At 53.1% G+C, this 49766-nt stretch carries 49 protein-coding genes, 1 other RNA gene and 1 pseudogene; 33 read left to right on the top strand and 18 right to left on the bottom strand.

Annotation, left to right across the window (positions count from 1 at the left end; translation table 11 throughout):
- Positions 1 to 112: 112 nt before the first annotated feature.
- The 8 genes from acnB to B2U47_RS01020 all read right to left on the bottom strand — a co-directional run bounded on the left by acnB (position 113) and on the right by B2U47_RS01020 (position 13064).
- Entirely contained in the window at positions 113 to 2716 is a 2604-nt protein-coding gene (acnB, locus tag B2U47_RS01055; protein WP_296678804.1) for a bifunctional aconitate hydratase 2/2-methylisocitrate dehydratase, read from the bottom strand.
- Positions 2717 to 2767: 51 nt separating this feature from the next.
- A complete protein-coding gene (locus B2U47_RS01050; RefSeq protein ID WP_296678802.1) occupies positions 2768 to 4072 on the bottom strand; it encodes a citrate synthase in 1305 nt (434 codons plus the stop codon).
- A gap of 37 nt (positions 4073 to 4109) precedes the next feature.
- Positions 4110 to 4985, bottom strand: a complete 876-nt coding sequence (gene sucD / locus B2U47_RS01045; RefSeq protein WP_296678801.1) for a succinate--CoA ligase subunit alpha — start codon at positions 4983 to 4985, stop codon at positions 4110 to 4112.
- Positions 4982 to 6151, bottom strand: coding sequence for an ADP-forming succinate--CoA ligase subunit beta (gene sucC / locus B2U47_RS01040; RefSeq protein WP_296678799.1), 1170 nt, complete (start codon positions 6149 to 6151; stop codon positions 4982 to 4984). The genes sucD and sucC overlap by 4 nt, the downstream gene beginning before the upstream one ends.
- A 107-nt stretch (positions 6152 to 6258) precedes the next feature.
- A complete protein-coding gene (gene lpdA, locus B2U47_RS01035) occupies positions 6259 to 7695 on the bottom strand; it encodes a dihydrolipoyl dehydrogenase (protein ID WP_296678797.1) in 1437 nt (478 codons plus the stop codon).
- Positions 7696 to 7706: 11 nt separating this feature from the next.
- Entirely contained in the window at positions 7707 to 8918 is a 1212-nt protein-coding gene (odhB, locus tag B2U47_RS01030) for a 2-oxoglutarate dehydrogenase complex dihydrolipoyllysine-residue succinyltransferase (protein ID WP_296678783.1), read from the bottom strand.
- 166 nt (positions 8919 to 9084) lie between these two features.
- On the bottom strand, positions 9085 to 10203 hold the full coding sequence (gene zapE, locus B2U47_RS01025; protein ID WP_296678781.1) for a cell division protein ZapE: 1119 nt from the start codon (positions 10201 to 10203) through the stop codon (positions 9085 to 9087).
- Between the two features lie 17 nt (positions 10204 to 10220).
- Positions 10221 to 13064 carry a 2-oxoglutarate dehydrogenase E1 component gene (locus tag B2U47_RS01020; RefSeq protein WP_296678779.1) on the bottom strand — a complete coding sequence of 948 codons (2844 nt, stop codon included), beginning with the start codon at positions 13062 to 13064 and terminating at the stop codon, positions 10221 to 10223.
- 263 nt (positions 13065 to 13327) lie between these two features.
- Between B2U47_RS01020 and B2U47_RS01015 the strand changes: the two genes are divergently transcribed.
- The 11 genes from B2U47_RS01015 to B2U47_RS00965 all read left to right on the top strand — a co-directional run bounded on the left by B2U47_RS01015 (position 13328) and on the right by B2U47_RS00965 (position 20421).
- Positions 13328 to 14017, top strand: coding sequence for a GntR family transcriptional regulator (locus tag B2U47_RS01015; RefSeq protein WP_296678777.1), 690 nt, complete (start codon positions 13328 to 13330; stop codon positions 14015 to 14017).
- Between the two features lie 40 nt (positions 14018 to 14057).
- A complete protein-coding gene (sdhC, locus tag B2U47_RS01010) occupies positions 14058 to 14435 on the top strand; it encodes a succinate dehydrogenase, cytochrome b556 subunit (RefSeq protein ID WP_296678775.1) in 378 nt (125 codons plus the stop codon).
- 22 nt (positions 14436 to 14457) lie between these two features.
- The gene (gene sdhD, locus B2U47_RS01005; RefSeq protein ID WP_296678773.1) at positions 14458 to 14838 is read left to right on the top strand and encodes a succinate dehydrogenase, hydrophobic membrane anchor protein; all 381 of its coding nucleotides are present in this window, start codon (positions 14458 to 14460) and stop codon (positions 14836 to 14838) included.
- A gap of 20 nt (positions 14839 to 14858) precedes the next feature.
- Entirely contained in the window at positions 14859 to 16646 is a 1788-nt protein-coding gene (gene sdhA / locus B2U47_RS01000; protein ID WP_296678771.1) for a succinate dehydrogenase flavoprotein subunit, read from the top strand.
- 11 nt (positions 16647 to 16657) lie between these two features.
- Complete coding sequence (locus B2U47_RS00995) at positions 16658 to 17437, top strand: succinate dehydrogenase iron-sulfur subunit (protein ID WP_296678769.1); 780 nt, start codon at positions 16658 to 16660, stop codon at positions 17435 to 17437.
- Positions 17438 to 17498: 61 nt separating this feature from the next.
- The gene (locus B2U47_RS00990) at positions 17499 to 17735 is read left to right on the top strand and encodes a succinate dehydrogenase assembly factor 2 (RefSeq protein ID WP_296678767.1); all 237 of its coding nucleotides are present in this window, start codon (positions 17499 to 17501) and stop codon (positions 17733 to 17735) included.
- Entirely contained in the window at positions 17728 to 18012 is a 285-nt protein-coding gene (locus B2U47_RS00985; protein WP_296678765.1) for a succinate dehydrogenase assembly factor 2, read from the top strand. Before B2U47_RS00990 ends, B2U47_RS00985 begins: the two co-directional genes overlap by 8 nt.
- A complete protein-coding gene (locus B2U47_RS00980; protein WP_296678763.1) occupies positions 18005 to 18427 on the top strand; it encodes a rhodanese-like domain-containing protein in 423 nt (140 codons plus the stop codon). Before B2U47_RS00985 ends, B2U47_RS00980 begins: the two co-directional genes overlap by 8 nt.
- Before the next feature lie 201 nt (positions 18428 to 18628).
- Entirely contained in the window at positions 18629 to 19681 is a 1053-nt protein-coding gene (locus B2U47_RS00975) for an OmpA family protein (RefSeq protein ID WP_296678761.1), read from the top strand.
- A 14-nt stretch (positions 19682 to 19695) separates the two neighbouring features.
- On the top strand, positions 19696 to 19827 hold the full coding sequence (locus B2U47_RS00970; RefSeq protein WP_296678758.1) for a hypothetical protein: 132 nt from the start codon (positions 19696 to 19698) through the stop codon (positions 19825 to 19827).
- A gap of 3 nt (positions 19828 to 19830) precedes the next feature.
- On the top strand, positions 19831 to 20421 hold the full coding sequence (locus B2U47_RS00965) for a hypothetical protein (protein WP_296678756.1): 591 nt from the start codon (positions 19831 to 19833) through the stop codon (positions 20419 to 20421).
- 53 nt (positions 20422 to 20474) lie between these two features.
- Here the strand turns inward: B2U47_RS00965 and pgsA are convergent, their stop codons facing one another.
- Both pgsA and uvrC read right to left on the bottom strand, forming a co-directional pair.
- The gene (gene pgsA, locus B2U47_RS00960) at positions 20475 to 21026 is read right to left on the bottom strand and encodes a CDP-diacylglycerol--glycerol-3-phosphate 3-phosphatidyltransferase (protein ID WP_296678755.1); all 552 of its coding nucleotides are present in this window, start codon (positions 21024 to 21026) and stop codon (positions 20475 to 20477) included.
- A 1-nt stretch (position 21027) separates the two neighbouring features.
- Complete coding sequence (gene uvrC, locus B2U47_RS00955; protein WP_296678752.1) at positions 21028 to 22866, bottom strand: excinuclease ABC subunit UvrC; 1839 nt, start codon at positions 22864 to 22866, stop codon at positions 21028 to 21030.
- 190 nt (positions 22867 to 23056) lie between these two features.
- Between uvrC and B2U47_RS00950 the strand changes: the two genes are divergently transcribed.
- Positions 23057 to 23491, top strand: coding sequence for a sulfur globule family protein (locus tag B2U47_RS00950; protein WP_296678750.1), 435 nt, complete (start codon positions 23057 to 23059; stop codon positions 23489 to 23491).
- 305 nt (positions 23492 to 23796) lie between these two features.
- The gene (locus B2U47_RS00945; protein WP_296678748.1) at positions 23797 to 24618 is read left to right on the top strand and encodes an RMD1 family protein; all 822 of its coding nucleotides are present in this window, start codon (positions 23797 to 23799) and stop codon (positions 24616 to 24618) included.
- On the opposite strand, the gene ppk1 is transcribed toward B2U47_RS00945, so the two are convergent.
- The 6 genes from ppk1 to B2U47_RS00915 form a co-directional block, all read right to left on the bottom strand.
- A complete protein-coding gene (gene ppk1 / locus B2U47_RS00940) occupies positions 24615 to 26723 on the bottom strand; it encodes a polyphosphate kinase 1 (RefSeq protein ID WP_296678746.1) in 2109 nt (702 codons plus the stop codon). The genes B2U47_RS00945 and ppk1 overlap by 4 nt on opposite strands.
- A complete protein-coding gene (locus B2U47_RS00935; protein ID WP_296678744.1) occupies positions 26689 to 27363 on the bottom strand; it encodes a GNAT family N-acetyltransferase in 675 nt (224 codons plus the stop codon). Before B2U47_RS00935 ends, ppk1 begins: the two co-directional genes overlap by 35 nt.
- A gap of 12 nt (positions 27364 to 27375) precedes the next feature.
- Positions 27376 to 27909 carry a phosphatase PAP2 family protein gene (locus B2U47_RS00930; protein ID WP_296678742.1) on the bottom strand — a complete coding sequence of 178 codons (534 nt, stop codon included), beginning with the start codon at positions 27907 to 27909 and terminating at the stop codon, positions 27376 to 27378.
- The gene (locus B2U47_RS00925) at positions 27887 to 29083 is read right to left on the bottom strand and encodes a glycosyltransferase family 4 protein (RefSeq protein ID WP_296678740.1); all 1197 of its coding nucleotides are present in this window, start codon (positions 29081 to 29083) and stop codon (positions 27887 to 27889) included. The genes B2U47_RS00930 and B2U47_RS00925 overlap by 23 nt, the downstream gene beginning before the upstream one ends.
- A gap of 84 nt (positions 29084 to 29167) precedes the next feature.
- On the bottom strand, positions 29168 to 29854 hold the full coding sequence (gene phoB / locus B2U47_RS00920) for a phosphate regulon transcriptional regulator PhoB (protein ID WP_296678738.1): 687 nt from the start codon (positions 29852 to 29854) through the stop codon (positions 29168 to 29170).
- Positions 29855 to 29990: 136 nt separating this feature from the next.
- A complete protein-coding gene (locus B2U47_RS00915) occupies positions 29991 to 30338 on the bottom strand; it encodes a hypothetical protein (RefSeq protein WP_296678736.1) in 348 nt (115 codons plus the stop codon).
- A gap of 191 nt (positions 30339 to 30529) precedes the next feature.
- Here B2U47_RS00915 and rfbA point away from each other — a divergent pair, with 191 nt between their 5' ends.
- From rfbA to B2U47_RS00820, 19 genes are all read left to right on the top strand, one after another.
- Positions 30530 to 31414, top strand: a complete 885-nt coding sequence (rfbA, locus tag B2U47_RS00910; protein WP_296678734.1) for a glucose-1-phosphate thymidylyltransferase RfbA — start codon at positions 30530 to 30532, stop codon at positions 31412 to 31414.
- Positions 31411 to 31959, top strand: a complete 549-nt coding sequence (gene rfbC, locus B2U47_RS00905) for a dTDP-4-dehydrorhamnose 3,5-epimerase (RefSeq protein WP_296678732.1) — start codon at positions 31411 to 31413, stop codon at positions 31957 to 31959. Before rfbA ends, rfbC begins: the two co-directional genes overlap by 4 nt.
- Entirely contained in the window at positions 31956 to 32831 is an 876-nt protein-coding gene (gene rfbD / locus B2U47_RS00900) for a dTDP-4-dehydrorhamnose reductase (protein ID WP_296678730.1), read from the top strand. The genes rfbC and rfbD overlap by 4 nt, the downstream gene beginning before the upstream one ends.
- A 2-nt stretch (positions 32832 to 32833) precedes the next feature.
- Positions 32834 to 33895: a dTDP-glucose 4,6-dehydratase gene (gene rfbB / locus B2U47_RS00895; RefSeq protein ID WP_296678806.1), complete on the top strand. Its 1062-nt coding sequence runs from the start codon at positions 32834 to 32836 to the stop codon at positions 33893 to 33895.
- On the top strand, positions 33895 to 34851 hold the full coding sequence (locus tag B2U47_RS00890; RefSeq protein ID WP_296678728.1) for a class I SAM-dependent methyltransferase: 957 nt from the start codon (positions 33895 to 33897) through the stop codon (positions 34849 to 34851). Before rfbB ends, B2U47_RS00890 begins: the two co-directional genes overlap by 1 nt.
- Positions 34848 to 35315: an oligosaccharide biosynthesis protein Alg14 gene (locus B2U47_RS00885; RefSeq protein ID WP_296678726.1), complete on the top strand. Its 468-nt coding sequence runs from the start codon at positions 34848 to 34850 to the stop codon at positions 35313 to 35315. Before B2U47_RS00890 ends, B2U47_RS00885 begins: the two co-directional genes overlap by 4 nt.
- Positions 35312 to 35809, top strand: coding sequence for a glycosyltransferase (locus tag B2U47_RS00880; protein WP_296678724.1), 498 nt, complete (start codon positions 35312 to 35314; stop codon positions 35807 to 35809). Before B2U47_RS00885 ends, B2U47_RS00880 begins: the two co-directional genes overlap by 4 nt.
- On the top strand, positions 35806 to 37089 hold the full coding sequence (locus B2U47_RS00875; protein WP_296678722.1) for an oligosaccharide flippase family protein: 1284 nt from the start codon (positions 35806 to 35808) through the stop codon (positions 37087 to 37089). Before B2U47_RS00880 ends, B2U47_RS00875 begins: the two co-directional genes overlap by 4 nt.
- 8 nt (positions 37090 to 37097) lie before the next feature.
- Positions 37098 to 38396, top strand: coding sequence for an O-antigen ligase family protein (locus B2U47_RS00870; RefSeq protein ID WP_296678720.1), 1299 nt, complete (start codon positions 37098 to 37100; stop codon positions 38394 to 38396).
- Positions 38393 to 38851, top strand: a complete 459-nt coding sequence (locus B2U47_RS00865; protein WP_296678718.1) for an acyltransferase — start codon at positions 38393 to 38395, stop codon at positions 38849 to 38851. The genes B2U47_RS00870 and B2U47_RS00865 overlap by 4 nt, the downstream gene beginning before the upstream one ends.
- The gene (locus B2U47_RS00860) at positions 38848 to 39774 is read left to right on the top strand and encodes a glycosyltransferase family 2 protein (RefSeq protein ID WP_296678716.1); all 927 of its coding nucleotides are present in this window, start codon (positions 38848 to 38850) and stop codon (positions 39772 to 39774) included. The genes B2U47_RS00865 and B2U47_RS00860 overlap by 4 nt, the downstream gene beginning before the upstream one ends.
- A complete protein-coding gene (locus B2U47_RS00855; RefSeq protein WP_296678712.1) occupies positions 39774 to 40607 on the top strand; it encodes a glycosyltransferase in 834 nt (277 codons plus the stop codon). The genes B2U47_RS00860 and B2U47_RS00855 overlap by 1 nt, the downstream gene beginning before the upstream one ends.
- A 314-nt stretch (positions 40608 to 40921) precedes the next feature.
- Complete coding sequence (locus B2U47_RS00850; protein ID WP_296678710.1) at positions 40922 to 42328, top strand: undecaprenyl-phosphate glucose phosphotransferase; 1407 nt, start codon at positions 40922 to 40924, stop codon at positions 42326 to 42328.
- Between the two features lie 12 nt (positions 42329 to 42340).
- A complete protein-coding gene (locus B2U47_RS00845) occupies positions 42341 to 43435 on the top strand; it encodes an acyltransferase family protein (protein WP_296678708.1) in 1095 nt (364 codons plus the stop codon).
- Between the two features lie 83 nt (positions 43436 to 43518).
- Positions 43519 to 45714: a GumC family protein gene (locus tag B2U47_RS00840; RefSeq protein ID WP_296678706.1), complete on the top strand. Its 2196-nt coding sequence runs from the start codon at positions 43519 to 43521 to the stop codon at positions 45712 to 45714.
- A 109-nt stretch (positions 45715 to 45823) separates the two neighbouring features.
- Positions 45824 to 46228, top strand: coding sequence for a CopD family protein (locus tag B2U47_RS00835; RefSeq protein WP_296678704.1), 405 nt, complete (start codon positions 45824 to 45826; stop codon positions 46226 to 46228).
- The gene (locus tag B2U47_RS00830; RefSeq protein WP_296678702.1) at positions 46225 to 46716 is read left to right on the top strand and encodes a hypothetical protein; all 492 of its coding nucleotides are present in this window, start codon (positions 46225 to 46227) and stop codon (positions 46714 to 46716) included. The genes B2U47_RS00835 and B2U47_RS00830 overlap by 4 nt, the downstream gene beginning before the upstream one ends.
- A gap of 101 nt (positions 46717 to 46817) precedes the next feature.
- Positions 46818 to 47182, top strand: a transfer-messenger RNA (tmRNA) gene (ssrA, locus tag B2U47_RS00825).
- A gap of 337 nt (positions 47183 to 47519) precedes the next feature.
- A complete protein-coding gene (locus tag B2U47_RS00820) occupies positions 47520 to 47702 on the top strand; it encodes a hypothetical protein (protein ID WP_296683751.1) in 183 nt (60 codons plus the stop codon).
- Between the two features lie 37 nt (positions 47703 to 47739).
- On the opposite strand, the pseudogene B2U47_RS17255 reads toward B2U47_RS00820, so the two are convergent.
- Both B2U47_RS17255 and B2U47_RS00815 read right to left on the bottom strand, forming a co-directional pair.
- Positions 47740 to 47937: pseudogene (locus tag B2U47_RS17255) on the bottom strand (HNH endonuclease); the annotation flags it as partial.
- On the bottom strand, positions 47934 to 48167 hold the full coding sequence (locus tag B2U47_RS00815) for a hypothetical protein (RefSeq protein ID WP_093070229.1): 234 nt from the start codon (positions 48165 to 48167) through the stop codon (positions 47934 to 47936). The pseudogene B2U47_RS17255 and the gene B2U47_RS00815, both read right to left, overlap by 4 nt.
- Before the next feature lie 173 nt (positions 48168 to 48340).
- Between B2U47_RS00815 and B2U47_RS00810 the strand changes: the two genes are divergently transcribed.
- On the top strand, positions 48341 to 49766 hold a 1426-nt coding region (locus B2U47_RS00810), incomplete at its 3' end, for a hypothetical protein (protein WP_296678692.1).

Here is a 49766-nt window from a genome sequence, read left to right as displayed (position 1 = left end):
TCCGGGATTGCTGGGCCAGATCAATACGCCATTAGACTTAACACCTCGACCAATGGCGCTTCTTGCTTCCCCTCGCCCGCTACGCGGGAGAGGGGCTAGGGGTGATGGCTTTTTACCCAGCCACTACCGGAATCGGCACAACTTTCGCCGCAGCCTTCTGGTAGTTTTCCATCTTGTCAAAGTTCAGGTAACGGTAAATGTCAGCCGACATGCTGTTGAGCTTGTTGGCATATTCCATGTACTCTGCAACGGTTGGCAATTTACCCAGAACCGCTGCCACAGACGCGAGTTCAGCAGAAGCCAAGAACACGTCAGTATTAGTCCCCAGACGGTTCGGGAAGTTACGGGTAGAGGTAGAAACTGCCGTAGAGCCTTCCTGAATCCGTGCTTGGTTGCCCATGCACAGTGAACAGCCCGGCATTTCCATCCGCGCACCGGCACGACCGTAGATGTTGTAGTAACCTTCATCACTCAACTGCGCCGCATCCATCTTGGTTGGTGGGGCAATCCACATACGGGTTGGGATTTGCTTGTTGGCAGCATCCAGTAACTTGCCCGCCGCACGGAAGTGACCGATGTTGGTCATGCAAGAACCGATGAAGACTTCATCAATTTTGCGGCCAGCTACTTCAGACAACAGGTGTGCATCATCCGGGTCATTCGGTGCACACAGGATAGGTTCTTTGATCTCATCCATATTGATTTCGATCACGGCTGCGTATTCTGCATCCGCATCCGCACGCATCAGGCTTGGGTTCGCCAGCCATTCTTCCATCTTGCCGATACGACGTTCGATGGTGCGCGGGTCGCCATAGCCTTCGGACAACATCCATTTCAGCATCACGATGTTGGAACGCAGGTATTCAGCAACCGATGCTTCAGACAGCGCAACAGTACAACCAGCAGCAGAACGTTCCGCAGAAGCGTCAGACAGTTCAAAGGCTTGCTCAACCGTCAGGTGATCCAAACCTTCGATTTCCAACACTGTGCCGTTGAACACGTTCTTCTTGCCTTTCTTTTCAACCGTCAGCAGACCCATTTGGATCGCTTTGTGAGGAATGGCATGAACGAGGTCACGCAGCGTGATGCCTGGTTGCATTTTGCCAGTGAAACGTACCAAAACAGATTCCGGCATATCCAACGGCATAACACCCGTCGCAGCAGCAAACGCTACCAGACCAGAACCCGCCGGGAAGGAAATCCCGATCGGGAAACGGGTATGCGAGTCACCACCTGTACCCACAGTATCCGGCAACAACATACGGTTCAACCAAGAGTGGATAACACCATCACCAGGGCGCAAAGAAACACCACCACGGGTCATGATGAAATCTGGCAGCGTGTGGTGAGTTACCACGTCAACCGGCTTAGGATAAGCAGCCGTATGGCAGAAAGACTGCATGGTCAGATCGGCAGAGAAGCCCAAGCAAGCCAAGTCTTTCAGCTCGTCACGGGTCATCGGGCCAGTAGTATCCTGTGAACCCACCGTAGTCATTTTCGGTTCGCAGTACATACCAGGGCGTACACCCGGCAGACCGCAAGCCTTGCCAACCATTTTTTGCGCCAGTGTATAGCCTTTGCCCGTATCAGCAGGCTGTTCAGGCGAGCGGAACAGGTTAACGGGTGGCAAACCCAGTGATTCACGCGCTTTCGCCGTCAAACCACGCCCAATAATCAGGTTGATGCGACCACCCGCACGGGCTTCGTCCAACAGCACCTGGGTTTTCAGACCGAAAGTGGAGATAACTTCATCCGTACCATGACGCTTGGCAACGCCTTCATACGGATACACATCAACCACGTCACCCATGTTCATTTGGGCAACATCCATCTCGATTGGCAATGCACCAGCGTCTTCCATCGTGTTGAAGAAGATTGGGGCAATCTTACTACCGAAACAGTAACCACCCGCACGCTTGTTAGGAATCCCCGGCATATCATCGCCAAAGAACCACAGCACAGAGTTGGTGGCAGACTTACGTGAAGAGCCTGTACCTACCACGTCACCGACGTAAGCAACCGGAAAGCCTTTCGCTTTAACCGCTTCAATTTGCTTCAGCGGACCAACCGAACCCGGTACTTCTGGCTCGATACCGTCACGCGGCATTTTCAGCATCGCGTTGGCATGAAGTGGGATGTCAGGGCGTGACCATGCATCCGGTGCAGGCGACAAGTCGTCAGTGTTGGTTTCGCCGGGAACCTTGAATACAGTAACAGTGATTTTCTCAGCCACTTCAGGCTTGGAAGTAAACCACTCACCAGCAGCCCATGATTCCATGACTTTCTGTGCGGCAGCATTACCTGCTTTCGCTTTGGCTTCCACGTCGTGGAATGCATCAAACATCAGCAGCGTGTGTGACAGAGCGGTGGCAGCAGCATCAGCCGTTGCAGGCACGTCCAGCGCAGCGATCAGCGGTTGCACGTTGTAACCACCCAGCATCATGCCCAGCACCTCGACGGCGCGAACCTGGCTCACCAGACCACAGTTCACTTCGCCCTTGGCAACTGCTGCGAGGAAACCGGCTTTCACATAAGCGGCTTCGTCGACACCGGCAGGTACGCGGTTTTCCAGCAGATCAACCAGAAACGCCTCTTCACCCGCAGGCGGGTTTTTCAGCAATTCAACCAGTGCTGCGGTTTGCGCGGCATCCAGTGGCTTAGGGGGAACGCCTTGGGCAGCGCGTTCTTCAACGTGTTTGCGGTACGCTTCCAACATTACAATCAATCTCCTCAAAACAACATGAAATCTATAAGAAACCCGGTTTCTTTATCTCTTATCCACTGGTACGTAATCGCGGCGTTCCGCACCCATGTACAACTGGCGTGGACGACCGATGCGCGACTCCTCGTCACCCATCATTTCATTCCACTGCGAAATCCAGCCGATGGTACGTGCCAGTGCGAACATGACCGTAAACATACTGACCGGAATTCCCATGCTCAGGAAAATCACCCCGGAATAGAAATCCACATTCGGGTACAGATTACGCGCTTTGAAATAGTCATCGTTCAACGCAACCTGTTCCAGTTCACGCGCAATATCGAACAGCTTCTGATTGGGATTGCCCGGTGGCAAACGATCCAGAATCTGGTTCGCCAACTCACGGATAATCTTGGCACGTGGGTCATAGTTTTTATACACCCGATGCCCAAAACCCATCAAACGGAAACGGTCGTTCTTGTCTTTTGCCCGTGCAATCCAATGCGACAACGGCTGACCAGACTTCTCGATTTCACGCAACATGTTGATCACTGCTTCGTTGGCGCCACCGTGCGCAGGCCCCCATAATGAAGCAATCCCTGCTGAAACTGCCGCAAACGGGTTAGCTTCCGAAGAGCCAGCCAGACGTACCGTAGACGTAGACGCATTTTGCTCATGATCCGCGTGCAAGATCATGATCACATCGAGCGCTTTCGCCATCAGCGGATCAACCACATAAGGCTCAGTCGGCACAGCAAACATCAAATGCAGGAAATCTTCAGCATACTTCAAACGGTTTTGCGGGTAGTTAAACGGCAAACCCATCGAATAACGGTAGCTCCATGCCGCAATCGTCGGCATTTTCGCAATCAAACGGTGCGCAGAACGCTTGCGTTGCTCGCGGTCATGAATATTCAGATCATCGTGGTAGAACGCAGACAGCGCCCCGACCACCCCCACCATCGTTGCCATCGGATGTGCATCACGGCGGAAACCACGGTAGAAACCTTGCACCTGATCATGCAGCAGCGTATGACGTGTGATGATGTATTCAAAATCCGCCAGTTCCATCGCGTTTGGCAAATTTCCATTCAACAGCAGATAACACACTTCCAGAAAAGTACTGTGTTCTGCTAATTGCTCTATCGGGTAGCCGCGATAGAGCAATGTGCCCTCATCCCCATCCAGATACGTAATCTGGCTGGAGCAACTGGCTGTTGACATGAAACCGGGGTCATAGGTGAAATAACCCAGCTCCTTGTGCAACTTGCGGATGTCGATGCACTGTGGCCCTACTGAAGGATGCAAGACATCCAGCTCAATTTGTTTGCCAGTAGCATTATCCGTCAGCGTAACGGTCTGTTTGGTCATGAGGGCACTCCAAAGCAAAAATCAATAAGAAGAAGTTTTATCCCTTGAGGGCAGCGAAAGCAGCAGCGACACCTTTACCCAGCTCGGCTGGAGATTGCACAGTATACACGCCCGCGTTTTGCAGTGCAGCATACTTTTCCTGCGCTGTGCCTTTACCACCCGCAATAATCGCACCAGCGTGCCCCATGCGCTTACCTTTGGGAGCAGTAACGCCTGCGATGTAGGAAACCACTGGCTTGGTCACGTTGGCTTTAATGAATTCCGCTGCTTCTTCTTCCGCTGAGCCGCCAATTTCACCACACATCAGGATCACTTCAGTTTGTGGGTCAGCTTGGAACAAGGTCAAAGCATCAATGAAGTTGGTACCTGGAATCGGGTCGCCACCGATACCGATACAGGTGCTTTGCCCCCATTCGCCGGTTTGCTTGACCGCTTCGTAAGTCAAGGTGCCGGAACGGGACACAATACCAACATTGCCAGGACGATGAATGTGACCCGGCATGATACCGATCTTGCACTCACCCGGTGTGATAATGCCGGGGCAGTTTGGCCCGATCAGGCGCACACCGAGGCTATCGACCACGATCTTGGCTTCCAGCATATCCAGTGCGGGGATGCCTTCAGTAATACATACGATCAGCTTGATGCCTGCGTAGGCGGCTTCAATGATGGAATCTTTGCAGAATGGCGCGGGAACGTAGATAACGCTGGCATCCGCTCCCGTTTGCTCGACCGCTTCGCGCACGGTATTGAACACCGGCAAACCCAAATGCTCAGAACCGCCCTTGCCTGGTGTGATACCACCGACCATGTTTGTGCCGTAAGCAATCGCTTGTTCGGAATGGAAAGTGCCTTGCTTGCCAGTGAAACCTTGGCAAATGACTTTGGTGTCTTTGTTGACTAATACGCTCATGCGGCTTCTCCTACGGCAGCGACAACCTTGCGGGCAGCATCGCCCAGATCATTGGCAGTAACAACTGCCAAACCACTTTTATCCAGCAATTCCAGACCTTTTTCAGCGTTGTTGCCTTCCAGACGCACCACGACTGGCACACTCACATTGACTTCCTGCACGGCCTTGATGATGCCTTCCGCGATCAGGTCGCAGCGCACGATGCCACCGAAAATGTTGACCAGAATGCCTTTGACGTTGCTGTCAGAGAGGATGATTTTGAACGCAGCCGCAACCCGTTCTGCGGTAGCTGTACCACCTACGTCGAGGAAGTTGGCAGGTTGACCACCGGAGAGCTTGATGATGTCCATCGTTGCCATCGCCAAACCCGCACCGTTAACCATGCAACCGATGTTGCCTTCGAGTGCAACGTAGTTCAGATCCCATTCGGAAGCTTCGATTTCACGCGCATCTTCCTGAGACTTGTCACGCATTTCCAGCAAGGCAGGCTGACGGTACAGCGCGTTGCTATCAATGTTAACTTTGCCATCCAGACACAGCAGGTTGCCTTCAGCAGTCACCACCAGCGGGTTGATTTCCACCAGCGACAGATCACGCTCCTTGAACAACTTACCCAGACCGCTCAGCAGGTTGGTGAACTGCTTGATCTGGTCGCCTTTCAAACCCAAACCGAACGCCAGTTCACGCCCTTGGTAAGGCATGACACCAACCAGTGGGTCGATCGCGGTTTTAAGGATTTTTTCCGGGGTTTCGTGGGCAACCTTTTCGATTTCCATGCCACCTTCGGTGGACGCCATAATGACCACGCGACGGCTGGAACGGTCAAGTACTGCACCGAGGTACAATTCACGGGCGATGTTGCAGGTTTCTTCGATCAGGATGGTATTGATCGGCTGACCATTTTTGTCAGTCTGGTAAGTAACCAGATTTTTGCCCAACAAATTACCCGCCACCTCAGCCGCTTCGGCGGGCGTACTAACCAGTTTCACACCACCGGCTTTACCGCGACCACCGGCGTGAACTTGGGCTTTCACCACAACTTTCACAGTACTCAAGGAGGCTGCCGCTGCTTCTGCTTCAGCCGCTGTTGTTGCTACCGTACCATTAGGGACAGGCATCCCGTATTGGCGGAATACGGCTTTGGCTTGGTATTCGTGTAGATTCATCCTTCGTTCCTTTTGGTTTCACCGCAAAAACGCGGTGTATATTCGCACAAACGCCACGTATCTGCGCATCGCAGACCGTGGCGTTGAGCGTTTATGAAATGATTTTTTTACTTACGCTTTTTGCCAACGGCATGTAGGGCACGTCCGTCAACTGCCAACATTGCTTCATGAATCGCTTCGGAAACAGTCGGATGTGCAAAGGTCATCCGTGCCAAATCTTCTGACGAACATTCTGCTTCAATGGCAATCACTGCCTGACCAACCAGCTCAGAGGCCAATGGCCCGACGAAATGTACACCCAAAATACGGTCAGTTTTGGCATCTGCTAGCACTTTCACCAAGCCATCAGCCTGATCCATCGCCTTGGCACGACCGTTGGCGGCAAACGGGAAGCTACCTGCATTATAGGCAATACCTGCGGCTTTCAATTCAGCCTCGGTCTTGCCAACCCACGCAATTTCAGGGTGGGTGTAAATGACCCACGGAATGGCATCGTAATTGATGTGCGGTTTCTGACCAACAATCTGCTCAGCAACCAACACGCCTTCCTCCGATGCCTTGTGTGCCAGCATTGGCCCTACCACGCAGTCACCGATGGCGTAAACACCCGGCACAGCGGTTTGTAGATGACCATCCACAACCACACGACCGCGCTCATCCAGTTGCACACCGCAATCGTCCGCAAACGCGCCAGCAGTGTTAGACTTGCGCCCGACAGCCACAATCAGGCGGTCAACGGTCAGCGTCTGCTCGCCTTGTGGGTCGTTATAGGTAACAACCACACCTGTATCAGTCGCTTCCACTTTGGCAACTTTGGAACTGAGGCGGATGTCCAACCCCTGCTTTTTGAACTGAGCTTGGGCTGACTTGGCGACATCACGGTCAGCAGATGCGAGGAAATCATCCATCGCTTCCAACACCACCACTTCAGAACCGAGGCGACGCCATACGCTACCCAGTTCCAAACCAATCACGCCTGCACCGATTACACCCAGTTTGGCAGGAACGGTTTCCCAATCCAGCGCACCAGCGGAATCCACAATGCGGGTATCCAGCCATTTGGCAATCGGCAGTTCAATCGGAGTGGAACCGACCGCGACGATGATGTTGTCCGCGCTATAGGTGGTAATTGCGCTATCGTGTCCGGTCACTTGCACCTGTTTGCCAGCCAGCAGCTTGCCACGGCCTTGCAGCCAGGTAATACCGTTTGCCTTGAACAGTTGTTCAATGCCGCCAGTCAATTGCTGGACGATTTTATCTTTGCGGCCAATCATCTTCGCCACGTCGATTTGCAAACCGTCAACCGTAATGCCGTGATCGGCATTGTGATGGGCAATTTCTTCGTAACGTTCAGAGCTTTCCAGCAATGCTTTGGAAGGGATGCAGCCTACGTTGAGGCAAGTCCCGCCAAGGGCTGGTTTTTGCTGCTTGTTGATCCACTCTTCCACACAGGCGGTTTTCAAACCGAGCTGGGCGCAGCGGATGGCAGCGACATAGCCACCGGGGCCTGCCCCAATGACGATGACATCAAATTTATCAGACATGCTGTATTACCTCACACTTCCAAAATCAGGCGAACCGGGTTTTCGACCAGTTCCTTGATGGTTTTGAGGAAAGTAACAGCACCTTGACCGTCAACAATGCGGTGGTCGTAAGACAGAGCCACGTACATCATCGGGCGGATAACGATCTGGTCATTAACAACGACAGGGCGCTTCTGGATCGAGTGCATCCCCAGGATCGCGCTTTGAGGAGGGTTTAGAATTGGGGTTGATAGCAACGACCCAAAAACGCCCCCGTTGGTTATGGTGAACGTTCCGCCGGACAGGTCATTCATATCCAGCTTGCCTTCACGGGCTTTGGCAGCATAACCGGCAATGCCGGATTCAATGCCAGCCAGACCCATGTTTTCAACATTACGCAGGATAGGAACCACCAGACCGCGATCTGAGGAAACGGCGATACCGATGTCACAGTAGCCGTGGTAAACAATATCATTGCCATCGATGGAGGCATTGATTTCAGGGAACCGTTGCAGCGCGACAGCGGCTGCCTTGACGAACAGGGACATCAAACCCAGTTTCGCCTTGTGTTTTTTCTCGAATACGTCTTTGTATTCGTTGCGCATGTCCATCAACGGCTTCATGTCGACTTCGTTGAAAGTGGTCAGCATCGCAGTTGAGGATTTGGCGTACATCAGGCGCTCGGCAATGCGGGCACGCAGGCGGGTCATCGGCACACGCTGTTCCATGCGGGAGCCGGAAGCGGCAACCACAACTGTTGGAGCAGGCGCGGGAGCGGCAGATGCCTCAGGCGCGGGAGCGGCGGCTGGTTTGGCAGCAACAGCAGCTTGCACATCTTCCTTGAGGATACGGCCTTGCTTACCAGAACCTTCCACATCAGAAGCAGAAAGGTTGTTTTCAGCCATCAGCTTGCGGGCGGCGGGAGCAGTTTGAGGATCAGCGGCAGGCACAGCAGGTGCTTCAGCCTGGGCAGTTGCAACTTGAGGAGCAGGTGCAGCAGCGACAGCGCCTACTTCCATGCGACCCAGCAACTGGCTGCTGGTAACAGTTGCACCGGCATCTTGCACGATTTCGATCAATACGCCATCTGCGGGGGCTGGTACTTCGAGCACCACTTTGTCGGTTTCAATTTCAACCAGTACTTCGTCTTGTTTGACGGCATCACCGGGCTTTTTGCTCCATGCAACCACGGTCGCATCGGCGACGGACTCCGGCAGTACCGGTGTCAGAATCTCACTGCTCATTTATACACATCCTCTTTTGTACTTATTGCAAAGCGCCCATCTAGCATACAATGGATATGCGTACAGACGCATCAGTTACTATCCAACCTTTGATTGTCGACATTGTACGCGCGTTTGCAGAAGTTTTAAAGGATTAATCCCTTAAATTGTCGACATTTTAAGGATTTCAGCCTACCGCGCCCAACTTCATCTGCTGACACTCAGCACCCTTCATCTGATTCAACCGGCTCAATGCACGCTGAAATTCAAACTTGAGCTTTTGCCCTTTGTAAAGATCCTCCAGGGCGATGGCAGTCGGAAAAATGAACTGCACACCACGATCATATAGCTCGTCAATCAGATTGAGAAAACGTCGGGCAGCCTCTTCATGCTCTTCATTCATCACATGTAAACCAGAAAGCATGATGTATTCAAAGCGCTCAGCCAATTCGATGTAATCGCGTGTAGAACGAGCCGTTTCACACAAGGTATTAAAATCAAACCAGATAATGTTATCTGCCACCCGATGGGCAGGCAGAATCCGTCCTTGCACCTCGATGTCCTTGCCGACATGGATATGCCCTTTTGCCAATTTGGCAAAATGCTTTTCTAGCTCATGCTCCACCAAAATGGCAGCTTCATCTTCCAGAAAGCTGTCATGGCTGACGTGTTTTAACATGCGGTAGTCGATGTGGTTATCCAACTCGACCACATGAGTGTGCCGTTTCAACCAGGCGATTGCGGGCAAGAAACGTTCACGTTGCAAGCCATTCAGGTACAAATCGTCGGGCGTGCGATTGGAAGTCGTCACCAAGGTAATGCCATGTCTACCCATCGCATCCAGCAAACCGTGCAGCAGCATGGCATCGACAATATCCATGACGTGAAATTCGTCGATGCACAACAGGTGTACTTCCTTAGAGCAGTTTGCTACCAGCATATCCAGAGGATTACGATGCATCGCGAGTTTTTTCAGCTCTTCATGAATGAAGAACATGAAATGGTGGTAGTGCATCCGCCGCTTTTCAGTCAGCGGAATGCGCGAATAGAACATATCCATCAACCACGTCTTGCCGCGCCCGACGCCGCCCCACAAGTAAGCGCCGCGCACAGGTTCAACGACAGGGGCAACGTTATTCCGCCTGGAAAATACAGCGAGCAAGCTGCGTGAAGCCACGGTTTTGGTTCGTGGCGTAAGCAACTCGTCCCAAACTTTCTGCAACACCCTGATACCTTCAAGTTGGGCGGGATCTTGCTGGATCACACCCTCGCTGATGGCATCCTGATAATGCTTCATAAGCGGCATAATATCTCCCCTCAAGTTTATGGCGTGATAATTCCCAATGCAGAGTTGACCAATGATTGCTGCTGCTTGGCGTGAACCTTGGGGCTACCCACCGCTGGTGAAGCAGACGCCGGACGGCTTGCCACATCCAGACGAGCCAGACCACCCAGCACTTGACGCAGGGACGGCTGGATACTCAGCCATGCGCCCTGATTGAGCGGCTCTTCCTGACACCAGACATTGACATCAACATTGGGGTAACGGTCAAGCATGGCATTCATGTCCGCTTCCGGGAACGGATAGAGTTGCTCTACACGCACAATGGCAACATGCTCAAGCTTTTCTGCACGACGCTTTTCCAGCAAATCGTAGTAAACCTTGCCACTGCACATGACCAAGCGAGTAACTTTTTGCGGGTCAATTGCGTCGATTTCATCAATCACGTTCTGGAAGCCACGCTCAGTGAGGTCTTCCATGCTGTTGACAGCCAACGGGTGACGCAGCAGGCTCTTCGGTGTCATTACGATCAGTGGTGTGCGGTAGTCACGCAACATCTGGCGACGCAGCATGTGGAAGGCTTGCGCCGGGGTACTTGGCACACAGACCTGCATGTTGTCCTGGGCGCACAGTTGCAGGTAACGCTCCAGACGCGCGGAAGAGTGCTCAGGCCCCTGCCCTTCAAAGCCGTGCGGCAACAACATCACCAAACCACACAAACGCCCCCACTTCTGTTCACCGGAACTGATGAACTGGTCGATAACTACTTGCGCACAGTTGGCAAAGTCACCGAATTGCGCTTCCCAAATAGTCAGGGTGTTGGCTTCGGTAGTGGCGTAACCGTATTCAAAGCCCAATACCGCTTCTTCGGACAGCAACGAGTCGATAACCACGAACGGCAGTTGCGCCTCAGACAAGTGTTGCAGCGGGATGAATGTTTCGCCGGTTTCCTGCTCGTGGAATACTGCGTGGCGATGGAAGAAGGTACCACGACCGCAGTCTTCACCCGACAGGCGAATAGGATAGCCCTCATCAATCAGGGTGGCATAAGCCAAATTTTCACAGAAACCCCAATCCATCGGTTGCTCACCGGCAGCCATTTTCTTGCGGTCTGCGACAATACGCGCAACACGGGAGTTGAGCTTGAAACCTTCCGGGTGGACGGTCAGCTTCTCACCTAGTGTTTTGACGGACTCGGCGTCGATGGTGGTATCCACCGGCATGTCCCAGGTTCCGCCGACAAAGCGTTTCCAGTTGACCGGATGCGGATTCTGCGCTTCGCTCTTGTCCAGCAGGTGCGGTACGGTAGGTGCACCTTCGGTCAATTGCTGGCGGCAACGTTGCACACGTTCCTTCGCTTCTTCTGCACTGATGACACCTTCAGCCGCAAGCTGGCGGGCATAGAGTTCACGGGTGGTCGGCAGGGAACGGATTTTGCGGTACATGACCGGCTGGGTAGCGGAAGGCTCATCCGCTTCGTTGTGACCGTGGCGGCGGTAGCACACCAGATCAATCACCACATCCTTTTTAAAGGTGTTGCGGTAATCCATGGCAATTTTCGTCACCAGCACCACAGCTTCAGGGTCATCGCCATTGACGTGGAACACGGGCGAGTCAACCATTTTGGCGACATCGGTACAGTAATAGGTGGAACGTGCATCTGCTGCTGCACTGGTGGTGAAACCAACCTGGTTATTGATGACGATATGGATCGTGCCGTAAGTGCGGTAGCCACGGGTGTCTGCCATTTGCAGCATTTCCATGTTGACGCCCTGACCGGCAAATGCAGCATCACCGTGTAACACCACTGGAATGATCTTGTTGCCGGAACCTTCATCCCAGCGATCCTGACGGGCGCGTACCGCACCTTCCACCACTGGACCGACGATTTCCAGATGCGACGGGTTGAATGCCATCGCCACGTGCAACTGACCACCCGGTGTCATCATGTCAGAGGCAAAACCCATGTGGTATTTCACATCACCAGTACGGTCGCCCACATTGGCATACTTACCTTCAAACTCGCCGAACAGCAGGGATGGAGCTTTGCCCAGCACGTTGACCAGCACGTTCAAGCGACCACGGTGTGCCATGCCGATTACCATTTCCTGTGCTCCCAGACTACCGGCGTGCTGGATCAGGCTGTTCAGCATCGGAATCATGCTTTCACCACCTTCCAGCGAGAAGCGTTTCTGACCGACGTAATTGGTATGCAGGTAACGTTCCAGACCTTCGGCAGCCGTGAGACGGTCGAGGATTTCGAGCTTCTCTTCCTTGCTGAACTCAGCTTTGGAGCGGATACTTTCCAGACGCTGCTGAACCCAGCGTTTCTGCTCGGTGCTGGTGGTGTGCATGTATTGCACGCCGACATGTCCACAGTAAGTTGCTTCCAGTTGCGCTACGATGTCACGCAAGGTCATCTGATCAGGACCAACCAGTGATCCCGTGTTAAAAGTGGTTTTGAGATCTCCCTCACCAAGCCCGTGATGAGCTAGGGTCAGCTCTTTGACGAAAGAGGGTGCGGCCTCATCTAGTGGGTTAGTTTTGGCATGGAAGTGCCCAAGGAAACGGTAAGCATTGATAAGCTGCAATACTTTAACTTGTTTGCGCTCATGCTCCAGATCGGCTCCACCAGCAGATGGAGTAGCGAACGCCTGGGGTTTGGCAGCATAGGCTCGGAAATAGTCTTGCACCAAAGAATGGCGGGTATCCCGTTCCTGCCCGTTGACTTGTGGCAATGCATCAAAATAGTGCTGCCAGCTCGCTGGAATTGACGCAGGCTCTTCCAGGTAACGCTCGTACATTTCCTCCAAATATAAAATGCTGTTGCCGTCGAGTTGTGTATCAGCATTCCAGGCCGTAGCCTGCCCTTCACCTTTATTCATCTTTTCAACCTACTTTGATGGTAAATATCAAACACTCCTGACTTGACGCATCGCAGCAAAATAGTGCATTGTCGACATCTTGATGTCAAATGCTGCAATGCAAGGCTGTTTTTCAAGTCATACACTGTCACTTTCTCGTTATGATGTCGACATTATAACTTGAAAGTGTCAACAATGTCAGGATGTTTCGCTTGAAAAAACGCTGTTTCAGGGTATTATTGTCAACATAACAGACAATATGTCGACAAAATATGAGGAGCACCATGGCATTTGCAACGGCATGTAAGTTACAGGAGCCGGTTACGATTGCAGACAAGCTTTTCCTTGATCTGCGCCGTGCCATCCTGGAAGGGGAACTCCCGGCTGGCAAAAAAATTAGTGAACCCGAACTAGCCACAGCCTATGGCGTAAGCCGGGGTTCATTGCGGGAGGCGATTGGCAAACTGGAAAATTGCAATCTGGTGACGCGCAAGCCCAATATTGGTGCACGCATCATCGGATTCTCGACTTCGCAGTTGATGGAAATTTACCAGATACGCGAAGCGATGGAAGGCATGGCTGCACGGTTGGCAGCAGAGAACATGGCAGAGGATGAAGTGGCGCGGCTGCGACGTATCTTGGAACGGCATAAAGCGGAAATTGATCAACACCATAACTATTCCCAGCAAGATGTTGATCTCGATTTTCACTTTTCCATCATCCAGGGAAGCAAGAATTCGCGCCTGATCCGCATGTTGTGCCAGGACTTGTACGACCTAGTGCGGTTTTACCGCTTCCGTCTCAAGGCCAGCTTCAACCGCAGTGAACAGGCATTTCAGGAACACAACCTGATTGTGGCGGCTATTGAGCGACGTGACGGGGAAATGGCAGAAACCCTGATGCGTCATCATATCAGGGCATCACGGGATTATGCCTGCAAGATGCTGGATAAAGTGTCACCATCCGAAGTTTGAGAGCAGTGTTACGCAGAATTTGTACCAACGGGGAATATCCATGAAGAACACGCAAAACCGACCAATGTCGCCGCATTTGCAAATTTACAAACCGCAAATCACTTCGGTGCTATCCATCCTGCATCGTGGCACAGGTATCGTGCTGGCAGTGGGTACGCTGCTGGTTACGTACTGGCTGTCTGCACTTGCCGGAGGGGTTGAAACCTTCAACGCTGCCAATGCCATTCTTGGCTCTTTTTTAGGCAAAGTAGTGTTATTTGGCTGGACATGGGCGCTGTTCTATCACCTGTCCAACGGTATCCGCCACCTGATGTGGGATACCGGTTTCGGTTTTGACCTACCTACCGTCTACCTAAGCGGCAAGATTGTGGTAGGTGCATCGTTTGTTCTGACTGTCCTGCTGTGGATTGTTGCCTGAAGCCTGTTGAGGAGTTTTGCTGATGAGTTTGTTGACGCCTTTCAAACGGGCCAGTGGCCTAGGCAGTACCAGTGACGGCGTGAAACACTGGTGGATGCAGCGCATGACTGCGGTGGCACTCGTTCCATTGACCCTGTGGGTTGCCTTTGCCGTCGCTTCCCACGTGGGTGCTGATTACGCCACGGTTGCCGCTTGGTTTGCCAAACCTTTCACCACCACCATGCTGACCCTGTTTGTGTTCACCGCTTTCTTCCACGCCAGCCAGGGGCTGACTGTGGTTATCGAAGACTATATCCATCATGATGGCGTGAAGGTAACAGCGCTGGTCGCCATGAAACTGGTACTGGTCTTGCTGGGAACCAGCAGCATTCTGAGTGTTTTACGTGTTGCATTTGCGGGCTGATTAAGGGAGCTTAAGACACAATGACCGAATACAAGATTGAACACCATACCTATGACGTTGTAGTGGTAGGTGCGGGCGGCGCGGGTTTGCGTGCCACTTTCGGGATGGCGGTAAAAGGCTTGTCCACAGCCTGTATCACCAAAGTCTTCCCAACTCGCAGCCATACCGTGGCGGCACAGGGTGGTATGTCTGCCGCACTTGGCAACATGGGGCCGGACAAATGGCAATGGCACATGTATGACACCGTAAAAGGTTCCGACTGGCTGGGCGACCAAGATGCCATCGAATACATGTGCCGCGAAGCCATCCCGGCAGTTATCGAACTGGAACACCAAGGTGTACCCTTCTCTCGCACCGAAGATGGTCGTATTTACCAGCGCCCGTTCGGCGGCATGACCACCGAATTCGGCAAAGGCATTGCCCAGCGTACTTGCGCTGCGGCTGACCGTACTGGTCACGCCATCCTGCATACCCTGTACCAGCAATCACTGCGTCATAATGCGGTATTCTTCATCGAGCATTTCGCCACCGACCTGATCATGGACGAAGATGGCGTGTGCCGTGGCGTGATGGCATGGGACTTGGCAAACGGCATCCTGCGCCTGTTCCGTGCCCAGCAAGTGGTGCTGGCAACCGGTGGTTACGGTCGTGCCTACTTCTCTGCCACTTCTGCCCATACCTGTACTGGTGACGGTAACGGCATGGTCGCTCGCGCTGGCCTGCCCTTGCAGGACATGGAATTTACCCAGTTCCACCCCACCGGCATCTACGGCTCCGGCTGCCTGATTACCGAAGGCGTGCGGGGTGAAGGCGGCTACCTGACCAATTCACAGGGCGAGCGTTTCATGGAACGTTATGCACCGAACGCCAAAGATCTGGCTTCGCGTGATGTAGTAAGCCGTGCCATGACCGTGGAAATCAACGAAGGCCGTGGGGTTGGTCCGCAGAAAGACCATATCCATATCCATCTGGAACATCTGGGTGCGGAAGTTATCCACGAACGCCTGCCAGGTATCGCCGAAAGTGCAAAAATCTTCGCCGGTGTGGACGTAACCAAAGAACCGATTCCAGTACTGCCAACCGTGCATTACAACATGGGTGGCATCCCTACCAACTATCATGGCGAAGTTGTCACCCTAAAGGATGGGAACCCTGACAGCGTGGTTCCCGGTCTGATGGCCATTGGCGAATGTGCTTGCGTATCCGTCCACGGTGCCAACCGCCTTGGCTCCAACTCGCTGCTCGACATCGTAGTGTTCGGGCGTGCTGCCGCTAACCGTTGTGCCGAAACCCTGACACCGGGGGCAGTACAACACAACCTGCCAGAATCAGGCGTACAAAAAGCAATGGATCGTTTCAAACGCATCCATCAGGCTAACGGCAAGCTGACAACTGCACAAATCCGCGACAATATGCAGCGCACCATGCAGAAACACGCTGCCGTATTCCGCACGGGTGACTCCATGCAGGAAGGTGTGGCGAAAATGAATGACATTTATACCAGCTTCAATGATGTCAACGTTTCTGACCGCAGCCTGGTGTGGAACTCTGACCTGATGGAAACCTTTGAGTTGGCGAACCTGCTGGATTGCGCCCAGGTCTCCATCAACTGCGCCCTCAACCGTGAAGAAAGCCGTGGCGCACATGCCCGTGAAGACTTCCCGGATCGTGATGACGACACTTGGATGAAGCACTCTGTCGCCTGGGTAGATGAATCCGGCAAAGTCAAGATCGACTACCGCCCCGTCCACACCTACACGCTGACGGATGAAGTTGAATACATCGCACCGAAAAAACGGGTTTACTAAGGGGAAGTGTCATGGCTGAATTCAAGTTACCTGCCAACTCTGTGATCAAGGAAGGCAAAACCTGGCCTGCGCCTGCCGGTGCGACCCGAGTGAAAAACTTCCGCATCTACCGTTACGACCCGGATAGCGGGCAGAACCCTCGCTGGGATACCTACCAAATCGACCTCGACAAGTGCGGGCCGATGGTGCTAGATGCGCTGTTGAAGATCAAGAACGAGATTGACCCATCCCTGACCTTCCGCCGTTCCTGCCGTGAAGGGATTTGTGGTTCCTGCTCGATGAATATCGGTGGAACCAACACGCTGGCTTGTATCAAGGCGATTGGTGCGTTTGATGGCGATCTCCAGATCAGCCCATTACCACACATGTCCGTGGTGAAAGACCTGGTTCCTGACCTGACCCATTTCTATGCGCAATATGCTTCCATCAAGCCGTGGATGCAAACCCGGACACCTGCTCCACCTGACCGTGAGCACCTGCAATCACCGGAAGACCGCAAGAAACTGGATGGCCTGTACGAGTGTATCCTGTGCGCAAGCTGTTCCACCTCCTGCCCCAGCTACTGGTGGAACAGTGACCGTTACCTCGGCCCGGCAGTACTGCTGCAAGCCTACCGTTGGGTGGTGGACAGTCGTGATGAAGCAACCGGTGAACGTCTCGACAACCTTGAAGATCCGTTCCGCCTGTACCGTTGCCATACCATCATGAACTGTACCAATACCTGCCCGAAAGGTCTGAACCCAGCCAAGGCCATTGGCGAACTGAAGAAAAAGATGATCGAACGGCGGTGAGACCCCTAGCCCCCTCTCCCTCAAGGGGAGCGGGGGACAAGAAATAATAAAGGATGGCACCATGAGCGAACTTTCCCGTTTGAAAATGCGCTGTCGGCGCGGCATGAAAGAACTTGACGTGATTTTTCAGCATTACCTGGAAGCTCACTACCCCGCAGCTACCCCGGACGAAATCCAGCAGCTTGATGAATTGCTCGACATGCAGGATCCCTTGCTGTTTGGCATGATACTTGGATTAGATCCCGTACCAACCATGTACACTGACCTGATCGAAAAACTGAGGCACGCCCATGACTGAAGCGTTCCATGCTGAACGCATGGTACGTTTACGCTGGGCTTGTCGCCGAACCCTGCAAGTACTGGATCGTCCCTTAGGTAATTTCCTGCATGACTGTTTTGCTGATCTGGACATGGGGGAACAGTTTGCCTTCGAGCGTCTGCTGAAAGCCAAGGATCAGGAAATTCTCGACTGGTTAATCGGCAATCGGGAATCACGTGACGCCGGGATTTGCGCTATCATTGCCAAAATACGTGCACATGATGACAACAGCAGTGGAGACAACAACCATGTCTGAGGTACAAAACCTCTCCCCCAAGCAGGCTTATGCCCTGTTGCAGGAAACCCCGCGTAGCGTTCTGGTTGATATTCGTTCTGCCATGGAATACCTGTTTGTCGGGCATCCGGTCGGTTCCGTGCACATTGCCTGGATTGATGAACCCGACTGGGATGTAAACCCCAATTTTGTGCCGGAAGTCCAGAATCTGGTAGAAAAGCGTTTCAAGGATGGCAACCCAAAACAGGATACTGCCGTCGTACTGATTTGTCGCAGTGGCAAGCGTTCACACGAAGCAGCGGGGGCTTTGCTGGATGCCGGATTCCAGCGCGTCATGCATGTAGACGAAGGTTTTGAGGGTGAACGTGACGAGAATCACCACCGGGGAACACTGGGCGGTTGGCGCTTTCATGGACTACCGTGGGAACAGTGCTGACCGGTACTTGCAACGCCCTCTTAAATAAAGTAAAAATAATAAATATCACCATGATTTATAAACACAATCATCGTTGTGTTTATGCCTTTCGTTCTATTTTTTCTGCCATCTTCTCTGGTTGTAATTCAATGTATCGCATACTATAAACAAATGTATGCTTCAGTAACTCTCACAATCCCTAACCAAAGGAGTTTCCCCTGCATGAAACTGAAATCATTAATTGTATTACTGCTAGCTGGCATCTGGGGTGTCGGTAGCTGGTGGTGGTACACCTGCAAAGTCAAAGGGTTCTGCGAAGCAGACAAAGCGGTCACACAGGTTGCAGCAGGTGCTGCCAACGCTGGTTTAGCAATGTCTGGACAAGATGCAAACAAGGATAAAGCAGCACCTGTCCCGGAAATGGATGCTGATGGGGATGGGATTCCTGATGCAAAAGAAAAAACGCTTGGCCTTGATCCAACCAAAAAAGACTCTGATGGGGATGGGATTCCCGATGCAGTTGAAATCGCACGTACACCACAAGACACGGATGGTGACGGCAAAATCGACGCACTCGATGATGATGACGATGGTGATGGTGTCCTGACCAAAGCTGAAAATCCTGACCCCAATGGTGACGGCAAAGTAGATGATGCAGCAGATGCCAATGGCAACAAGATTGCCAGCTACCTTGATCCTGACGAAAACGGCTCAGCCACAGCAGATCAAGCTAAGGCTGACGCTGATAAAGCGGCTGCTGAACAGGCCAAGGCTGACGCTGATAAAGCGGCTGCTGAAAAAGCCAAAGCAGATGCAGACAAGGCTGCTGCCGAACAGGCCAAAGCTGACGCTGATAAAGCGGCTGCTGAAAAAGCCAAAGCAGATGCGGACAAAATCACAATGGAAGCTGCCCCATCTGCCAATGGTAGTAACATTGGCCCTGCCAGCCTGCATTTCCCAACCGGTTCAGCCAATCCACAACTGGCGGATGACACCAAGGCCTACTTCGAGAAAGTTGCCAAATTCCTGAAAGACAACAGTTCTGCCACTGTTACTATCGTCGGGCATACCGACAACAAGGGCAAACCTGACAAGAATAAGGAACTTGGTAAAAAGCGGGCTGAAATGCTCCAGAAAATGCTGGTTGATCTGGGCGCACCCAAAGACCGCATCAAGGCATCCTCCGAAGGGGCAGACAAGCCGGTGGCAGACAACAACACCGAAGAAGGCCGCAAGAAAAACCGCCGGGTTGAAATTAACCCTGTGAAAAACTGATTGGAGTTGTAACCATGTTCAAAGACATTACAAGCCGTTACGACATGACCAGCGCCAGTCTGGATGTCATCATCATGCTGGCAGTTGCGTTTCTGCTAGGTTTTCTGTTTTGCTATTTCCGCAACAAATCCGCTCGGGAGGACTAAACGATGAATCCAACTTACACGTTTGGTACTGCCAGCATGGAAATCATCATCCTGTTATTACTGGCTTTCCTGCTGGGCATGTTGTTGTGCTGGCTGCTACGCAAGATGGGCTTGTGCTGCACCGTTGATACTTCCGCTGATTACGGTTACAAAAATCGCCCCATACCACGGGAGGGCGGCTACACCGCCGACATCAACAGCCTGCTGCGCACCAGTGGTAATGATGTTCCGGCACGCCCACGTACCTCGGAAATTCCCCGTAGTGCGACAACAGCGGTATCTGATGCTGCTGCCACTGCTACCAGTGTAGCTGCCAGCATTGCCGGAATTGGTGGGGGTCGCAAGGATGACCTGAAAAAGCTGGAAGGTATCGGTCCCAAAATCGAACAGGTATTGAATACTGCCGGTATCCAAAACTTTGAGCAGTTGGCAGCCATGACACCGGATGCGATCAAACCCTTGCTGGAAGCAGCCGGAAGTCAGTTCAGAATGCACGACCCGAATAGCTGGCCTTATCAGGCAGAGCTTGCTGCCAAGGGTGAATGGGCACGTTTGCAGGAATACCAAAACCTGTTGATCAACGGACAGCAATAAAACCATCCCTCGCTGTACCAGCCCTTTGCTTTGCGGCAAAGGGCTTTTTCATGTCAGGGTATGGCAGAAAAAGCGCTGCGCAGGTATTGCAGCATAGAAACGACCGTCAACAAGGTAGCCACTGCCAGAGCAACCAAACCCCATTCCCGCAAGGGCAAACCAAACAAGTCCTGATTATACAACAAGAAGATCAGGGCAACGATCTGCGCCGTCGTCTTGAGCTTGCCGATAAAAGCCACCGCCACCTTGCCTCGCGCCCCGACTTCCGCCATCCATTCACGCAAGGCAGAAATGGTGATTTCTCGCCCAATAATGACGACTGCCGCCAAGGTCATCCACACATGGGCTTCGCGTTCCACCAGCAGAATCAGGGCAACTGCCACAATCAGCTTATCAGCTACCGGGTCAAGGAAAGCCCCAAAACGGGACTCCTGTTGCCACAAACGTGCCAGATAGCCATCCGCCCAGTCTGTCAGACCTGCAATGCCGAACACGGTTGCAGCAGCCAGTGGAGCCCAAGGCTCATCCAGATAAAACAGGTACACCAGCAATGGAATGAACACAATCCGTAACCACGTCAGCATCAGCGGCAGGTTGAACACCATATCAATTCTCTTCCCCGTTAAAAAAATCGTAAATCCGCCGCGCCAGTTCCTGACTGATACCGGGCACTTTCGCCAGCTCTTCCGCGCTGGCACGTTCGATTGCCCGTAAGCCACCAAACTGTTTGAGCAATACCTGACGTCGCTTTGCCCCCAGCCCGTCGATCTGTTCCAGGGGGGATTGGGTACGCGCCTTCCGCCGCCGTGCCCGATGTCCAGTAATGGCGAAACGGTGGGCTTCATCACGTATTTGCTGAATCAGGTGCAAGGCTTTGGAATACTCCGGCAATACCAGACGCCCATTCCCTTGCTCAATAATCAGGGTTTCCAACCCCGGTTTGCGTCCCTCGCCTTTGGCAACACCGACCACATCCACTCCTGTTACCTGCAATTCTGCAAGAACATCAAGTGCTTGTGCAACCTGCCCTTTGCCACCGTCGATGAAAAGAATATCAGGGAGTTTGCCTTCGTTCGCTGTTGCCCGACGAAACCGTCTGGTCAATGCCTGATGCATAGCAGCGTAATCGTCCCCTGGCTGGATACCCTCGATATTATAACGCCGATATTCCGACTTGGCCGGGCCATTCAGATCAAACACCACACAGGAGGCAACCGTTGCTTCCCCTTGCGTGTGGCTGATGTCAAAACATTCCATGCGGGCGGGAATGTCCGCCAAACCCAACGCTTCCTGCAAGGCAAACAGGCGTTGTTGCATTCCAGCCTTGGAGAGCAATTGCATCTGCAACGCCTGTTCGGCATTACGCACTGCCAGCTCTACCCATTTGCTGCGCTCACCCCTTTGTGGCTGGCGAATGGCAACCTTGCGCCCCTGCTTCAGGGTCAACATTTCTTCCAGCACCTCCGTCTCTTCCGGCAGTACTGACACCAGAATTTCGCCGGGGACATCATGATTCAGGTAATACTGGGCAAGGAAATAAGCCAGTATTTCCTCTGCACCGGCACTCTCATCCGGCAAATTGGGGAAAAAGTTGTGGTTGCCCAGATTATTGCCATTCCGTACTGTGACAACCTGCACACTGGCAATGCCGGAATCCGCATGAATCGCTACTACATCCACATTACCATTACTGCCACTAACATATTGCTGCTGGGAAATATGCCGCAAACTTTCAATCAGGTCACGGTATTCAGCCGCCTTTTCAAACTGGAGCGTAACAGCCGCCGCTTCCATTTTCTGCACCAGTTCGTTGATCACATCCTGACTGCGACCTTGCAGAAACTGGACGGCATGGCGGATGCTTTGTGCATACTCATCCTTGCCGATCAAGCCTACACAAGGGCCACTGCAACGCCTGATCTGGTATTCCAGACAGGGGCGCGAACGGTTGGCGAAATAACTATCCTCACATTGCCGCACCCGAAACAGTTTTTTCATCAGGTGCAAAGCCTGATGCACTGCGCCTACGCTGGGATAAGGCCCGAAGAACTGCCCCGGAATCTTGCGCGAACCCCGGTAAAACTGGATTCGCGGGTATGCCTGTTCCGTAGAAATGTGGATATAGGGATAACCTTTGCCATCCTTGAGCAGGATATTGTAACGCGGCGAATGTTTCTTGATCAGGTTGCTTTCCAGCAACAAGGCTTCTGCCTCGGTGTTGGTTAGGGCAATTTCCACCTGACAAATTTGCCGCACCATCGCAAAGGTGCGCGAGTTGGCAATGGTTCCCCGGAAATAGCTAGCGAGTCGGTTACGCAAATCCTTGGCTTTGCCGACATAAAGAATTTCACCAGTAGCGCTCAGCATCCGGTACACACCAGGCTTGTGCGGCACGGTTTTAAGGAAATCCTGCGGGTCGAATGGTGTGGTCTGGGTTGGTTGCATGGCGGTATTCTGCCACAGCGTGAGGCTACTTACACAAGGACACCATGCATTCCAGGCGCGAGCCCCACAATCAGCAAACCGGTCAGCACAAATTTGCAAAAAAGTGCAGAATTCCTCTTTACATTAGAATCTTATAATATTATTATATTCACATACTGAAGTTTAAACAAATTTGCTAGGAGATTAACCCATGAAATTACAAGCTATCGCATTCGCTGCCCTGATCGCTCTGTCCGGTGCTGCTTCCGCTGAATTCTTCGACGGTTTCGACAACGGTTCTGGTTATGGCAACGGCTACGGCAATGGCACAACCACTGCTGCTACCAACGGTCAAGGCTACGGCAACGGTGCTGGTGATGCCAACGGCTGGGGGCGTGGCAAAGGCAATGCTGACGGCGAAGTTGAATTCAGCATCAACTTCAAAGGCAAAGGCAAGAGCGACATGAACACTGACATGGCTGCCAACGGCAAAGGCAATGGCGACTGGTACGGTGCTGGCAACGGTTACGGTTATGGCAACGGCGCTGGCAATGGTTACGGCTACAACAACTTCGCCAAAGAAGGCTACGGCGCTCCAGTGATGCCTGCTGCACAAGCACCTGCTGCACCGGTTACTGCCCAGTAATCGACAGTACAAAAGCACACACAGATAACACAAAGGCACTCTTCGGAGTGCCTTTTGTGGTTTAGCTCATCAACCCCTTCCTGAGTCACCCAGAGTTTCCATTTGAGTTTGGCTATTTCAGCCGCTTGCTCTTTTCACCTCAAGTGCCGAGTCTAGTGCACTCACTTCTTGTGGGTGTCTGGGATTGTTGGGCTAAATCAAAAAAAGTGCTATGACAACTCCTGCGTAGAGAGCTTTTTCCTTTTCTTGAAAGTAGAATGTATCCACGGTGAGTGATCGGCATCCCCAACCAGTACAACACGGCAATGAACAACATCAATAATCTGCACCTCAACCCGCAAACCGATACCAGTATCCGCATCCGTGCTACCCTGATCGGTAGCCGCATTGACACCAAGCCGTTCCGCGCCGATGAAATCCTTGCCATCAACCCGCTGACCGTTGCCATTCCTGGCGGTGGCTGCGTGGTTTTACTGCGTTACGGTGTGGCGGTTTTCGTCGGCATGAGCAACGAACAGGAAGCACAATTTCAGGAACGCTTGCTGACCCTGACCAGCGAACCGCGTACCTGGCCTGAAAACGAGCAGATCAACCTGCGGATTGATGCCAGCGTACTGGAAGGCATTGATGCGCAAGGTTGCCTGTGGCTGCATGATACTTCCATCCAGCGCCTGCAACTGGTGGCGGAAATGCTCGCCCGCAGTTCCGTACTGTCGGATGACGAAGCACGGGTTGCCAAAACCTTTGAACAGATCGAACCGCTGGCGCAAAACCTGAGCAAACGCGGGCAAGGCGGGCGCAAAATGCGCGAATTACTCAGTTACATTGGTGATTCCCTGCTCAGCCAGCAGCGCAGTGTGGGGCGTGCCGAAGTTGCCGACAAACCAGACCTGCTGTGGGAACGCCCTGAACTCGAAGGGCTTTACCTGCGACTGGAAGACGAATTCGAGCTGCGGGAACGCCATCTGGCACTGGAACGCAAACTCGAAGTCATTTCCAACACCGCCGAAACCCTGCTGGACTTGTTGCAAGCCCAGCGCAGCCATCGGGTGGAATGGTACATCGTCATCCTGATTGTGGTGGAAATCGGTTTGACGCTATACGAGCTGTTTTTTCGGGGGCATTAAAATGCCTGCAACAACGCCGACTGTGCCGTCAGCGCCTCTTCACCCTCTTGCGGCTGGCAGCGCAGGTATGCCCCATCCGCCTGCAATTCCCACGCTTGGGTATTATCCTGCAAGTGCAGCTCAAACGCTTCGTGGATCACCCGCTGCCGCAGTTTGGGGTTGAGGATCGGGAAAGCCACTTCCACCCGGCGGAAGAAATTGCGCGGCATCCAGTCAGCACTGGAGCAATACACCTCCTCCTCCCCCGCATTCAGGAAGTAGAACACACGCGGGTGTTCCAGAAAGCGCCCCATCACCGAACGCACATGGATATTGTCCGACACGCCGGGAATGCCGGGGCGCAGGCAGCAAATCCCTCGTACCACCAGTTCCACCCGTACCCCGGCCTGTGACGCCTGATACAGCGCGTGGATAGTCTGCGGCTCAATCAGCGAATTCATGCGGGCACGGATCAATGCAGGCATACCCGCACGGGCGTGGCTGATTTCCCGCGCAATCTTTTGCAGGATGCTGTTGTACAGGGTGAAAGGTGCCACCAGCAGCGACTTCATGCCCTGAATATTGCCCAACCCGGTCAGCATCAGGAATACCTTGTGCACATCTTCGGTGATGTCGGGGTTGCTGGTCAGCAAGCCGAAATCGGTATAAATACGCGCAGTACCGGGATGGTAATTACCCGTACCCAGATGGGCGTAACGGCGCAACTGCTGGCTTTCACGCCGCACCACCAGACACAGCTTGGCATGGGTCTTGTAACCCACCACGCCATACACCACATGCGCCCCGGCACGTTGCAACTGGTTGGTCAGGTTGATGTTGGCTTCCTCATCGAAACGCGCCCGCAGTTCCACCACCACCGTGACTTCCTTGCCTGCACGGGCTGCCCGCACCAGATGCTCAACAATGGCGGATTTTTTGCCGGTGCGGTACAGGGTCATTTTCAGTGCCAGCACATTCGGGTCACTGGCAGCCTGCCCAATGAAATCAATCACCGACTGGAAACTCTGGTAAGGGTGATGCAACAGCACATCGGTATGGCGGATACGCTCAAAAATCTCCGGGTAGCGTTCCGTAATCGGTGGGGTAGCGCGAAAAGGGGGAAAACGTAACTCCGGGCGCTCCACCAGATCGCTGATCGCCATCAGGCGGTTGAGGTTGACCGGGCCGTTAACGTTGTAAACATCACGGGCTTGCAGGTCGAATTGTTCCATCAGGTAGTCGATGTTGTCCTGCGGGCAATGGTCGGAAACTTCCAGCCGCACCACCTCGCCGTAATTGCGCTGCGGCAGTTCGCCCTGCATGGCTTCCAGCAAGTCGTCGGTATCTTCCTCGTCGACAAACATGTTGCTGTTGCGGGTCAGGCGGAACTGGTAACTGCCCAGCACTTCCATCCCCGGAAACAGCCGCCCGATAAAGGCGTGCAGGATCGACGACAGGAACACGAAACAGTTTTCCGTCGCTGCCATCCCGGCAGGCAAGCGGATGATGCGCGGCAAACTGCGCGGTGCTTGCACAATGGCGGTGTCGATTTCACGCCCGAAAGCATCCGTGCCTTGCAGGCTGACGATGAAATTCAGGCTTTTGTTGATGACATTGGGAAACGGATGTGCCGGATCCAGCCCCAGCGGGCTGAGCAGCGGCATCAGTTCATGGTCGAAATAATCCGACAGCCAGGCACGCTGGCGCTCATCCCAATGGGTGCGGCGCACGAAATACACCCCTTCCTGACGCAAGGCGGGGATCAGGGTTTCATTCAGCAGCTTGTACTGGCGATCCACCAGATCGCTGGCATTCTGGTGGATCAGGCGTAACACCGCAGTAGGCGACAAGCTATCTGCCCCCAGTGCGGCAATTTCCAGCCCCACCTGCTGTTTTAGCCGCCCTACCCGTACTTCAAAAAACTCGTCAAGGTTGGAACTGGAAATGCACAGAAACTTGAGGCGTTCCAGCAATGGAATCTGCGGGTCACTGGCAAGCTCCAGTACCCGGCAGTTGAAAGCCAGCAGGCTCAGTTCGCGGTTGATGTAGAAATCCGGGTTATCCAGCGGCACATCCTTACGGGCTGGTGCGTCAATGCTTGTTGTTGTGGGATTGTGTGGTTCCATGTCCAAGGTAATGTCCTGATTCCAGTAGCGATAAAAGCGGGCGTGAGGCATGGCGTTGCAGGCGGGCTTCAATGCCCTGTTTCACCATCCCCCACTCGGTGTCCAGAATACTGTAGATAGCTGTATCGCGGATGACTCCATCCGGCATGATGGCACTGCGGCGCAAAATGCCTTCCTGTACTGCCCCCATTTTTTCCAGCGATTTGCGCGATGCTGCATTGCGGATGTCGGTCTTGAACTGTACCCGCAAGATGCCAAAGGTTTCAAACGCATGGCGCAGCAACAGGTATTTGCTTTCAAGGTTGATGCCGGTGCGCTGGAATTCGGGTGCATACCATGTGCCGCCGATTTCCAGCTTCATGTGTTTCATGCAAATGTCGCGGTAACGGGTACTGCCGATGGCACGGCCTGACGCCTTGTCGATCACTGCAAACGGCTGGTCAGTCCCCGCTTCACGCAAGCGGATGGCATTGACGAGAAAGGCTTCCATGTTGCTGCGTTCGCTCATGTCACCGTAGAACATGTATTGCCAGATGCGGGCATCACGACGGGCTGCCTGAAACAGCTCGGAAAAATGCCATTCGACCAGTGGCTCCAGCCTTACCAAACGGCCTTCCAGGGTAACGGGTTGCAAGGTCATGGTGAATCCTCCTTAAAACACGCAGGACAACAGACAAACACTGCCTTGTGCCAGCCCCGCGCCCAGGAATGCCCCGATCAGCACGTCACTGGGGTAATGCAGCCCCAGAATTACCCGCGACAACGCCACCAGCAGCGCAAACGGGATGACCAGCACGCCCCATTCGGGGTAGTAATGCAGCAATACCCAGCTAAAGCTGACCGCGTGCAAGGTATGCCCGGAGGGAAAACTAAACTGGTCGAGTGCTGCCACATTCTGGAAAATGTCACCGTTATGGTGGTAGGGGCGTACCCGTTCTGTGGAGGTTTTCAGCCATTTGTAAATCAATACCCCCGCCAATCCCACCAGCCCCATGTGCAGCGAAACCTGCACAGCTTCCCAGCCGTACAGCAGCGGCAACATCAACATCAGCACGTACCAGAACACACCATTGCCCAAACGGCTGACGGCGGCAAACAACAGACTGACCGGCTTCAAGTGATTGATGCGGTTGAACAGCAGGCACAGGGGAATTTCACGGTCGTTAAGCTGATGGAGCAGTTTCATGGCGCACCTCGCGCAAGACAGTTTGAATCGTGTTATCCAGCCGCTCCACCACCTTTTCCCAGCTCAGACCAAGCGCGGTCTGGCTGGCACATTCGCCCAGTTGCTGGCGCAAAACGGGGTCACGCGCCAACGCAAGGCTGGCATCAATGAAAGCGGCGTTGTCATCCAGTGGTACTGCCATGCCGTTGTCAGCGTGGCGGATGTGTTCGTAGGCAGCGGCATAATGGAAAGTTACGACCGGCAGACCGCTGGCCATCGCTTCCAGCACTACATTGCCGAAGGTTTCGCTGGTACTGGGGTACAGAAACAGGTCGCCGCTGGCATAGTGTTCTGCCAGTGCCGTGCCGGTCTGCATCCCGGCGAACAGGCAGTCAGGATGGGCTTCCTGCAAGCGTTTGCGTTCCGGGCCATCACCGACCAGCAGGAATTGCGCATCCGGCACGTGTTGCTGGATGGTGCGGAACGCCACAAACGCCAGATCCAGGTTTTTTTCCTGCGCCATGCGTGATACCAGCGTCACCAGCAACTGGTCGTCACGCACCCCCAGACGCTGGCGCAAGGCAAGGTTGCGCCGCTGAGGGTTGAACTGGCGGGTATCAATACCGCGTTCCAGAATGCCGACCCTGGTATAACCGCTCGCAGCCAGTTGCTGTTGCAGCTCACGGGTGGGAACCAGCGTGACCAGCGTCTGGTTGTGGACGTGACGCAAATAGCGTTTTGCCAGATTGAAAAAACCGCTCAAACGATAGTAACGGCTGTACTGGTCGAAATTGGTGTGGAAATCACTGATGACCGGAATGCCGAGTTTTTTCGCCGCCTTCATCGCCGAATAGCCTAGCGGGCCTTCAGTGACGATTTGCACGATGTCCGGGCGCTGTTTCTTCCACAGGCGCTTGAGGGCATGGTATTGCGGAAAGCCCAGGCGCACTTCCTTGTAAAAAGGCAGGGTCAGGCCGTTGACGAGGTATTCATGGAAACCATCTTCGCGGCGGGCTTTTTCACGTGCCAACTGACGTGGGCGCACCAACTGGATCTGGTAGCCACCACGCCCCCGCAAACCTTCCACCATCCGACTGATGGTATGCGCCACTCCATTGATTTCCGGCGGCCACGTCTCGGTGACAACCGTCAGGCGGGTGCTGGCATGGACAAGCTGAAGCAGAGGTTTTGACACAAGAATTCACGTCTGGCAGTGGATATACTGCACATTCTGCGGGGGCAATGCTGCAAGACAGTGACGATTGTGTGACAGTTGTGTTTAAGCTGTCGGCGAAAACCGGTAGCCTGCCCCGCGCACTGTCTGGATATAGTGGTCGCAACCATGCGGAGCCAGTGCTTTACGCAAGCGCAGGATATGCACATCCACCGTGCGCTCTTCCACATACACATTGCGCCCCCAGGCGTTGTCCAGCAGTTGCTCGCGGGTATACACCCGATCAGGGTGCTGCATGAAAAATTTCAGCAGGCGGAATTCGGTCGGGCCAAACTCCAGTTCCACCCCGTTGGCTGTCACGCGGTGACTGAGCGGATCAAGCGCCAGCCCTGCAAATTCCAGCGATTCGGCAGGTTGGGTATTACGGCTGCGGCGCAATACCGCCTGAATCCGTGCAATCAGCTCAGCCGGAGAAAACGGCTTGCTGATGTAATCGTCAACCCCAGCGCTGAAACCGTTGATCTTGTCGCTTTCTTCCGTGCGGGCTGTCAGCATGATGACCGGAATATCCTGCGTTTCCGCGTTGCGCTGCAAACGCCGCACGATGTCCAGCCCACTCGCGCCGGGCAGCATCCAGTCCATCAGGATCAGCTCGGGGCGCTGGCGATCAATTTCAGCATAGGCTTGTTCGGCATCGGCAGCTTCGCGCAACTCGAAACCCGCCCGCCCCAAAGCAAAGCCCACCATACTGCGGATAGGCTGTTCATCATCAACAATCAGGATCGTACTCATGTTAAACCTGTAAGAAGTCCATTTTATTCAGCGATTTAACCTGAGAAGTGTGTCAGTTTCGTGACAGGTCGGTGTTTTCCTGCCGTCTTATTGGCGCTTGGCAAACCACCGCGCTTGTTGACCTCCGGCAAAGCCGTTACTTGGCAGGTGGTGTGCCGAAATTGATATTGACATCGCCTTGGCTGCCTGACACGACCGGACTTTGGTGTCCGGTTGTCACGGGTGCTGCCGGGGCATTGCCACCTGCGGCTAACGGCGTTGCCGGGGAAGGTTTCATGATACTGAAAGCAAAACCGCCGACAATGATCAACACACCCAGCACAAATACAAAATTCATGCCTTTATGCAGCAAACGCTCATTTGCTTCGCTCAAATCCTTGCTGCCCATAAATACTTTCAGTAAACCAATCAGCACAAACAGGACAAAACCTGCCAGTACCATCGGATGTTTGAGATGTTCAAGCCATGTGCCTGGATTATCCATTGCAACCCTCACCATTACTGTTTGTTATCGGTTGCCCGAGTGTAGCACAAGCTACTGATGCGCCTACCCTGTGTCGATAGCCGGATAAACCCTACTGATGTGCATCCGGTCGCCGGAATAAGCTGAAATTTCCGTGCATTTGTCTACAATTAGCCACTTTGTACCAACTCAGGCCAAGAGCCGCCGAACTTATGCATACAACAAGCATTCAACGCAAGGGCATCATCCTCGCCGGGGGCAGCGGCACCCGCCTCTACCCGTTGACTCGTGCCGTCAGCAAGCAGCTCATGCCGGTTTACGACAAGCCCATGATTTACTACCCGCTGACAGTGCTGATGCTGGCGGGTATCTGCGACATCCTGATCATCACCACCCCGGAGGATTCCAGCCAGTTCCAGCACTTGTTGGGCGATGGTTCCCAGTGGGGTCTGAACATCCAGTATGCGGTGCAACCCAAACCGGAAGGGCTGGCACAAGCCTTCCTGATTGGTGCGGAATTCCTTGGCAATGCCCCCGCCACCCTGATTCTGGGAGACAACATTTACTACGGCGAAGGTTTGTCCAGTCGCTTGCAAGCAGCCAGCCGCCAGCAACACGGGGCGACCGTGTTTGCCTACTACGTCAAAGACCCGGAACGTTACGGGGTGGTTGAGTTTGATGCCAACGGTAAGGCGTTAAGTATCGAGGAAAAGCCGCTCAAACCGCGCTCCCCTTACGCCGTCACCGGTTTGTATTTCTACGATAATCAGGTAGTGGATATTGCCCGCGAAGTGCGCCCTTCCCCACGCGGTGAGTTGGAAATCACCACCGTCAACCAGATGTACCTAGAGCGTGGCCTGTTGCAGGTGGAAATGCTCAAGCGCGGCACGGCCTGGCTGGATACTGGAACTCATGCCTCGCTGCTGGACGCTTCCAACTATATCCGCGTGATTGAAGATCGGCAGGGGCTGAAAATTGCCTGCCCGGAAGAAGTGGCATGGCGCATGGGTTACATCGACAGTGAACAACTGCTGCATCTGGCAGAACCACTGCGAAAGAGCGGCTATGGCGATTATCTGGCAGGATTACTGGCATGAAACTGATCGACACCCGCATTCCTGATGTGAAGATTATTGAACCCGCCGTGTTCGGTGATGCCCGTGGCTTTTTCATGGAAAGCTGGCACGCAGGCAAATTTGCCGAACTGGGGCTGAATTTGTCGTTCGTACAAGATAATCACAGCCGCTCCCGTCAAGGCATCCTGCGCGGGCTGCACTATCAGACAGAACAGGCACAAGGCAAACTGGTACGAGTCACCAGCGGCAAAGTATTTGATGTCGCCGTCGACCTACGCCGTTCCTCGCCTACTTTTGGGCAATGGGTGGGTGCAGAATTGTCCGATGAAAACTATCACATGCTGTGGGTTCCGCCCGGTTTCGCCCACGGCTTCTACGTGATGAGTGCATCCGCCGAATTCCTCTACAAGTGCACGGATTTTTACACCCCACAACACGAACATTGCATCCGCTGGGATGACCCGACCTTGGCTATTGACTGGCCATTGGCTAACGGACAACCCCCACTGGTATCCGGCAAGGATGCGCAAGGCAAAAGCTGGCAGGAGGCCATCACTTTCCCATGAAAATCCTCATTACCGGCGCAAACGGGCAACTCGGCTCCGAATTGCAAGCCACCTGCCCTGCGCATGTCACCCTGATCCCGACTGACCATGAATCACTGGACATTACCCAGCCGCAGCAGGTCAATACCGTACTGGATGCCCAGCAGCCGGATGCCATCATCAATGCCGCCGCCTATACCGCTGTAGACAAGGCTGAAAGCGAAACAGAACGTGTCTATGCCATCAACCACCATGCAGCGGCAACACTGGCACAGGCAGCCAGCCAACGGAACATCTACCTGTTGCACGTTTCCACCGATTTTGTGTTTGAGGGGCTGCAATCCTCGCCCTACCTGCCGGAAGCCGCCGCCCAGCCACTGGGCGTGTATGGTGCAAGCAAGCTGGCAGGCGAACAAGCCGTACAGACACTATGCCCAAGTGCTGCCATTGTGCGTACTTCCTGGCTGTATTCAGCTTATGGCAATAACTTCGTCAAGACCATGCTGCGCCTGATGGCAGAACGTGACTCGCTGGGGGTGGTCGCTGACCAGAGTGGTACACCGACCTGGACACACACGCTGGCAACCACACTATGGTCATTCATCGCGCAAAAGCCGCAGGGTATCTTCCATTGCTCCGACCAGGGTGTGGCAAGCTGGTACGATTTTGCCATTGCCATTCAGGAAGAAGCACTGGCCTTGGGGCTACTCAACAAGGCAGTGCCGGTCAAGCCCTTGCGCACGGCAGAATACCCGACCCCTGCCCGCCGCCCGGCCTACAGCGTGATGGACAAACGCACAACCGAAACACTGCTGGGTTACACGTTCCCCCATTGGCGCGTGAGCCTGCGGCAGATGCTGACTGAATTGAAACAACAGATTCCAACAACATGACTATGACACATCAACCCCGTAACCTGCTCGTCACTGGCGGAGCAGGTTTCATCGGCACCAATTTCGTCCACTACTGGCTGCAACAGTACCCGGATACACGGCTGGTTGTGCTGGATGCGCTGACCTACGCAGGCCGTTACGAGAACCTGCAACCGCTGGAAAGCCAGAGCAGTTTCCGTTTTGTACACGGTGACATCCTCGACCAGCCACTGGTGGAAACCTTGCTGCGTGAAGAAAACATCGACACCCTCGTGCACTTTGCTGCCGAGTCGCACGTTGACCGTTCCATCTACGGGCCGGATGCTTTCCTGAAAACCAATATTGACGGTACGCACAGCCTGCTGAAAGCGGCAAAAAAAGTCTGGCTGGAAGAAAAGCCCGGTTTTGCCCACCGTTTCCACCACGTCTCCACTGACGAGGTGTATGGCACATTGTCGCCTACTGACCCGGCATTCACCGAAATCACACCGTATGCTCCCAACTCGCCGTATGCTGCCAGCAAGGCGGCTTCCGACCATATCGTGCGGGCTTACCAGCATACCTATGGCTTGCAGACCAGTACCAGCAATTGTTCCAACAACTACGGCCCTTACCAGTACCCGGAAAAGCTGATCCCGCTGGCAATTGCCCGGCTGCTGCAAGGTCAGCCCGTACCCATCTACGGTGATGGGCAACAGGTACGCGACTGGCTGTACGTGGACGACCACAACCGGGGGATCGACCTGATCATCCGCACCGGGCGGGTGGGGGAAACCTACAACATTGGTGGCAATAACGAGCAGGCCAACCTGAGCCTGATCCATGAACTGTGCGCCCTGCTGGATAGCCGCTTCCCTGCTTCACCGCATGTGCCGCACCGTCAGCACATCACCTACGTGCAAGACCGCCCCGGTCATGACCGCCGCTACGCCATCGACAACAGCAAGATTTGCCGCGAACTGGGTTATGAACCGGCAGAAACCTTCCAGTCTGGCCTGGCAAAAACACTGGAATGGTATCTGGCAAGACCGGAATTCTGGCAGGAAGGCATCCAGCTATTCGGTACACATGGGGACAAAACCTGATGAAATGCCGTATCTGTGGCAGTGAAGGTGCACACCGCGCTTACGTAGCCAAGGAAATGATGCTCGGCCTGCGTGATGAGCACCCTTATTTCCAGTGTGCCGATTGTGGCTGTCTGCAAATTGCCAGCATTCCCGGCAATCTGGGAGATTATTACCCTGACAATTACTATTCCTACAGCGGTGTCGGTAACAGCGGTAGTGCGTTGAAACAAAAGCTGCTGCGGATGCGCGACACCTGGGCTGCCACCGGGCACTGCCAGCTTGGGCGCATCATGCATTTCCTCTCCCCCAATGCCAAACTGGCCAGCTTGCGCCCTGCCGGAATCAATCCGACATCGCGCATTCTGGATGTGGGTTGTGGTGCAGGTCATTTGCTGCATTCCCTGCGTGAGATTGGCTTTCAGCATCTGTTGGGCATCGACCCGTTCAACCGTGCAGACATCAGTTACCCCAACGGCTTGCACATCGAAAAACGCGATATTTTCAGTGAAACCGGGCAATGGGATCTGGTGATGTTTCACCATTCCTTTGAGCACCTGCCTGAGCAGCAAGCCAACCTGCAACAGGCATTCCGTATCCTAGCACCCGGCGGTATGGCACTGGTGCGGGTTCCCACCGTGTCTTCCTGGGCATGGCAGGAATACGGGGTCAACTGGGTGCAACTGGATGCCCCACGCCATCTGTTCCTGCATTCGCTCAACAGTATGCAGGCACTGGCGGCACAAACAGGCTTTCAGCTCGAACAGGTCGTGTATGACTCGTTTGCCCTGCAATTCTGGGGCAGCAAGCAATACGAGCAGGACATTCCCTTGCGTGACCCGCGTTCATGGGCAGAATCGCCGCAAAATGCCCTGTTTACTGCCAAGGAAATCCGCGCCTTTGAACAACGTTCACGTGAATTAAACGCAATCAATCAGGGCGATCAGGCTGCATTCTATTTGAGGAAACCCACTTGAACACAACCCTTCCCAAGTTGCTGGCCATTTCCTCTCCCGGAGGTCACTGGATACAACTGACCCGCCTGTGTCAGGGGTTGGAAGGACGTTACCATATTGTTTACGCCATGCCCGGCGACCTGTTCGGCACAGCCAGTACGCTCAAGGGCAAAAAGGTGTATTCCGTCACCGATGTGAGTGCAGATGACAAGTGGAAGCTGATTCCCTGCGCTTTGCAGGTGCTGTATGTGCTGCTGAAAGAACGCCCGCAAGCCATCCTCTCCACCGGCGCCGCCCCTGGGTTTGTGGCTGTCTGGCTCGGCAGCCTGCTCGGTATCCGCACCATCTGGGTAGACAGTATCGCCAATGTGAAACAGATTTCCCGTGCCGGTCGCCTTGCCCAAAAACGTGCTGATGTATTCCTGACCCAATGGGAACACCTGAGTAACGGGCAGGACATCCTGTTCAAGGGAGCAGTCCTGTGATCTTTGTCGCCGTAGGTACGCAATTTCCATTCGACCGCCTGATCCGCAGCGTGGATGAATGGGTGGGACAGCACCAGATGGCAGGTATCGCCCAGATTGCCGGTGGCGAGTACCTGCCGCAGCATTTGCGCTGGGAACGCTTCATGACCACGGATACCTTCAACCAGCATCTACAAGCTGCCAGCCTGATCATTTCGCACGCAGGCATGGGCAACATCATCACAGCACTGGAAAACCGCAAACCCATCATCGTCATGAATCGCCAACACGCTTTGGGCGAACACCGCAATGACCATCAACTGGACGGATTAGCGTGGATGGGCAAACTGTCTGGCGTATATACCGCCACCAGCCAGGACGAACTGTATGCCCTGCTGGAACGGCAACACGACCTGCAAGCAGCCACACAAACACCCGGAGCACGCCGACAAACCCTGGTTGATTTCATTGATCAGGCCATCCGCTTCCCCAAACAGGGCGGCAAACCGGCATGAACCTGCAAAACCATTCCCTGCTAATAACCAGTGCCTTGTCGACCATCGCACGTTTTGCCGGGGTAGGTCTGAATTTCGCCGTAGCCATTACCCTGACCCGCAACTTGCCGATGCATGAGGCCGGGATGGTGTTCATGCTGATGACGCTGGTGACGGGTATTTCCCTGTTTAGCCGTTTGGGGGTCGAGCAATGGCTGGTGCGGGATGTTGCCCGCATCCCTGAAACGGAACAACGTCAACAGGGGCAATACTTGCAGGCTGCCTACCGGCTGGTTCTGCTCAGCAGTGTGGTGTTTATGCTGGGCTGGCTCGTGTTTGCCCCGTTGACGCAACACCTGCTGTTTGATGATGCCATCCAGTTGTTGCCATTATTGGCGGCAGGTAGCGGTATCCTGTTTTTCAATCTGGTGATGCTGAACTCGGCCTTCCTGAAAGCCATCCGCCATACGTCCCAATCCCTGCTGGTACAAAACGCGCTTCCGGCAGTCACTTACATGCTGCTGATTGTTGTGTTCTGGATGATCTTCACCCAAAACCAGCATTATTTGTGGTTGTATATCGCCTCCTTGTTGCTGGCAGGTTTGTGGTCATTCCATTGGTTGCGCCCGTGGTGGCAGGACTTGTCACCTGCCGTCAGTACACCGTTCAAGGTACGGGATGTGCTGCAACAGTCCTTGCCTCTCGCGCCGGTTTCCTTTTTTTCCTTCCTGATGCTGTGGGCAGACACCCTGCTGACTGGTTTGCTACTCAGCAACGAAGATGTCGCCCTGTTTACGGTCGCGGCACGCCTGTCATTTGTGAGCCTGTTTTTTCTGGGGGCGCTGGATGCCACCATTTACCCGCGTCTGCTGAAAATCCACAAGCAGCAGCCGGAACAGACCCGGCGATTTTTCTGGCAGGCAACCGGGCTGGTAGCAGGTGTACTCGGTATCGTAACCCTGCTGTTACTGATGACCAGTGATTTCATCCTGGCAGTTTTCAGCCTGGAATATGTACAGGCGGGCATGGCACTGGCCATCCTGTTGGTAGCACAGTTTGTACGGGCGATGAGCCTGACGTTTTCTTTCATGTTCATCATTCAGGAACAGGTACGTTACCTGAATATCCTGCTCATGAGTGCGCTGGTCGTGAACATTATCGCCAATCTGCTGATGATTCCGCACTATGGCATTGAAGGTGCTGCGGGCGCGACCTTGCTCGCCAATCTGGTGTTGACGGGGGGGGTAATAGTGTTTTTCTTCAAAAATCGCCTGCTAAATGACCAGGGACGGCTATCATAAGGATTATCATGCTGCGACTACTTGCCATCCTGTTCGTCATATCCGTATTCATCCCGGTGGAGTTTTACACCATGGCGGGATCGGTGCGTATTGAGCCGTACCGGATTGTGCTGGGTGTTACCCTGCTGTACGCATTGCTGAACATCAAAACCCTGCTGGAACAGGCCGATCTGGTGGATGTGCTGCTGATCGGGCTGATAATACTGGCCTTTGCCAGCATCTGGCATAACCACGGGCTGCAACAATCGGTGGAATCCACCGGCATTTACGCGATTGAAACCTTGGGAGCCTTCTGGCTGGCACGCCTGTTTATTACCACCCCGGAACGCTTTTTCCATATCAATCGGCTATTTATCATCATTCTGACATCCCTGACCCTGTTTGCCATCTATGAAGCCTTTGCCCAGCACCGCTTCATGCATGACATTGCCAAGTGGCTGACCGGGCATGATGCACTCGACTACCGTTTGTATACGCATTACTACATCCGTGGCGGTATCATGCGGGCAACCAGCCTGTTTGAGCATCCCATCCTGTATGGTTCCCTGCTGGCCTTGTTCTTCCCGTTTGCTTTCCTGTGGTGGTTACGCTCGCGCAGCTTGCTGGTAGGGTTGAATGTGGTCGGACTGGTGATTTCCATGATTACCACTTTGTCTTCCGCCCCCCTGCTATCCCTTATTTTTCAATCAGGTATCGCTATTTTAACCCGCTTCTGGCATAGTGCCCGCCGTTTGTGGATTGCCCTGTTTTTCGGTGGCATTGCCGGAGCCATGCTGATCAATGCATTTTCCAACCGGGGCTTTTTCGGCATCCTGATTTCGTACCTGACCTTTAACCCGAATACTGGCTATTTCCGCATGATGCAGTGGGAACACAGCATGGATGACATCGCAGACAACCCGATTATGGGCATTGGCCTGATCGGCCCTGGCCTGCACGACTGGACACGCCCATACTGGATCACTGACTGGTTTGGCAACAGTATTGACAGTTTCTGGCTGCTGTTGACCTTGCAACACGGAATTTTTGCCGCATTCCTGCTGCTGCTTGCCAGCCTGTATGCCACTTTCAGCACCTTGAATCATAGCTGGAAACATACTGAGGCAACCCGCTGGATGGTGACAGCCTGGCTGCTGTCGTTTTTATCCCTGATCCTGATCGGCTTTACCGTTGATTATTTTGGCAAACTCCAGCCCATGTTTTTCTTTGCACTGGGGATGATTGGCTGGGCACGTTATTACACTTGGGATGAAACCGGCAGCTTGCCGGATTCAGGCACACAACCAACCGATGGCGAACGCTTATGAGACTACGTTTTGTCAACCAGCGAGTTTACATGTGGCTGGTGTGGTTCCGGGACAGCCTGCTGTGGCTGCGCACCTGGTACTTCCGCACCTTGTACGGGATGAAAATTGCCCCGGATGTGCGCATTTCCTTCAAGGCACGCCTGGACAAAACCAATCCACGCTGCCTCGAAATTGGTGAAAAAACCTATATCGCGTTTGATTCCATCATTCTGGCGCATGACTATGCAACCCGGCGGCATGGCGGCAGTTTTGAGCAAGTGACCAAAATCGGGGCAAACTGCTTTATCGGTTGCGGCGCCATTGTCCTGCCCGGCGTGACCATCGGTGATCAGGTGATTGTCGGTGCTGGCAGTGTTGTCACCAAAGATGTTCCTGCCAACTCCATTGTGGGCGGCAATCCGGCAAAAATATTGAAATCCGGCATCCAGACCATTGCTTACGGGAGGCTGGCGTGAGCACACCTGAGCTGAGCATCATCCTGGTTTCCTACAACACAGCCAAATTCATCCAACGGGCACTGGAATCCGTCTTGCGTGAAACCCGGCAAACCCGCTTTGAAATCATCGTGGTGGACAATGCCTCACAGGATGATTCAGTCAAGGTCATCCGCGAACAGTTTCCCGACATCAAGCTGATTGATTCCGGGCAAAATCCGGGGTTCGCCGGAGGTGTACGTACCGGGGTAACACAAGCACAGGGGAAATATTTACTGCTGCTCAATCCTGATACCGTCATTCTCGACAATGCCATTGACCGCTTGCTGCAATTCGCCGAACAACACCCCGGTAACGGTATCTGGAGTGGCGTTACCCTGAACAATGACCTGAGCCTTAACAGCCAGCACGCCTGGGCTGAAACCACCCTCAGCACGTTGCTGTTCAGCGCCCTGGGCTTAAGCAAGCTGTTCAGCCACAGTTGCCTGTTCAACCGGGTCAATTACGGCTGCTGGCAACGCGATACCGTCAAGAAAGTCGACATTGTATCTGGCTGTTTTTTCCTGACTACCCGTGAGCTATGGGACAAACTGGATGGCTTAGATGCCAGCTTCTTCATGTATGCGGAAGAAGCCGATTATTGCCTGCGAGCCAGAGCTTACGGACATCAGCCGATTGTCACCCCGGATGCCCGCATTATCCATCACGGTGGCGTCAGCCATAACAACTTTTCCGCCAAGATGGTCAAGCTGCTCAAGGGCAAAGTGGAACTTGCCAACCGTCATGCCCCCCGCTGGCAACGCCCCCTGCAACATTTCCTGCTGTACTGGTATGTGCTCAACAAACACCTGTTGCACACCCTGTTCAAACCGCATTCCGAACAACGCAAACAATGGCAGATGGTGTACGCACAGCGTGCCGACTGGCTACGGGGATACCGCTGATGGCAAGCGTGATTGTACCCGCCCATAATGAAGCAACTGTCATCCGCCGCTGTCTTGACAGCCTCATGGATCAGCCGGGGCTGGATACCCTGATTGTGGCCTGCAACGGCTGTAGTGACAACACCGCCGAGATTGTACGCAATGAATATCCGCAAGCCATTTGCTTGGATATTGCCAAACCATCCAAGGTCAATGCCCTGAATGAGGCTGAAAAACACATTACGAGCTGGCCCGTGTTCTACATTGATGCAGATACACGCCTGTCTGCCAACGCTATCCAGACCATCGTAACCGGCATGAAAAATGGCGAGACATTGCTGGCAGCACCGGAACCCGTGATTGATACTTCCCGTTCATCTTGGTTTGTCCGGCAGTTTTACCACATCTGGTTACAACTCCCTTACATCCGTGAAGGTGTGGTCGCCACATGCAGCTATGTTGTCAGTGAGGCAGGCCACCAACGCTTTGCCCGTTTCCCGGAAGTGATCAATGATGACGGTTTTGTCCGCTGCCAGTTTGCACGGCATGAACGCCGCAACATTGCCGGTGCGCAAATTTTCATTGCCGCCCCGCATACCCTGACCTCTCTGATCAAGATCAAGACGCGGGCACGGCTGGGTAACATGCAACTGGCGACATCCGGTTTGTGCTCCCAAACAGAGCAAAAACCTTACAGCAGTATCCTGCGCAACAAGCTGTTTAGCCGGGACTTCATCCCAGCATCAGTATATTTATCAATTACGTTATTCATCCGCCTGCGGGCTACCTGGCAATATCGTAACCTGCGCAATTATCGGTGGGAAACAGATAGTACATCACGCCTGCCGGGCTAATCGCGGGATTTGGCAAATTGATCAAGAAAACGCTGCCGCTTGTGTTTTTTCTGCGACAAAGAAGCCATATATAGGCTATATTAAGGGCAGTTTTCAGCAGCCCTGAGTGTCAAAAAAGGCTGTTTATATTAAATATGCTTGCACAACAAACAGATGGAGATTCCCAGCCTTTCGTCTGTCTGGTGAAAAACTTTTACGTGAGGTGTTGTTTTTTTACATCACACCTGTAAGATTTCGCGCTGCAAGTTACCTAATGACAACAAAATTCCGTGGCAGTCTGAAAGCATGACCGCCAGACAGAGGATAACAGTTGAATGGAAAACATGAAGGTAGACAAGAAAATCAGCTCCGAACTGATCTACCGCAGTGCAGATACACTGGTCATTCTAGGTGTTCTGGCGCTGGGTTCCTTCTATGACAGCGCTTATGCCCACAACACAGCAGGCTATCTTGCTGCCGGGTTGGGCACGTCCCTCCTGTTTGGTTTGATTGCCCGCTTTACAGACATCTATACCTCATGGAGTGCTCGCCCGTTTCTGCGCGATGAAGTCATCCGTTTACTGGTGACATGGCTGACAACTTTCCTGCTGGTCGTGTTTGTCATATTTGCAGCAAAAACCTCTGATGACTTCTCCCGGTTTGTCCTTATAAGCTGGCTCTTTATGACGCCCGTCCTGTTGATTGCCAACCGTTACACCTTGCGCACGCTACAAGCCCGCCTCAAACAAGTCGGTATCAACAACCGCACCATCGCTATCGCAGGCATTACTGAACAGGGCTTGCGCTTTGCCCGTGCGCTGGAACAAAAACCCGAATCCGGTTTTCAGATTGCCGGTTTTTATGAACTGGGTAATGAAGAAAAGCCGCTGGATCTGCCCAGACATTATGCCCGTATCGGGGGCAAGCAGGAGTTGCTGGAAGCAGCCCGTTGCGGGGAATGGGATCAAATCTATCTGGCTCCGACAAGCAACCAGCATTCAGCAGCCCTCAGCCTGATCCGTTCACTCACTGACAGCATCACCCCAATCCGCCTCATTCCTGACCACTTTACAACCTCACTCTTGCATAGCCGCTACATGGAGATTGCTGACACTCCTGTCCTCTGCGTCCATGAAGCCCCCCTGTCAGTCCAGCATACTGCCCTCAAACGCATGGAAGACCTGATCATTGGTTCCTTGCTGCTGTTGCTGGTATCACCTCTGATGTTACTGATAGCGGCAGCGATCAAGCTGACTTCACCGGGGCCTGTGTTGTTCAAACAGACGCGACATGGTTTGCGAGGCGAAAAATTCCAGGTCTGGAAATTCCGCACCATGACAGTATGTGAAAATGGCAACAACATCCGGCAAGCCACCCGCAACGACCATCGTGTTACCCCGGTAGGCTCATTTCTGCGCAAGACGTCGCTGGATGAACTCCCCCAGTTTTTCAACGTATTGCAGGGCAACATGTCGATTGTCGGCCCACGACCTCATGCCGTCGCGCATAACGAAGAATACAAGCAGATCATTCCCGGTTACATGTTACGCCACCTGATGAAACCTGGCATTACCGGCTGGGCACAAGTTAATGGCTGGCGTGGTGAAACGGATACCCTGTTCAAAATGCAAAAACGGGTGGAATATGACATGGAATATATTCGCCGCTGGAGCCTGGGTCTGGATATGAAAATTATTTTTGTTACTGCTTTCAAGACCCTGCATGACAGGAATGCCTACTGAGCTGGCTAACCTGTGAAAATTGACCAACTTACCTTCACCCGCTATATCGCTGCGCTAAGTGTCGTTTTCTTCCATTACGGGGTCAATGTGTTCCCTGCCAATTTGCCGTTACTCAACCCGGTATTGACCGCAGGTCCAATCGCTGTCAGTTATTTTTATGTTTTGTCCGGTTTTATCATGGCTATTGCCTATTACCGGCCTGACAACAACCAACCCTTTGCCAGTGGACGTTACTGGCTGGCACGGTTTGCCCGCATCTACCCTATCTACCTGCTGGCATTGCTGGTGATGATTGCTGCCAAATTCAACGAGGCTGGCAGTGATCCCCTGACCGTCGGCCTTGGTATCAGCATGTTGCAGGCATGGATTCCCGGCTATCCACTGACACTCAACTCTCCGGGCTGGTCGCTTTCCGTGGAAGCATTTTTTTACCTGTTCTTCCCCTTGCTCCTACTGGTTGCCAAACGCCATCATCTCAAAGCACTGATAATTGGCAGCGTTGTACTCTGGCTCAGCACCCAGGTGGCACACACCGTGCTGTTGAACACGCACGACTATGCCCCCTTTTCCGCATTACATGATTTCATTTACTACAGCCCCATCATGCACCTTAATACCTTTGTCATTGGCTTCATCGCTGGTGTATGGCTACTGGAAGGTAAATTGCAATCTTATTCCTCTCCTTTGCTCAATCATGCTGGTCTGTTGGCCTGCATTGCCCTGATTGTCTTGTTGCTGATTGCCCGCCAGCCGTTGATCGCTACAACCGGTATCCGTTTTGATTATACCAATGGCCTGATTGCCCCCCTGTTTCTGGTTTTTATTGTGTTACTGGCTCTCAATACCAGTCACCTCAGCCAGTATTTACAACACAAATGGATGATTTTGCTGGGTGAGGCCAGTTTTTCCCTGTATATCCTGCAAAAACCCCTACATGGTATTTATGAAAAAGTCGTAGCGGGCTGGATTCCTGACAACAGCGCCCTGCACTTTTACCTGTTTGTCATTGTACTGACAGGAACAGCCATACTTTCATTCCAGTGGGTGGAAACACCTTTACGGCGATTTATCAACTCGCTCTACCGGACACCGGAAAAATCCGGTTAGTATGCTTTGCTCAAGAGTTGCTACAATCCGCTCTTGAATATTTGTATTTCCGCCAGTTTTTACTTTAGTAATGTAACCTGACCATGCAACAAGACAACCGCAACAACCTTCCATACCGCAGCAACCAGCAGCAGCGCCCCGAGACCAAACCAAGGGATACGCTGGATCTGCGTGATTTCTGGAAGACACTGGTCAGGCAACAACGCTTGATAGCCCTGATTGCTGGTGTGACCGTGCTGCTGACCTTACTGTACACACTGCTCAGCGCCAATGTTTACCGTTCAACCACGACATTGCAAATTGAGCGGGAAGGAACCACAATCAAATTTGGTGAATCCGATCTCAACAACAGTGGCGACATCCGCGATACCCGCGACTTCTACCAGACACAATTTGAATTGATCCGCAGCCGTGCTTTGGCGGCCAAAGTCATTGAAACCCTCAAGCTGCATGAGAACACACCACCCAGTTCCCTGATAGGCAAAATCAAGCAATGGTTTGGCAGCGATGATCCCCGCGTCAAGCAAACTGTCCTTGAAGAACAACTGATTGACAACCTGAGTGTCGAACCAGTCAAAAACTCGCGGCTGGTTGCCATCCATTACGAATCCTCCAGCCCGGAACAGGCCGCCCAGATTGCCAACGCGGTTGCCGCCACCTTCCATGCCATGAACATGGAACGCCGCTCCTCCGCCGCGACTGATGCACAAACTTACCTGTCCGGTAGCGTACAAGAGGCCAAAAATAAGCTGGAAGAAGCAGAAAAACGCCTAACCCAATACGCCCAGGAACATGAAATCATTCAGATTGATGGTAAAGATGTCACCACGTCTTCCATGAATGTGCAAACTTTCTCCGAAAAACTATCACAAATCCAGCAGGAGCGTTTTGACAAGGAAAGCAAGCTCGCTGTGCTGTCTGACAAGGCTCGTCCAGCCGCTGAGCGCATTGGTATCCTCAAGGACAACTCTGCCTACCTGCAAACACTGGCTCAGCGCCTTGACCAATTAAAGACCCAAAAATCATCCACCGCAGAATTACGCCAACAAATCCGCAATCTGGAAAATGAGATTGATGCAGAAATTGCCACCAAACTCACCAGCATCAACAGTGAACTGGAAGCCATCAAAAAAGAAGAATCGCTGGTACACGAAAGCATTGCCAGAGCCAAAGCCGCCGCCATGCAGGAACAGGACAAGTCCATCGCTTACAATACTCTCCAGCGCGAAGTCACAACCAATCAGGAACTCTACCAAAGCCTGCTGCAACGCATGAAGGAAATAAGTGTGGCAGGTGGTATGGCAGCTAATAACGTTGTCATCATCGACAAGGCGCAGGTTCCACTCAAGAAATTCAAGCCTAGCCTTTCGACCAATCTGGCTTTCGGCACACTGCTGGGTTTATTGCTTGGTATGTCAGCAGCCTTCCTGCGTGATTTCATGGATGACCGGGTAAAAGACGTTGCCGAACTGGAACGCGCCACCGCTTTGCCTGTACTCGGTATTGTCCCCGCCGTGCAGGACTACACCCCAGACCAATTGGCAATGCTCGCTGTCAAAGAACCACGTTCCAGTATTGCCGAATCCTTCCGTTCCTTGCGTACTGCCTTGCGTTTTGTCCTGCAAGATGGCAGCAAAGGCATCATTTTTGTCACCAGCGCCCATGCAGGTGAAGGCAAATCCACCACTACCTCCAATCTTGCCTGCGCCTACGCCAATGCAGGCAACAAGGTATTGCTGATCGACGCCGACCTGCGCAATCCATCCCTGCACAAAACACTGGGTATTACCAACGAAACCGGCCTCTCCAATTACCTAGAAGGCTACGGTGATACCACCGCAATGGTGCAAGCAACCGGCATCAACAACCTTAGTCTGATCCCCGCCGGTACGCTACCAGACGATCCCGCAGAACTGATTTCATCAGCCCAGATGGAAAGTCTGTTGGCAACAGCCCGTGATGCCTATGACCTGATTCTGATTGACGGCCCGCCGGTACTGGGCCTGGCAGATGCGGTCATTCTGGCATCCCTGGCGGATACCACTCTGGTAACAGTCCGTGCAGAAAGCACCCACTTGAGTACCCTCGGTAACGCCCTCAAACGGCTGCGCCAATCCCATGCCAACCTTTCCGGCATTTTGCTGAATCGCGTAGACATGCGCCGGGGAGGAAATTTTGGCTATGACTATGCCAATTATTACTACTACCAATCTGGCAACAGTCAAACAGCACCTTCCGGCAAACTGGCATCCTTGTTACAACGTTTCAAGTTGCTGTAACTACTGTCTTTCGGTGTAAAATGATGGGCTTAATTTCACAAAGGAACCCCTTGCTGTGTCGATTGCGATTGCTTTACACATTTTGTCTGTTGTCATTTGGGTTGGAGGCATGTTTTTTGCCTATGTAGCTCTGCGCCCTGCTGCTGCCAGCATTCTGGAGCCACCCCAACGCCTGCCACTGTGGTCACAGGTATTTGCACGCTTTTTCCCTTGGGTTTGGGCGGCTGTTGCCCTAATCCTCGCTACTGGCTACTGGATGTTGTTCAACAGGTTCGGCGGCATGGCAAATGCCCCATTGTTCGTCCACGCCATGAATGGCCTTGGTCTGGTCATGATGGGCATTTTCATGTTTGTGTACTTTGTGCCCTATCGTCGTCTGCATGACTATGTATTAGGAATGCGCTGGCAGGAAGCAGGCAAAGCCCTTGCCAAAATCCGTGTTCTGATTGGCATCAACCTGGCGATTGGCCTGTTGACTGTCGCCATTGCCAGTGCTGGCAGGTTTTTGGCGTGAGCGAAGTCTTGCGCCTGAGTGAACTTGGTAGACAGCCTGTGGTTGCATTACTGGCACGTTTCGGTTTGCACTTCGAGCAACTGCCTGCTGGAGTAGAAATTCCCGGTAGCTACTGGAAGGAAGCAGAAGCCGGAATCATCGGCCTGAGTGTGCTGGCTCGCCCTGATACGCCGGTTCACTCTATCCTGCATGAAAGCTGCCACATCATCTGCATGGATGAGCAACGGCGGCAAAACCTGCATACCGATGCAGGCGGAGAAACCGATGAGGAAGATGCTGTCTGCTACCTGCAAATCCTGCTCGCCGACCTGATTCCCGGTATGGGCAGCGGGCGCATGTTGCAGGACATGGATAACTGGGGATATACCTTCCGCCTGGGTTCTGCTGCCGACTGGTTTCATCAAGATGCAGAAGATGCCCGTCACTGGCTTATCCGCCACAAGCTGTTGACCGACGCTGGGCAAATCGTTTTTAACCTACGTCACTAACGCCTGTCAGATACTTGCCGCCACCGGATACGGAACTACATGACATACCAGACGTCAAAGCATATAATCGCGCATTCAACAGCTTTGCTGAAAACAGTTCCGGGGGCGACTTGGCTTCGACGTGGATCACAAAGTCTGGGGAGCATGTAGTGGGTGTGATGACCACTCAAACACTAGTCACAAACAATAGTCGCAAACGACGACTCTTACGCTCTCGCCGCTTAATAACCGGTTGAAAGCTGTCTGATCGCTACTGTGCTTATGCAGTACGAATATTCAGGCATCATCCAATCATAAGATCGTGCGGGAGGCTCGCCCAAGGCCAAACCACTAAACAGTATTGGGACAGCCCGTGAGCAGCCTGTCTGTCGGTGGTGATCGGGTTAAATAAAAGACTGACTAAACATGTAGTAGCCTTCAGATGGAGGGTTTGCGGACGCGGGTTCAATTCCCGCCGCCTCCACCAATTTACGGTATCAGCAGACCCATGCAGTACCGAAAACCCATACAGAACGCGGCCTTAGAGCCGCGTTACTGTTCCATATAGTCCCACCAGAACCATACCAGCCCGTTTTTTTGCGGTATCCTGCACGGTATCTACCCTACCCATAGGAGCCGATACCGTTTGACCGATACCGCAACCCGCAACGCCAAGCCATGAGAGATACGCAATCATCAGAATTGAACCCAACATTGAATCCGACCTGATGGAGCTGGGCAGCTACCTGATGAGAATTAGCCCATTCATCACCTGCATAGATGCCCTATACTTGCCGTATCCACATTGCCAGAAGGATTGACACATGGGTATGTTCGACTCACTGATGGTCAAAATCAACGACCGCGACATTGAGCTACAAACCAAACGCTTTGAAAATAGGCTGGGGCATTATCACCCCGGATTGCTGTGCGGGCTTCTAGCACCGCCCCCACCAATACAAAATGCTCATGCCAATCATCGGTGCGTGGATGAAAAAAACGTGTAAAAACACCGGCTGTTGTCACAGAACCAACGTCGCTGCCCTTGTACAAATTACAGGGAGAACAAGCAACGGCTAAATTCTCCTCAGTCGTCAAGCCGCCATGCTTTTCGCTGATTACATGGTCAATGTGACAACCAAAAAACGTATCGTCCTCATGAATCCGGCAATATTCACAGGTATTACCTGCCCGCGCTGTAACCACGCGGCGCAAGTCTGCACTGATGTAAGTCGAACTCATTGCACCACATACCGCTGGGCGCGGGCTTTTGCCAAGCGCATCAGGTGTTCCAATTGCATGTAGTGGCTAAGCTCATCCTTTTCTTCGGAAGAAATACTAGCATTCTTGGATTTGTAGATTAGTTCACTTACCCGTGCCTTGGATGCTTCGGACGGGCGGAACGCAATAATTTTGCCGGGTGTCGTGCCACCAGCAATGAAATCAATGACTTCTTCGTAAGCACGTTCCATAATAAAACCTCGACATAGCCTGACAAGACGTTAAGCAACAGAATAGCGATAGTTTTACCATACTTTGGCAAGCAACGTCTGATCAACCTACATCCAAAAAAATAGGCCACTGCTCTCATCGTAGATTTTGATAGACTGATGCTATTTTCAACATATCGCATCACGAGACTCACATGCCAACGCCTAGCCACCGCCCTGCCAGCTTCAAGGCAAATCGCGTATTCACTGACCGCGATGAAGCGCGTGAATTGTTTGCCCAACAGGTCGCCACCCAGCAACATCAAAATAAATACCGTGTGTTGAACTTCTATGGTGTAGGTGGACAAGGCAAATCGGCATTGTGCGGGCAGTTTGAAAAACATCTCGACAGCCTGCCCAATAGTGAAGAACGCCAACTCGCATGGGCAAAAATCAACTTTGAAGACAGCAACAAGCGTAACCCCATTGCTGCACTAATGGCACTGCGTCTGCAATTGGCAGCTAACGGCAAGCTCTGGTTTCCTGCGTTTGATACCGCATTTGCGCGTTACTTTGCCATCACACAAGCAGGGCGTAACTTGGAAACCAGCTATCCCGAATTGTTCAAACAACCACATGACTTGTTACAAGGTTTGGCAGCAACGGCTGAAGCATTGAGTGGCTTACCACTATTGGGGAAAGCACTCGAACGCCTGCACAAAGTTGATGAAAAGCGTATTTTGCAACGCTGGATGGAAACACGCGGCACAGAACTATTGGTCGGGTTGGAAGGATTCTCCGCCTACGAACTGGAAGACAAATTACTCGGATTTTTTGGTGCTGATGTCGATGACTGGCTGCATAACGAAATCAATGCTCCCCAGCGGTGTGTTGTGTTCCTGTACGACACTTACGAAGCCTTGTGGCGTGACCAGCCCAGCAAAACTGACCTGTTGATTGATAAGTGGGTACGCAAGTTGGTCAGCGAATCGCCTGCCGTCTTGCATGTCATTTTGGGGCGCGAAGCACTGGCATGGGCGCAGCAAGACCCCAAAGAATGGCAAGTCATCATCACGCCCTGCCCATTGGAACACCTGACAGACACCGATGCTGACAACTTCCTGCAAACCGTTCCCGTGGTCGAAAATGACATACGGGCGCGGATTGTGGAGAGTGCTAAAGGCATTCCGTTCTACCTCAACTTGCAGGTTGACCAATACGAAAGCTGCAAACGGCGCAACCTCACCCCACAAGCGGATGAATACGGTGGCAAAGAGCCGGAAATGCTTGCCCGTTTCATCAGCCATTTACCGGATACGACGCGCCGCGCTTTACGGGTTGCCTCCTACACGCGCTGGCTGGATGAAACCTTGTTCCTCAACTTATGTGAAACCTTTCTGGGCGGCGCAGCCGTCATCAGCTTACATGAATTGACCGCTTATTCTTTCTGGACAAAACAAGAGGAGTCGCATTACCTGCACGCGGTCATACGTGACCACCTACAAGCGGAAAGCCACGAACATGAGCCTGTACTATTCAAACTAATCCACCAACACCTCTTCGACTATCACAGCCTGTTACAATCCAACGCGGCAGAACTGAATCTATTAGAGAAACGTGGCTCTTTGGGATTTCCCGTGG

It is taken from the genome of Thiothrix sp. UBA5583, from assembly GCA_002425225.1.
Taxonomy (GTDB): Bacteria; Pseudomonadota; Gammaproteobacteria; order Thiotrichales; family Thiotrichaceae; genus Thiothrix; species Thiothrix moscowensis.
Note: the sequence above shows the minus strand (reverse complement) of the source record. Positions and strands in the feature narration are given on the sequence as shown.

Coding starts and splice junctions, on each gene's coding strand:
- acnB (WP_296678804.1), bottom strand. CDS start 2,716: ATGTTGGAAGCGTACCGCAAACACGTTGAAGAACGCGCTGCCCAAGGC.
- B2U47_RS01050 (WP_296678802.1), bottom strand. CDS start 4,072: ATGACCAAACAGACCGTTACGCTGACGGATAATGCTACTGGCAAACAA.
- sucD (WP_296678801.1), bottom strand. CDS start 4,985: ATGAGCGTATTAGTCAACAAAGACACCAAAGTCATTTGCCAAGGTTTC.
- sucC (WP_296678799.1), bottom strand. CDS start 6,151: ATGAATCTACACGAATACCAAGCCAAAGCCGTATTCCGCCAATACGGG.
- lpdA (WP_296678797.1), bottom strand. CDS start 7,695: ATGTCTGATAAATTTGATGTCATCGTCATTGGGGCAGGCCCCGGTGGC.
- odhB (WP_296678783.1), bottom strand. CDS start 8,918: ATGAGCAGTGAGATTCTGACACCGGTACTGCCGGAGTCCGTCGCCGAT.
- zapE (WP_296678781.1), bottom strand. CDS start 10,203: ATGCCGCTTATGAAGCATTATCAGGATGCCATCAGCGAGGGTGTGATC.
- B2U47_RS01020 (WP_296678779.1), bottom strand. CDS start 13,064: ATGAATAAAGGTGAAGGGCAGGCTACGGCCTGGAATGCTGATACACAA.
- B2U47_RS01015 (WP_296678777.1), top strand. CDS start 13,328: ATGGCATTTGCAACGGCATGTAAGTTACAGGAGCCGGTTACGATTGCA.
- sdhC (WP_296678775.1), top strand. CDS start 14,058: ATGAAGAACACGCAAAACCGACCAATGTCGCCGCATTTGCAAATTTAC.
- sdhD (WP_296678773.1), top strand. CDS start 14,458: ATGAGTTTGTTGACGCCTTTCAAACGGGCCAGTGGCCTAGGCAGTACC.
- sdhA (WP_296678771.1), top strand. CDS start 14,859: ATGACCGAATACAAGATTGAACACCATACCTATGACGTTGTAGTGGTA.
- B2U47_RS00995 (WP_296678769.1), top strand. CDS start 16,658: ATGGCTGAATTCAAGTTACCTGCCAACTCTGTGATCAAGGAAGGCAAA.
- B2U47_RS00990 (WP_296678767.1), top strand. CDS start 17,499: ATGAGCGAACTTTCCCGTTTGAAAATGCGCTGTCGGCGCGGCATGAAA.
- B2U47_RS00985 (WP_296678765.1), top strand. CDS start 17,728: ATGACTGAAGCGTTCCATGCTGAACGCATGGTACGTTTACGCTGGGCT.
- B2U47_RS00980 (WP_296678763.1), top strand. CDS start 18,005: ATGTCTGAGGTACAAAACCTCTCCCCCAAGCAGGCTTATGCCCTGTTG.
- B2U47_RS00975 (WP_296678761.1), top strand. CDS start 18,629: ATGAAACTGAAATCATTAATTGTATTACTGCTAGCTGGCATCTGGGGT.
- B2U47_RS00970 (WP_296678758.1), top strand. CDS start 19,696: ATGTTCAAAGACATTACAAGCCGTTACGACATGACCAGCGCCAGTCTG.
- B2U47_RS00965 (WP_296678756.1), top strand. CDS start 19,831: ATGAATCCAACTTACACGTTTGGTACTGCCAGCATGGAAATCATCATC.
- pgsA (WP_296678755.1), bottom strand. CDS start 21,026: ATGGTGTTCAACCTGCCGCTGATGCTGACGTGGTTACGGATTGTGTTC.
- uvrC (WP_296678752.1), bottom strand. CDS start 22,866: ATGCAACCAACCCAGACCACACCATTCGACCCGCAGGATTTCCTTAAA.
- B2U47_RS00950 (WP_296678750.1), top strand. CDS start 23,057: ATGAAATTACAAGCTATCGCATTCGCTGCCCTGATCGCTCTGTCCGGT.
- B2U47_RS00945 (WP_296678748.1), top strand. CDS start 23,797: ATGAACAACATCAATAATCTGCACCTCAACCCGCAAACCGATACCAGT.
- ppk1 (WP_296678746.1), bottom strand. CDS start 26,723: ATGGAACCACACAATCCCACAACAACAAGCATTGACGCACCAGCCCGT.
- B2U47_RS00935 (WP_296678744.1), bottom strand. CDS start 27,363: ATGACCTTGCAACCCGTTACCCTGGAAGGCCGTTTGGTAAGGCTGGAG.
- B2U47_RS00930 (WP_296678742.1), bottom strand. CDS start 27,909: ATGAAACTGCTCCATCAGCTTAACGACCGTGAAATTCCCCTGTGCCTG.
- phoB (WP_296678738.1), bottom strand. CDS start 29,854: ATGAGTACGATCCTGATTGTTGATGATGAACAGCCTATCCGCAGTATG.
- B2U47_RS00915 (WP_296678736.1), bottom strand. CDS start 30,338: ATGGATAATCCAGGCACATGGCTTGAACATCTCAAACATCCGATGGTA.
- rfbA (WP_296678734.1), top strand. CDS start 30,530: ATGCATACAACAAGCATTCAACGCAAGGGCATCATCCTCGCCGGGGGC.
- rfbC (WP_296678732.1), top strand. CDS start 31,411: ATGAAACTGATCGACACCCGCATTCCTGATGTGAAGATTATTGAACCC.
- rfbD (WP_296678730.1), top strand. CDS start 31,956: ATGAAAATCCTCATTACCGGCGCAAACGGGCAACTCGGCTCCGAATTG.
- rfbB (WP_296678806.1), top strand. CDS start 32,834: ATGACACATCAACCCCGTAACCTGCTCGTCACTGGCGGAGCAGGTTTC.
- B2U47_RS00890 (WP_296678728.1), top strand. CDS start 33,895: ATGAAATGCCGTATCTGTGGCAGTGAAGGTGCACACCGCGCTTACGTA.
- B2U47_RS00875 (WP_296678722.1), top strand. CDS start 35,806: ATGAACCTGCAAAACCATTCCCTGCTAATAACCAGTGCCTTGTCGACC.
- B2U47_RS00870 (WP_296678720.1), top strand. CDS start 37,098: ATGCTGCGACTACTTGCCATCCTGTTCGTCATATCCGTATTCATCCCG.
- B2U47_RS00865 (WP_296678718.1), top strand. CDS start 38,393: ATGAGACTACGTTTTGTCAACCAGCGAGTTTACATGTGGCTGGTGTGG.
- B2U47_RS00855 (WP_296678712.1), top strand. CDS start 39,774: ATGGCAAGCGTGATTGTACCCGCCCATAATGAAGCAACTGTCATCCGC.
- B2U47_RS00850 (WP_296678710.1), top strand. CDS start 40,922: ATGGAAAACATGAAGGTAGACAAGAAAATCAGCTCCGAACTGATCTAC.
- B2U47_RS00840 (WP_296678706.1), top strand. CDS start 43,519: ATGCAACAAGACAACCGCAACAACCTTCCATACCGCAGCAACCAGCAG.
- B2U47_RS00835 (WP_296678704.1), top strand. CDS start 45,824: ATGTTTTTTGCCTATGTAGCTCTGCGCCCTGCTGCTGCCAGCATTCTG.
- B2U47_RS00820 (WP_296683751.1), top strand. CDS start 47,520: ATGGGTATGTTCGACTCACTGATGGTCAAAATCAACGACCGCGACATT.
- B2U47_RS00815 (WP_093070229.1), bottom strand. CDS start 48,167: ATGGAACGTGCTTACGAAGAAGTCATTGATTTCATTGCTGGTGGCACG.